Source organism: Pseudomonas sp. BCA17 (assembly GCF_004519405.1).
Taxonomy (GTDB): domain Bacteria; phylum Pseudomonadota; class Gammaproteobacteria; order Pseudomonadales; family Pseudomonadaceae; genus Aquipseudomonas.
This window is the reverse complement of sequence record NZ_SGWI01000005.1, coordinates 1-57,671: the sequence shown is the minus strand read 5'-3', so window position 1 is coordinate 57,671 and position 57,671 is coordinate 1. Positions and strand designations below refer to the sequence as shown.

Genomic DNA, 57,671 nt, shown 5'->3' with positions numbered 1-57,671 from the left:
GACCATGAACTGCAGGAACTCGCCATCCAGGCCGACACTGCCGACGGTGATGGTCGGCTTGCCGGTGAGCTTGCGAGTCCAGCCGGCCAGGTTGAGGTCGGAGCCTTCAAATTCCGGCTCCCAGAAACGACGGGTGGAGCAATGGAAAATATCCACACCGGCGTCGGAAAGAGGCTTCAGAAACTCACCCAGCGCTTCAGGGGTCTGCACCAGGCGCGCAGTGTAGTCCTGCTGCTTCCATTGCGAAAAACGGAAGATGATCGGAAAGTCCGGGCCAACGGCGGCGCGGGTCGCCTGGATCAACTCAATGGCAAAGCGCGAACGGTTGGCCAGGCTACCGCCGTATTCGTCGGTGCGCTGGTTGCTGCCTTCCCAGAAAAACTGGTCCACAAGGTAGCCGTGGGCGCCGTGGATCTCTACGCCGTCCATGCCAATGGCCTGGGCATCCTTGGCGGCCTGGGCGAAGGCGTTGATCACGTCCTTGATGTCTTGGGTGGTCATGCCGTGGACGACGACGCTGCCATCCTTGAGTTTTTCCATCGGACCATAAGCCGGCACGCTAGCGTCAGGCTCGGTACCGATGCGACGCACACTGCCTACATGCCACAGCTGCGGAACGATCTTGCCACCTTCAGCGTGTACGGCTTCAACCACTTTCTTCCAACCGGCCAGCGCGGCTTCACCGTAGAAATGCGGGACATTCGGGTAACCGTTGGACGCTTGATGCCCAACCACAGTGCCTTCGGTAATGATCAGCCCCACGCCGGCAGCAGCGCGGCGGCGGTAGTACTCGATGACTTTGGAATTGGGCACGCCACCCGGGGAAAACGAACGGGTCATGGGTGCCATGACCACACGGGTCGACAATTGCAGTGCACCGAGCTGGAACGGTTTGAACAAGGCTTGGACAGGCATGGGAGCACTCCACGGGAGAGGGGTTTATGACGTGGATAATATGAGGGGCGCGCAGTGCTGGGTAGCACTATTGATCTGGGTGATTAAGGGGTATGGGGGGCAGCTGCAAGCTGCAAGTTTGAAGCTGCAAGGGGAGCGAGGTGCTTGCAGCTTGCAGCTTGAGGCTTGCCAATCGAGCAACACCGAGCGGTGTTTAGCTCAGCGCTTTCTCGATGGCTTGGATGACGGTGGGATCGTCCGGCGCGGTACGTGGAGAGAATCGCACCAGGACCCGTCCATCCTTGCCCAGCAGGAATTTTTCGAAGTTCCAGGTGATGTCCCCGGGAAACTCCGCACCCTCGCCCGCCAGCAAGCGGTAGAGCTGGTGGCGATCATGCCCATTGACGTCAAGCTTGCTGCCCAACGGAAATGTCACGCCGTAGTTGAGGCTGCAGAACTCGCGAATTTCTTCTTCGGTGCCCGGTTCCTGGCCTGCAAACTGGTTGCACGGCAGGCCAAGCACGGTAAACCCCTGGTCCTTGTACTGCTGGTAGAGTTTCTCCAACGCCGCGTATTGCGGGGTCAGGCCACATTTGGAGGCCACGTTGACCACCAGTACCACTTGCCCCTTGAAAGGCGCCAGCGGCAGCTCATGCCCGTCTAAAGCTTTGAGTTTCAGGTCGTGGAAAGCACTCATGACGAACTCCAGATATCCCATGTTCTTCGCATTGCGGCGCTTCGAGATTACAACCCGCAAGCCTGCAATCATAGACGTCGATTGCAAAACTCGCCTGCGAGTTACTGAGCGGTAGGCCAGGGCAAAATCGGAATCGCCGTCACCGCATTCTGCGGGCTGCCTTCGATCAAACGGTCGCTGTAGACCAGGTAAACCAAGGTATTGCGCTTCTTATCCAGGAAGCGCACCACTTGCATGGTCTTGAACACCAGCGAGGTGCGCTCCTTGAACACTTCGTCGCCGTCCTTGAGCTCGCCCTTGAAGCGGATCGGCCCAACCTGGCGGCAGGCTATCGACGCTTCGGCGCGGTCTTCGGCCAGGCCCAGGCCACCTTTGACACCCCCCGTCTTGGCGCGAGACAGATAGCAGGTCACGCCATCAACCTTGGGGTCATCAAACGCCTCGACGACGATTCGGTCGTTGGGGCCGACGAACTTGAACACCGTCGACACCTGGCCGATTTCTTCGGCCGAAGCCAACAGCGGCAGGGCCAGCAACAGGCCGAGCAATCCCTTCATGACACGCATCGTGTATTCCTTTGGTTAGACTTAGACCAGGATCAGGTTATCGCGGTGAACCAGTTCCGGTTCGGCCATGTAGCCCAATAATCCGACAATCGCGTCGGACGGCTGCCCGATGATTTTCTGCGCTTCCAGAGCGCTGTAGTTGGCCAGGCCACGGGCGATCTCGCGGCCGTCCGGCGCCACGCACACGACCATCTCGCCACGGCGGAAACTGCCCTGCACCAATTTGACGCCAACCGGCAGCAGGCTCTTGTTGCCTTGGGACAACGCCGACACAGCGCCATCGTCCAGCACCAGGGTGCCACGGGTTTGCAGATGACCGGCCAGCCATTGTTTACGTGCGGCCAGCATGCCGCGTTCCGGCGACAGCAGCGTACCGATACGCTCACCGGCCTTGAGGCGATCCAGCACACGCTCCAGGCGCCCGCCGACGATGATGGTGTGCGCACCGGAACGCGCAGCCAGGCGTGCGGCACGTAGCTTGGTCTGCATGCCACCACGGCCCAGGGCACCACCGACACTGCCGGCCACGGCGTCCAGGGCCGGGTCATCGGCGCGGGCTTCATAGATCAGTTTGGCATCAGGGTTGTTGCGCGGGTCGGCGTCAAACATGCCGTCGCGGTCGGTGAGGATCACCAGCAGGTCGGCTTCCACCAGGTTGGCCACGAGGGCAGCCAGGGTGTCGTTGTCGCCGAAGCGGATTTCGTCGGTGACCACCGTGTCGTTTTCGTTGATTACCGGGATGACCTTGAGCTCCACCAGCGCGCGCAGAGTGCTGCGGGCGTTGAGGTAGCGCTTGCGGTCGGACAGGTCGTCGTGGGTCAGCAAGATCTGCGCCGTGTGGCGACCGTGCTCGGCAAAGCTGGACTCCCAAGCCTGCACCAGGCCCATCTGGCCGATGGCGGCGGCGGCTTGCAGTTCATGCATCGCGCTGGGTCGCGCGGTCCAGCCGAGGCGGCTCATCCCGGCGGCAACGGCCCCGGACGATACCAGCACCAGCTCCACACCGGCCTCATGCAAGGCCACCATCTGCTCGACCCAGACGCTCATGGCTGCACGATCCAGCCCCTTGCCATCCGCCGTCAGCAGCGCACTTCCGATCTTTACGACCCAGCGCTGCGCACCTGTCACTTTGCTCCGCATCATCTTCAACCTTAGATTGAGGGCTGCGCGACCCAGCGCGGCCCATAACGTTATACCCGGATACCAAAACGCCGCTCCAGGGAGCGGCGTTCAAGTTTATAGCAACAGATCAGTCGCGCACGTAAATGATTTCCGGGCCATCTTCATCATCCACGTCTTCTTCGTCCCAATCATCGTCGCCGATGTCATGGACCGACTTCACGCCGCTGCGGCGCAGGGCACGCTGGTCATCCAGAGCCTGCAACTGGGCACGGGCTTCGTCTTCGATACGCTGGTCGAGTTCGGCCAGTTCGGCCTTGAACACCGGATCGGCCGCCAGGCGGTCGGCGCGGTCCTCCAGGTAGCGCATGATGTCGCGGGTCAGACGCTCGGTGCCTTCTTTGGCAATGGCCGAGATCACGTAGACCGGACCTTCCCACTCCAGGCGCTCGACGATCTCTTTGACGCGCTCCTCGTGTTCTTCTTCGAGGATCTGGTCGCACTTGTTCAGCACCAGCCAGCGATCACGCTCAGCCAGGGATGGACTGAACTTGGTCAACTCACTGACGATCACTTCGGCAGCGTCCGCTGCACTGGTGTCATCCAGCGGCGCCATGTCGACGAGATGCAGCAGCAAACGGGTACGTGCCAAGTGCTTGAGGAAGCGGATGCCCAGGCCTGCGCCATCGGAAGCCCCTTCGATCAGGCCGGGAATGTCGGCGATCACGAAGCTTTTCCAGCGATCGACGCTGACCACACCCAGGTTCGGCACCAACGTGGTGAACGGGTAGTCGGCGACTTTCGGCTTGGCAGCCGAGACCGAGCGGATGAACGTACTTTTGCCTGCGTTCGGCAAGCCCAGCAGGCCCACGTCGGCGAGTACTTTCATTTCCAGCTTCAGGTCACGTTGCTCACCCGGCTTGCCAGGCGTGGTCTGGCGCGGCGCACGGTTGGTACTGGACTTGAATCGGGTGTTACCCAGACCGTGCCAGCCGCCCTGCACAACCATCAGTTTCTGCCCGGCCTTGGTCAGGTCACCAATCACTTCCTGGGTAGCGGAGTCGATGATCGTGGTGCCGACCGGTACGCGCAGTATCAGGTCTTCGCCTTTTTTACCGGTGCAGTCGGTGCTGCCGCCGTTGGAGCCACGCTCGGCATCGAAGTGCCGGGTGTAACGGTAGTCGACCAGGGTATTGAGGTTTTCGTCGGCCATCATGTAGATGGAACCGCCGTCACCGCCATCACCGCCGTTGGGGCCACCGTTTTCGATGAATTTTTCGCGGCGGAAACTCATGCAACCGTTACCGCCATCGCCTGCTTTTACTCGGATGGAAACTTCATCAACGAACTTCATAACAAAACGCCTCTCGTCGCATGGACGAGCTTAAGAAACCAAGACATAAGACTCTTGCAAAAATGAGCGCAGCGACCTCAATAACGACCGCAATTCCAGCGCTTGAGCCCATTACAAACAGCTTTGCAAGAGACTCACTCCACAAACGAAAAAGCCCCGTCGCAAGACAGGGCTTTTCCAGCGATCTCGCAATTAAGCTGCGACAACGCTCACGTAACGGCGGTTGAAAGCGCCTTTTACTTCAAACTTGATCACGCCTTCGATTTTCGCGAAAAGGGTGTGATCTTTACCCATGCCTACACCGTAACCGGCGTGGAATTGGGTGCCGCGCTGACGCACGATGATGTTGCCCGGAATGATTTTCTGGCCGCCATACATCTTCACGCCAAGGCGTTTGGCTTCTGAGTCGCGACCGTTACGGGTACTACCACCAGCTTTTTTGTGTGCCATGAGTCAATTCTCCTAGTGAGGAATTAGGCTGAAATTAAGCCTGAATACCGGTGATTTTGATCTCGGTGTACCACTGGCGGTGGCCCATACGCTTCATGTGGTGCTTACGACGACGGAACTTGATGATGCGGACTTTATCGTGACGACCTTGGGAGATCACTTCAGCCACAACGGTAGCGCCAGCAACAACTGGAGCGCCGATGTTCACGTCATCGCCATTGGCGACCAACAGAACGCGATCAAAAGTCACGGATTCGCCAGTGGCGACTTCCAGTTTTTCGATCTTCAGGTATTCACCTGGGGCGACCTTGTATTGCTTGCCACCAGTAACAATTACTGCGTACGACATGGTATTTCTCCGATAATCCTGCTCACCCAGCGCTTTATAAGAAAAGGTATTGGCTGGCATGGCTGCATGGGATGGACGTCCCGAATGCAATTGCGTAAGGCAGGTGCTGCCCAGGAAGTTCAGGGTGCGCGATTGTACGCAAGGCTTCGATGCCTTGCAAGTGGCCGCCAGTCGCCTTGAAAGCGTAGCGAACCAAGGAAAGACAAGGGAAAACCAGGCAAGTCAGCGCAGTTTACCGGCTGTAAATGAACATTCCGAGCCTGTTTCTGACCCAGGATTGCCCGCGTAGAGCGGAAGGTTCCCAGCCTGCAGCAGCTTTCACGGTGACCGGGCGCGCCTTGACACCCGGGGGCCTGGGTCCTAGCATGCCGCGCAACCCTTCTGGAGCGACTGTCGCTGATGCAACCCCAAGCTTTCTACCGCGCGGTCGCGGACGATTTTAGCGCCGTCGACGGCATCATCAAGCAGCAGCTGACGTCTAAAGTGCCGCTGGTCTCCAAAATTGGCGACTACATTACGTCGGCGGGCGGTAAACGCCTGCGTCCTTTATTAGTGTTGCTGTGCGGCAAGGCCCTCGGCCGCCAAGGCGATGACCTGCGCCTGCTGGCCGCCACCATCGAATTCCTGCACACCGCCACCCTGCTGCACGACGACGTAGTCGACATGTCCGGCATGCGTCGTGGTCGCGAGACCGCCAATGCAATGTGGGGCAACGCCCCCAGCGTACTGGTAGGCGATTTCCTTTATTCACGTTCGTTCGAAATGATGGTCGAGCTGGGCTCAATGCCAGTGATGAAGATTCTTTCACAGGCCACCCGCATCATCGCCGAAGGCGAAGTGTTGCAACTGTCCAAGGTCCGCGACGCCAGCACCACCGAAGAAACCTACATGGAAGTGATTCGCGGCAAAACCGCGATGCTCTTCGAAGCCTCGACCCATAGCGCAGCCGCCCTGTGTGGCGCGACCGCCGAACAAGCCGAAGCTCTGCGTACCTTCGGCGACCACCTGGGCGTGGCGTTCCAACTGGTGGATGACCTGCTCGACTACCGTGGTGACGCCGAAACCCTGGGCAAGAACGTCGGTGACGACCTGGCCGAAGGTAAACCCACCTTGCCGCTGATCTACACCATGCGTGAAGGTACGCCGGAACAGGCGGCCCTGGTGCGCAAGGCGATCCAGAAAGGTGGGATCGAAGACCTGGAAGCCATCCGTGCAGCGGTTGAAGCCTCCGGTTCCCTGGATTACACCGCGCAACTGGCGCGTGATTTCGTGGCCCGCGCCATCCAGTGCCTGGAAGCGCTGCCAGCCAGCGAATACCGGGATGCCCTGGTCGAACTGAGTGAATTCGCGGTCGCGCGTACGCACTAAGTCATACCTGCAGACACAGACCAATGTGAACGGGGGCTTGCCCCCGATAGCGGAGTATCAGTCACGGAATCTGCTGGCTGGCACACCGTCATCGGGGGCAAGCCCTTCTCACGTCTGGATTTCATACAACCTGCAAGAGCCAAAATCCCTATATAATGTGCGACTTTTAGCCATCCTGACTTTCAAGGAGCTTTAGTGAGCACGTTGCCACCCTGCCCAAAATGCAATTCCGAATACACCTACGAAGACGGCGCCCAGCTGATCTGCCCGGAATGCGCCCATGAATGGTTCGCTGATGGCGAGGCCGACGCAGCCAGCGACGAAACCGTGAAAAAGGACTCTGTGGGCAACGTCCTGCAAGACGGAGATACCATCACCGTGATCAAGGACCTCAAGGTCAAGGGCACGTCCCTGGTCGTCAAGGTCGGCACCAAGGTCAAGAACATCCGCCTGTGCGATGGCGACCACGATATCGACTGCAAGATCGACGGCATCGGCCCGATGAAACTCAAGTCCGAGTTCGTCCGCAAGGTCTGAACCTGCTGCCTCCATCCCGCGCCCGCCGCGGGATGGCGTTTCGCCCTCTCCGTTGACTGAACGCAACAGTCACCCAGAAAACCCAGAAAACCGCCAATAGGCACTTGCTATTCCACGAATAAGAATTATTCTCATTGAAACCCATCAAGGAGAATGAACATGACTTATTTGATCGATGCATGGCTGGACCGCCCACACCCCTACCTGCGGATTCTGCATCGGGAAACCGGTGAGGTTTGCGCGGTACTGGAAGAAGAAGCACTGAATGAACTGCAGGATCAGGGCGACCTGGACGTCAACGGCTTGAGTTCAAGTGAGCCCGGCGTGCTGAAAGAGGTGGTGAGAAACCTGTTTTTGTTCTGCTATGCCCGAGCGTTGCGCCCGGCGACGGAGCTCAATGGCAAGTTCCACCCATGAACAACCCCGCAAAACACTGTGGGAGCGAGCAGGCTCGTTCCCACAGGTAATCGGCAGGTCTTACAGAACGTCGAGCAACTCGACGTCGAACACCAGAACGCTGTGCGGTGGAATGCTGCCAACGCCTTGAGCGCCGTAAGCCAGTTCGCTCGGCACGTACAGGCGCCATTTGCTGCCGGCATTCATCAGTTGCAGAGCCTCGGTCCAGCCGGCGATCACGCCACCCACCGGGAATTCAGCGGGCTGACCGCGCTCGTAGGAACTGTCGAACACAGTGCCGTCGATCAGGGTGCCGTGGTAGTGGGTACGTACTTGATCTTCACGGGTCGGCTTGGCGCCTGTACCGGCGGTCAGTACTTCAAATTGCAGGCCGGAAGCGAGGGTGGTGATGCCATCACGCTTGGCGTTTTCAGCCAGGAACGCCAGGCCGGCACCCGCGGCGGCTTCAGCTTTGGCAGCGGCCTCGGCTTGCATGATCTCGCGGATGACTTTGAAGCTTGCAGCCATTTGCTCTTGGTCAACACGGCTTGGCTTACCCGCGAAGGCGTCGGTCAGGCCGGCCAGGATCGCGTCCAGGCTCACGCCCGGTGGTGGGTTGTCGCGCAGTTGGTCGCCCAACTGACGGCCGATACCGTAGCTGACGCGGGTTTCGTCGGTGGACAGATTAACTTCGGACATGAAGAGGCTCCGCTGTTGGGCCGCACAGGAAAACGCCGTTTTCCGCGCCGCCCAGAACTAAAAGGGCCAGCAGACTAGCACACATGCGCGGTCTGTGATGAGCCCTGCGCACGTACCTATCTACCGCCGGCGCTCCAAGCCGGCGTCCCATGCTGAGGGTCCCTTCCATCGCATTGGAGACGGTGTCATGAGCACACCCTCTGTATCCCACGTCGAGCAACTGCACGCGCAGTTGCTCGAGATTGATCCGAGCCTGCGCAGCCAGGTCAACCAGCCTGCCCCACCGCCCCAGGAACTGACGGACCTGGAAAAATTGAATGCCACGCTCAAACAGGCCAACGACACGTTCCTCAGCAAAGCGCGCGCCCTCTACCAGGAGCTGGCCCAGGCCGATCTCACCCACATCGAAGGCAAGGCGCTGTTGGCCCGTTTGCGAGCCACACTGAATGGGCAGCTGCAAGACCTCGATGAAACCAGCGCCATCACCGGCCAGGGTCGCCAGACTTTTATGCGCTACGCCGCCGGCAGCACGGCGCTGGAGCGGGAGGCCAGCCTCAATATCAAGGATCATCTGCTGAACCCCGTCGACCAACGCATGCTTGAGGACTGCTCACGCGTGCCGTCGATGCGCCCAGGGATTTATGCGTTGACGTTCACCTACCAGGATCAGAGCGTCGAGTTCGCCGGCGCATTTGTGTTGACGCGCCAGCCGAGCCCGCTGGGCGATAGCCTGACCACCGAGGCAACCGTCGGCCCGGTGCTGCTCTTTACACCGTCGGCGGGTCTCTACGGGTTCGACTCACTGCGCGAACTCGACCAGAGCCTGAAAGAGAACGTGGCCGAGCGTGGTGAAATCACCCAGCACCTGCCCGTGCGCTATCAACACCTCGACGTCACCGGCATCTGGCCGCTGGAACTGCGGCCGATCGACGACACGCTGGTGTTCGAACACTGCTACCAGGCGCTGCTCGATAAACGTCGTCTGGACGTCGACCTCGCGCTGAGCCTGGCCAACAACCCACAACAGAACAGCGCACAATTGATCCAGGAGCTGGACGCGGCAGTCCGCGCCGCCCTGCCCGACCTGTCCCCGCGCCTGGCAGTACGACGCCAGCGCCTGCTTGAGCGAGCCCTGCATAAAAGTTTGCCCGACTGGTACCGCAACGCCGGTGACGCGAAGCAAAAACACCTGGCGGACTGCATCGTCCACTACAACCAGGCCCGGCAGACATGCCTGGAGCTGTTCGGCCCTTGGATAACCCCAGGCGCCCTGGCCCATTACCAGTTGCTCGAACAATTGGCCGATCAGTTGGAGATCCACGACCTCGACCCGCAGCAGTTGCTCGTCACCACCCGCCGCGAAGTGGCGGAGGTGGGCCACTATCTGCAAGAGCGCAGCCTGGTGGATATCGCCCTCGCAGGTTTGCACAGCGAAGACCGGCTACCCGGTTCGGCCTTTCTCAAGCACACCACCCTGAGCTACGCCGGCGCGGCGTTGCAAGGCAGCCATGCGCACCTCACACCACACACCCTGCTCGACTTGTTGGAACCGCTGGACCCACGCCTGGACTTTGCCGACCGGCAGAAAAAAGCCATGGCGACGCCCGAAATCCGCCAGGCGACCAAAGCCATGCTTGATCGACGCCTGGCCCTGTTGGCCTACACCGCCAACCTGCAGGGCCACCTGAACACAGCCGACTATCAACTGTTCGAACAATTGCGCGGTACGCCCGGCTCGACGCTGCGCGCGCAGACCGTGCTGCTGCATGGCGCGCAACTCAAGGACCTGTGGCTGCTGCGCGAGAACGACGCCAACGGGCAAATCAAACGCCTGCTGCTGTGCACACCCGACTCGCCAAGGCAGCAGATGTTTATCGGCTTCAACAGCCTGCGCGAATGCCAGACGCACATTCTCGCCTGGACGGCTGACACTGCCCGGCACACGGGGGAAACCATGGCCGAGTACCTGCTGGAGCAAGTGCCGCAGCGCTTTCGCCCGACCATGCGCATCGTGGCCAGTAACCTGGGCTTGCGACCCGATGCCATGGAGCATGAGGAAGTCACCTTCGGGACGCCGAGCACGCACGACGCCTGCCTGGATGCCATGGTCAAACACCTGATGGCGCAATTGATCGACGACTACGAATACAGCAGCCCGCTCTGGCTGCGCTCCGCCTCTCAAGCTGAGCGTACCCGCCTGACAAGCCTCGCCGAAGATGCCGAAGGCGCCTTGCGCACCTATAACGCCAGGCCGGATGCGGAGGCTAACTTCCCCAGCTTTTCCGCCTATTCGCATGAGCAGGCCAGCCTCAGCCTCAACACGCTGCTGGGCCGGACGCACAACCAGGTCGACCCGGACCTGGTTTTCGCCTACCCCCCCAAACCGCTGCTGGGGCATGGGCCCAAACCCGTGTCCTACACCGAGCTGTATCGCGACGGGTATGCGGAAAACGTGGGGTTTATCAATGAAGACTTTTCCAGCTCGGCGACATTTCTCGGTCCGTCCGGCATCGACCTGAGCGCACTGACCCCGCAGAACGTCGCCGCCGCTGTAAGAGGCGTGTGGATCGGCAAGCGCTACACCGACTTGGTGCGCCAGCGATTGCAGGCCGCCGACAGCCCGGGCTATGCCGCCCGACGCAATGCCACGCTGAAGATCACCCAGTTGCAAATGCAGGGTGCCGCCCTGCAATCGCGTCTCGAGGGGCATATCGCCAGTGTCGATCTGACCTGGTTGACCCAGGCCATCACCAGCCTGGACCAGAGCGCGGCGACCCAGCGCAACACTTACAAAGTCCATCGCCTGTTTATCGACGGCAGTTGGGCAATGGGCGTTTACCTGTTCAGCCACGCGGATAATCCGGTGCTGCTGTACACCCCGAATGCACCGGATGGCATCGGTTTTCGCGAGGCGAAACTGTTCAACTACGTGCTCAAGACCCTCGATGGTGCCGTGGAATATTTCTGTACCCGCACCGCGCAGCAGTCCCAGGCACGTGTCCGGAGCTTGCTCGAAACCGCCAAGGACGGCCTGCCCGCCGACATCAACCGCACCAGCCCGAGCCGCCCCCATTACGACAGCATCGAACGCGTCACGCCCTTGATCGACCTGCGACACGAGTTCTACAACATGGTACTGCAGCGCCGGATCGACGACGTCCACGCCACCACTGTGAACCGTACGCAGATGATCATGGGCATTGTCTGGACCTGTGTCGAATGGGTCACCGCCATCGCGACCATTCCCTTTCCGGCTCTCAGCCTGACCCTGGGCGGGTTGCTCGCGTTCAAGGACGCGATGCTCGCGTTCAACGCGTGGCACCAGGGTGACCGCGACGGCGCGTTGCAGCATTACATCGGGTACCTGGCCAACCTCGGCGGTGCGCTGCTGTTCGATTTTCGACCCGCTTTAAAAGGCCCGGTCAACACACTGCGTCCGACATTCAAAACCGGCAAACAGGCGGCTGACAGCACACGGCTCAAACAACTCGAACCGGCCACTGCGCCAGGCATGCAACCCGTGCTGTTCGATGGACAGCCCTTTTGGGTCAAGCCCACCCCGGATGCCCTGGGCCGCCACCTGCTCTATCGCCAGGACCCGGCTTCCGGACAGATGCGCTCGACCGCACGTTTGGTCAATCAGGATAATGAGGGCCGCTGGGTGCGCTCCGGCGTGGCCGGTGGCGGACGCAAGAAGTATGAGCGGCTGCCCGAGGAGGTCGACGACGACGCCTTGGCGAAATACGAGATTTCGCCCGCAGAAGGTAAATATTTCCGGGCCGTGCTCGATGAAGGTTTCAAAACCCGGATTACCCAGAACTGGAGTGATGACTTCATCGGCGCCACGCAGCACCACGCCTACAACCAGTTGCTGCCGCTGCGCAATGCCTACGTTGGCCAGATCGAGCAACTGACCCAAGATGCCGAGGCTTTTTTCCTTAACCCCCCCGTACACCCCATCAAGCCACAAGTGCCCCAGTTGGCCGCAGATACTCCGCACGCCGAGCTGTTCAAGCGCCTGTTCTCGCCGGGCAAACAGTTGCTGATCGGAGCCCCTAACGCGTCCATCGCCAGCAAACAATTGCTGATCGAAAACATGCAGTCCCTGGCCGAGCAGGGGCTCAAGCGGCTGTACATCGAGAACCTGCCGGTTGACGTGTTTCGCAGCAAGCTGAAGGTCCTCAACCGCGAAGTCGAAGGCAATGTCGCGGTGGCACTTGAACGCGTCACCGAGCATCTCGCCCGGGTCGATCACTCCCTCGGCTTCGCTGCCGATGCACCTTTCAGCTTCCGCAAATTGGTGCTTGAGGCGCACAAGCACAACGTGCTCATCGACGGGCTGGACGCGTCGAGTTCCTACCACATGGAGCATGTATTGGCCCTTGGCGACGGTGAACGGTTTATCCCCCGCTCAAGCCGGCTGCGCAATTTCTATTCGCACCAGGCGATTGCGCGCAACGTCAGGAAGCACCCCGACGAAGGCTGGATCGCCCTGGCAGAGCAGGATCGCATCGGCAGCCACGCACTGACGACCGGCCTGGCCGACCTGCAAAACACCTTGGCACTGCGCATCAAAGACGTCGCGCCTGGCGAGCCCACAGGCGTCTGGATCGATACTCAGCCTGCGGAGCAGTCCAGGGGGCATTTCACAGTGTCGCAGTCGACGAACCTTCACCTGCGCAACCAACCGGGCATCGCGCAGGCCCCTGCTGCTGCGACCGGCACGGTGCACTTCAGCGAGTTCGATATGCCCCCTGCCATGAAGAAACAGGCAGGGCAATTGGCGGCGTCTCATCGCGGCCTGGATACACGATACGCATTGGCTCAAGGCGACCCCCGCCAGGCCACGTTCGCTGAGTTCATCCGTATCCGCCAGCGTTTGACCGAACGCGCCGAAGCCTTTTTTGCCGGTTACACGGCGCCACGACGCGGTGCGCTGGATTACCTTGCCGACCTCACGCACGAAGAGGACCTGATCAAGCGCCTCTTTCAACAAAAACTCGGGCTCGTCCTCGGTGAGGCGCATGCCGCGCAGTCGAGCAAAGAGTTCCTGATCAAGCACATGAAGCTGTTGAAGAAACAGGGGGTAAAAACGCTCTACGTCGAGCACCTGCTCACCGATCTGCATCAGCATGAACTGGATATCCTGCACGACACGTTGAAAATGCCCAGCGGCTTGCAGGCCTACCTGAATGCCCAGGATCAAGGCCATATGCTGATGTATACCGGGCCGAACACTTATACCAACGTAATCAAGGCCGCCAACAAATACGGTTTGCGCGTGCGCGCTCTGGATTGCCTCGCCAGCTACCACACCAAAGGGGCCAGGGGCGCAAGCCCGCGCAACACGCTGTTCAGTTATTTTGCCAACGAAGTGATCAAGGCCGACCAGGCGGCATTCGGGCCCCATAAGTGGGTGGCGTTCATGGGGAGCGGGCACACCGATATGAACCTGTTGGTACCCGGTATTGCCCAGTTGCAGGATGCCGTGAGCCTGCATGTGCGCGATGCCGCCGCCGGCACTGCACGCACCTTGCGACAGGGCGGCTGGGTCGTGGACGAGTCCAGCTCATTGGCCTTGCACAGCGACTTCACCCTGGAGGTCGGTATCGCCGGCCGGCAATCCGTACGACCTCCCGCGCCGCCGAGCCGAGAACGGCTGCGCATCAAAGGCCACTTCATCATCGAACGGCCGACAGCCGATGAGACCAACCTGGTGCACCACTCCAACAGTGGCGAAATCGTGGTCACGCCGATTCAGATCGATGACAACGGCCAGTTCTTCATTGACCGATGGGAGCGGATTCGCGACAAACGCTTTGTCTATCAAAGCCAGCTGATCGAAGCGCTCAAATACGAGATCCATCTGATACCGGCGCCTTGATGCCCCCGGGGCCCTGCCCGCCTGACGGTCAGGGCCCGCCTTTTGGATACAGCCGGACAAAAGGCATTTCAGATTCTGGTCCCGCTGCCGATATTGCCCTACATACCTAAGCTGGCTCCAACAACAATACCGCCCAGCACTCAGATCAAACTTTGCGGAGCATTCGATGAACAGCTGGTTCGGTAACATCAGCGTCAACCTCAAACTGGGCCTGGGCTTCGGCCTGGTGCTTGTCCTCACCTCGATTCTGGCATTGACCGGCTGGACCAGCCTGAGCGGGCTGATCGACCGCAGCAACTGGATGAGCGACATTACCCAGCTCAACGCCTCGCTGACCAAACTGCGCATTGCGCGCCTGCAATACATGCTCGCCGCCGGCGACGAAACCGTGGCCCAGAACGTACAAACCAACCTGGATGGCTTCGCCGCCCAGCAACAGAAACTGCTGGACAGTTTCAAGAGCCCGGAAAACCTCAAGCTGCTCAATGAGCAGAAAGCCGTCATTACCGCCTATCAACAGTCCCTGAACAAGATGCGAGAGGCGTACCGTAATGGCAACGCCTCACGCCAGGTGATGGGCGACAAGGCCGATATCGCCAACGCACAGATCAACGCGCTGGAAGCCAGCGTGAAGCAAATGCCTGACAGCTCGGAGCACCTGGCCCAATTCCAGGCCGTGGCCGACGCGAAGATGCAGTTCCAACTGGCGCGCTTTGAAGTGCGCGGCTACACCGGCGATGTCAACCCTGACACCGAAGCCCGCGCCGCCGCACAGATTGAAAAAACCATTGCCAGCTTGAAAGACCTCAACACCGTCTTCGGCGCCAGCCAGCAAAGTGCACTGACGGCACTGGAAACCGCACTCGGTGCTTACCGCAGCGCCCTGCAGAACTACAAGGCGGCTAACGCGAATATCGTCACTGCCCGCGCCGAAATGACCACCCAGGGCACCGACATCGTCACCATCAGTGACAAGCTGTATGACATCCAGCTCAATCGTCGCGATGTCGAAAGTGCCCAGGCCCGCAGCCTGCAATTGATCAGCACGTTGCTGGCGCTGCTGGTTGGCATCATCGCGGCATGGGTCATCACCCGCCAGATCACACGCCCACTGCAAGACACTCTGGAGGTGGTTGAACGCATCGCTTCCGGCGACCTGAGCCACAACATCCAGGTCACTCGTCGTGATGAACTGGGCGTGCTGCAACAAGGCATCCAGCGCATGGGCACCACCTTGCGTGAACTGATCAGCGGCATCCGTGACGGTGTGACGCAGATCGCCAGCGCCGCTGAAGAATTGTCGGCCGTTACCGAACAGACCAGTGCAGGCGTCAACAGCCAAAAGATCGAGACCGATCAAGTGGCCACCGCCATGCACGAAATGACCGCTACCGTGCAGGAAGTGGCGCGTAACGCCGAGCAAGCCTCCCAGGCGGCCTCCAACGCTGATGGCCAGGCTCGCGAGGGCGACAAGGTAGTGGCCGAAGCCATCGCACAGATCGAGCGCCTGGCTGAAGAAGTGGCGCGCTCCACCGACGCCATGGCGCACTTGCAACAAGAGAGCAACAAGATCGGCAGCGTGATGGACGTGATCAAGGCCGTGGCCGAGCAGACCAACCTGCTGGCCCTCAACGCCGCCATCGAAGCGGCGCGTGCCGGTGAAGCCGGGCGTGGGTTTGCGGTGGTCGCCGATGAAGTGCGTGGCCTGGCCCAGCGCACGCAGAAATCCACGGAAGAAATCGAAGACCTGGTCGCCGGCTTGCAGAACGGCACTCAGCAAGTGGCCAACGTGATGAACAACAGCCGTAGCCTGACCGACAGCAGTGTCGAGCTGACCCGCAAGGCCGGTGTGTCGCTGGAAAACATCACCCGTACGGTGTCGAACATCCAGTCGATGAACCAGCAGATTGCAGCGGCGGCCGAACAGCAAAGCGCCGTGGCTGAAGAGATCAGCCGCAGCATTGTGAATGTGCGTGATGTGTCGGAGCAGACGGCTACTGCGAGTGAGGAGACGGCCAAGTCGAGCGTTGAATTGGCACGATTGGGTAGCCAGTTGCAGCAGATGGTCAGTCATTTCCGGGTTTAAAAAACCAAAAAGCCGCCTCGGCCTGAACCGAGGCGGCTCCACTCCTCAGACCTTAGCGGTCATCGAAGCTGTCCCGCAGGAACTTCCAGACGTGATAAGCACGCAGGCAGTTCACTACGAGGTTCCACGTACGTCGTGCAAACTTAGACATACTCGGCCCTCCGTGAGTTGGGCCTTACCTCCAGCACACTTACCGGAACACGCGGGCCTTCGGACGCAGGTCGAATGCGTTCTTTGAGGTGGCCGGGCTAATGGTCCTTCCGCATCAATCCGGCACGGATTACTAGCCCGTGGCGGTCGGTCCAGAATTCGCGCGCCGACCCAACTCACCTAAAAGCGACAAACGCAGAACGGGGAGGATCCTAACCAGGATTCTTGCCGAAGGTGTGTCATGCAGTGGTCAAATACTCAGTATCGCCCGATAGATTCATTACAAGCTTTTACAGTCTAATCAGGCATTAAAGAAATGCCTGAAGACGATCCATACCCGCCATCGTTCAGCCTTGCGTGATGATGTAACCAGCGTTAGTATCGGCTTGCAGGTCGAAAGCGTTCTTTGAGATAGCAACCCCAGCCACTAACTGGGCTTGCAAAAAACCGCCCTAATGAGGCGGTTTTTTATTGCCTGCGATTTACCGATCAGCCGACTCATGAACGGATCACTGCTGCTCATCTCTCGCAAGCATCAGGGCAATCGACATAGCACTCCGACGCCTGGCTTCGTCGAAGAGCCGTAGAAGCGCATGACAACCCGCCCGTGGATGGAAGCCCCCATTACAGAGACGAAAACCCAGCGCCCAAACTCCCACTCCGTGCCAGAAAGCGCCCCGGCCGCTGACCATTCGCCTGCCCATCGCTGTAGCTCAACACCCCGTTGACCCATACCCCATCGATGCCCTCCGCCGCGCGCCGCGGTTCCTTGAAGTCCGCCACATCGCGCACGCGCAACGGATCGAACAACACCAAGTCGGCCCAGTACCCTTCGCGGATTTCACCCCGCTCAACCAAGCCAAAACGCGCCGCCGACAAGCCGGTCATCTTGTGCACCGCCGTGTGCAACGGGAACAACCCTACATCCCGACTGAAATGCCCCAGCACCCGTGGAAACGCACCCCACAAACGCGGATGGGGGAACGGGTCTTCAGGCAACCCATCCGAACCTACCATCGACAGCGGATGCGCGAGGATACGTCGTACATCCCCCTCATCCATTCCGTAGTACACCGCCCCCGCCGGTTGCAGACGACGCGCCGCGTCCAGCAGCGAAACATTCCACTCGGCAGCGATATCCTGCAGGTCACGCCCGCCGACTTCCGGGTGTGGCGTTGACCAGGTGATAGTGATGCGAAACGCATCAGTGACTTGCTTCAAATCCAGGGTCGATGAACTGGCCGCATAGGGATAACAATCACAACCCACCGGATGGGTTTTCGCCGCCAGCTCAAGCGATGCCAACAACTGCGGACTGCGCCCCCAATTACCCGCACCGGCACATTTGAGGTGAGAAATGATCACCGGCGCCTTGGCATGTCGACCGATCAGAAACGCCTCATCCATGGCCTCCAGCACCGGTTCGAATTCACTGCGCAAGTGGGTGGTGTACACCGCACCGAAGGCCGTCAGCTCCTCACTGAGTTGCAGCACCTCATCGGTCTCGGCATTGAATGCGCTGGCGTAGGCCAGGCCTGTGGACAAGCCGAGGGCGCCGGCTTCGAGGCTCTCGCGCAACTGCACGCGCATGGCCGCGATTTCATCCGCGGAGGCGGTGCGGTACAGGTCGTCCATATGGTTGCTGCGCAACGCAGTGTGGCCGATCAACGCCGCAACGTTCACCGCCGGATGCGCGTCCTCCACGGCTGAGCGGTAATCGGCAAAACGCGGGTACGTGAAGGCCTCACGGGTGCCCAACAGGTTCATCGGGTCCGGCGGATCATTGCGCAAGCTCACAGGCGATGCACTGATGCCACAGTTGCCGACAATCACCGTGGTCACGCCCTGGCTGAGCTTGGGCAGCATCTGCGGATGTCGGATCACCACCGTGTCGTCGTGGGTATGCACGTCGATGAAACCCGGCGCCAGCACGCGGCCCGCCGCTTCGACTTCATGTTCGGCCACGGCCGCCGACAAATCGCCTATCGTCTCGATACGCCCATCGCGCAGGCCCACATCGGCCACATAGCCTGGCGTGTTGCTGCCGTCCATGATCAGCGCTTGGCGAATCAACGTGTCGTACTTCATATCAATCTCCAAGCGGCAGGCTGTCGGGGCCGCCGCGATAATCGTCCAGGGCCAGCTTGATCCGGCGCAGGCGCTCCTGGTTGTCGTCCGGCTGGACCAACGCCAGCTCGGTGGCGAGCAAGTCGATGGCCAGCAGCATTCCGTAGCGCGCCGCGGTGGGCTTGTAGATGAAACTGGTTTCGGCCGGTTGCAGCGGCAACACCACGTCCGCCAACTGTGCCAACGGCGAGTTGGCCAGGGTGATGGCGATAATCCGCGCGTCGTAGTTGCGCGCCAGTGCGACCACGTCGAGCAGTTCAGGGGGCAGGCCGGTGAGCGAGCAGACGATCAGCGCCTGTTCCGGCCCCAGCGTCGCCGCCGTGACACGCATCATCACCGGGTCATGGCAGGCGGCAATCGGATAGCCCAGGCGTACCAGTCGCACTTGTAACTCGTCACTGCACAGGCTCGACGGGCCGCCCATACCGAATGCGTGAATCATCCGCGCCTTGCCCAGCACGCTGACCGCATCGACAAAACTCGCCTGGTTAAAACCCGACAGATGCTGGCGCAGCGTGACTTCGATATCGCCGAGTATCTGGCGATGAAAGGCCGACTGCTCCGGCAGCCCGGCCGGGTCCAGAAAGCGGCTGCCCACCCCGCTGGCCTGGGCCAGCTGCAGGCGCAAGTCACGCAGATCACGGCAGCCGACGCTGCGGGCAAAACGCGACAAGGTCGCCGTGCTGACCTCGGCCCGTTGGGACAACTCTTCCAGGCTGGCGGACGCGGCAAAGCCCACGTCGTCCAGCATCAGCCTGGCGATACGCCCTTCGCCGGCGCTGAAGGAGTCCTGGCGGGCGCGGATCTGGTAGAGGATGTCCATGGGGGCTCCGGGTTACAGGATGAGGCTCATAAAACAACAGACAAGCCGTAGGTCAGGCCAAAAGCGACCACGGAGATCAGGGTCTCCAGCACGGTCCAGGTCTTGAAGGTCTGGATCACCGTCATATTGAAGTATTCCTTGATCAGCCAGAAGCCGCCGTCATTAACGTGGGAAAAAATCACCGAGCCGGCACCAGTCGCCAGCACCAGCAATTCCGGGTGTGGATAACCCAGGCCCATCGCGACAGGCGCTACGACACCCGACGCGGTGGTCATTGCCACCGTGGCCGACCCCGTGGCGATCCGCATCAGCGCGGCAAACAACCAGCCCATCACCAGCGGCGACAGATGAAACGCGTGGGCCAGGCCAAGAATTTCGTTAGTCACACCGGCATCCACCAGGATGCGGTTCAAGCCGCCGCCCGCGCCCACCAGCAACGTGATACTGGCGGTCGGCGCCAGGCATTCGTTGGTGAACTTGAGGATCGATTCGCGATTGAAGCCTTGGGCCAGGCCCAAGGTCCAGAAACTCACTAACGTCGCCACCAGCAACGCGATCACCGAGTTGCCGATAAACAACAGGAACTGGTTGAACCCAGTACCCGGAGTGGAAATCACGTTGGCCCAGCCGCCGATCATCATCAACACCACCGGCAACAGGATAGTGCCCATGGTCAGGGCAAAGTTCGGCAAGCGGGTGCGTGGTTCGCGTTCGATGAACTGGCGTTCCAGCGGGTTTTCCGCCGGCAGGTGAATACGCGGCACGATGAACTTGGCATAGACCGGGCCTGCAATGATCGCCGTCGGAACACCGATCAAAATCGCATACAGCACGGTCTGCCCCACCGACGCGTTATACGCCAGCACCGCCATCATCGCCGCTGGATGCGGCGGCACCAGCGCATGTACCACCGACAGGCCGGCGACCATCGGCAGGCCGACCATCAGGATCGACACGCCCACTCGCCTTGCCACGGTAAACGCGATGGGCACCAGCAACACAAACCCGACCTCGAAAAACAGCGGCAGCCCCACCAGAAACGCTATGCACACCATCGCCCAATGAGCGTTGCGCTCGCCGAAGCGATTGATCAGCGTACGCGCCACCTGCTCGGCGCCACCGGATTCAGCCATCATCTTGCCGAGCATCGTGCCCAGCGCCACCACCAGCGCAATATGCCCCAGGGTTTTACCGACGCCCGCTTCATACGACCCCATGATCGTGTCCGCCGGCATCCCGGCCATCAGCGCCAGACCGATGGAGACCAAGGTGATGACGATAAATGGATTGAGTCGGTAACGTGCAATCAGCACGATCAACGCAATGATGGCGATGGCAGCGTATGCCAATAGCCCGAAGCCCGGTGATGCGGCCATGCGGTACTCCTTGGAAAGGGTCACGTCGAATAGGTTGTGAAACTCATAAATCATTACCCGGTAGCATTTTCAATTTTTGTGAAAGTAATTTTCGCCCACGGATAAGCGCCGTCGCGTTGGGACATGCCCAACACCCGTGCATGAAAATTCAGGGGGTGTTCTTACATGAAGATCAGAGAACGTCGAAACTCAGGCGCCAGCCTCCAGTCATAGAATGCGCATCCACTCACGCTCAGGAAAACCGACCATGATTCGCCCATCCCTCGCTGCCGGCGCCCTGCTGCTTGCCCTGTGCGGCACCGCTTCGGCCGCCGATAACGCCATGTTGAAAAAGTGCATGGACAACGCCAACACCACCGCCGACATGGTCGGCTGCAATACCCAGGCCGCCAAAGTACAGGACGAGCGCCTGAACAAAGCCTACAAGACTGCGCTCGCGGCCCAGGACGGCCCGCGCAAACAGCAACTGCAAGACGTGCAGCGCCTGTGGATAAAATACCGCGATGCCAATTGCGCCTTTGCAGGCAGTGCCACCGGCGGCACCATTGATCAGGTCAATGGCTCCGGCTGCGTGGTGGACATGACCCAGACACGTGCCCAGGAACTGGAAGACCTGGTCGGGCCATAAGGCATGGCAACACCCTCTCCCCGTAGGAGCGAGCTGGCTCGCGAAAAACCTGAGAGCACCGTGTGCATTCAGGATACCCGCGTCATCCTTGACGATTTTCGCGAGCGAGCGCCTACAGGAGATTCAGTCGTGGTGGACTTTGGCGCGTTTGAGCAGCTTCTTGCAGCGCTCCGACAGATGCAGCACCCGCAGGTGCTTGCCGGCCTTGGTGTAGCGCTCACGCAAGGTCATCAGCGCGGCAATCGCTGAGTAATCGACGAAACTCAGGTGACGGCAGTCCAGCGTGACCTGGGCCGGGTCGTTGGCCGGGTCGAACCGGTTCAGGAACGGCGTGGTCGAGGCAAAGAACAACGTGCCATGCAGGCGATAGAGTTTGCTGCCATCGGCCTCCAGATGCTCATCGGCGTACAGTTCACGCGCCTGTTGCCAGGCGAAGTTCAGCGCCGCAATTACGATGCCGCAGAGCACAGCGGTTGCCAGGTCGGTGAACACGGTGATCACGGTCACCGCAAGAATCACCAGCACATCATTGAGCGGCACCTTGTTGATCACCCGCAACGACGCCCAGGCGAAGGTCTGCTGGGACACCACGAACATCACGCCCACAAGGGCCGCCAGCGGAATGCGCTCGATCAACGGTGACAGGAACAGAATGAACAGCAGGATCATCACCCCGGCAAACACCCCGGAAAAGCGCCCACGCCCGCCGGAGCTGAGGTTGATCACGGTTTGCCCGATCATCGCGCAACCGCCCATGCCACCAAACAGCCCCGAGACCATGTTCGCCGCGCCCAGGGCTACGCTTTCGCGGTCCGGGTAGCCACGGGTTTCGGTGATTTCATCGGTCAGGTTCAGGGTCAGCAAGGTTTCCAGCAGGCCGACCATCGCCATCAGGAACGCATAGGGCGCAATGATGCCGAGGGTTTCCAGGGTCCAGGGGACGTGCGGCAGCGCAAAGGTCGGCAAGCCGCCGGCGATGTGGGCCATGTCGCCCAATGTTCGCGTAGGCAGGCCGAGCAGGTACACCGCCAGGCCCACGCCTAGAATCGCCACCAATGCAGGCGGCACGGCGCGGGTCAGGCGTGGCAGCAGATAGACGATGGCCATGGTCAGCAACACCAGGCCCGCCATCACATACAGCGGCGTGCCGCTGAGCCAGGTGTCACCGCTCTTGAAGTGCTCCAACTGCGCCAGCGCGATGATGATCGCCAGGCCGTTGACGAAGCCGAGCATCACCGGATGCGGCACCATGCGCACCAGCTTGCCCAGGCGCAGCAGGCCAAAGGCAATCATGATCAACCCGCCCAGCAACACCGTCGCCAGCAGATACTCCACGCCGTGCTGCACCACCAATGCGACGATCACTACTGCCATCGAGCCGGCCGCACCCGAAACCATACCCGGCCGGCCGCCGAACAATGCGGTGAGGGTGCAGATAATGAAGGCGCCGTAGAGCCCCATCAGCGGGTTGAGATGGGCCACCAGGGCAAAGGCGATGCATTCGGGCAACAGCGCAAAAGACGTGGTGAGGCCGGCCAGGGCATCGGCGCGCAGACGGGTGAGGTTCATGAGGTACCAGGGCATTGCGGGGGATAAGGCGGGGAATGGTACGGAATTGAGTCGGGTGGGGATAGTCTCGAAGGTGGAGTCGCTGCTATCGGGAGCAAGCTCCTTCCACATTTGACCAAGTTCCACCGTTGGAATACAGGCAAATGTGGGAGTTAGCTTGCTCCCGATGAGCGCGGCCCGGTATCAAGCGAACATCAGACCATCTCGTGACGAATCCACTCGACAACCGACGTGCGCTTGGGCACCCAACCCAGCAGCTCACGGGCATGCTTGCCGCGCACACGGCTGTTGGAACCCAGGCCATAGTTGGCCATTTCATAACCCCACTCGGCTTCAGCCTCGGCCAATGGCCAATCCTGGGGCTGCCCCAGCTTGAGGGCTTCGGCGATGGCGCGGGTCATGTCGACAAACGCCGCTTCGCTGCTTTCCACAAAGTAAAACGTGCCCGGTACATTCTTGGTCAGCGCCAGCAGGTACAGCGCCACCACGTCTTCAATGTGCACGTTGGACCAGATGTTCTGCCCCGGGCCCACATGGCGCACCACCCCGCTCTTGCGTGCCTGCTTGAGCAAGCGCGGCAATTGCACGCTGTCACGCTTCACGCCCAGGCTGTGGCCGTAGATCAGGGTGTTGCAGATCACCGCCGAGTTGACGCCGTCCTGGGCGGCCGCAAGGATCAGATTGTCGATGGCCACGCGCGCAGCCTTGTCGACCGTCGGCTCCGGCAAGTTGTCTTCGAAATAGATGACATCGCTGGCCTTGCCGCCCGATGCATCACCGACAATGCTCGAACCGCTGGTGTGCAGGAAGGGCTTGTTCGAGCCCTTCAAGGCGGCGAGCAACGTTTCTACCGCACCACGATGATCGCTGCTGGCCGCGTTGATCACCGCATCGGCTTGCCGGGCCTGGGCGGTCAGAATAGCGACATCATCAAGGGTACCGATCACTGGGGTGATGCCCAGGGCGGTCATTTCAGCGGCCTGTTCGGCGCTGCGCACCAAACCGGTCACGGCATGGCCGGCCTGGACCAGGCCGGTGGCGATGGAGCCGCCGATAAAACCGGCTGCACCGGTTACGAATACGTTCATGGAGTGTGCTCCTGACGGGGGTAAGTGATGGAGCCAGTATCAGCGGCCCATCCTTGTCGAATAAGTCCCCTTCGCCCAATTCACTCTTGCGTTCAAGTCACGAATCAGCGGGCATACCGCGCCAGCTTGGCCTGGATAAAGTCCAGGAAGCACTGGATGCGCAGCGCCAATTGCGAGTTGCGGTAAAACACTGCGTTGATCGGCTGGCGATAACCGCTGTTGAACGCCTCCAGCACCGGCACCAGGCGCCCGGCGTTGATGTCGTCGATGGTCATGAAGTTGGACAGGCAGCAAATGCCCTGCCCTTCCAGCGCCAAGTGACGCAGGGTTTCACCGCTGGAAGCGGCGATGCCGGGCTGGATCAGCCAGCGGTCGCCTTCCACATGACGCAGCGGCCAGTGGTTAAGGGTTTCGGTCTGGGTGAACCCCAGCAACGTGTGATCCGCCAATTCGGCCACCGTGCTCGGCGTGCCGTACCGCTTGAGATAGGCGGGGCTGGCCAGGATGTGCAGCGGCGACCAGCCCAGTGAGCGGGCATGCAGAGTCGAGTCGGCCAACGCACCGATACGGATGGCAATGTCGGTGCTCTGTTCCAGTAGGTCGATGATCAGGTCATCGCTGTTCAGCTCCAACTGGATCTCGGGATAGAGGCGGCGAAACTCGGCGATGTACGGCACGATCCCATGCAGCATGAACGGCACGGCAGCATTGATGCGCAAACGCCCGGCAGGTTTTTTCTGGCGTGACGACAGGCGCTCCTCCAGCTCATCCATCTGCGCCAGGATCACCTTGGCCTGCTCGAAAAAGTACTTGCCCTCTTCGGTCAGGTCCATGCGCCGCGTGGTGCGGTTGATCAGGGTGATGCCGAGCTTGGCTTCGAGGCGCGACAAGGTGCGGCTGACCGCCGACGGCGTCTGTCCGATCTGCTCCGCCGCGGCAGAAATCGAGCCGCACTCAATCACGCTGACGAAGGTTTGTAGCTCATCGGATCGGGCTTTCACAGGCTGTCCTCTCTATCGGGTCAGCGCAGCTTACACCGAGCGGTTCAACCGCCAATCAGCAAATGCCCACCCAGCAGCGCCATGCCGACAAAAAACACGCGTTTGAACAGCCCGGCGCTGATCCGTTGGCGCAACAGCTGGCCGAGCCACATCCCCAACAGCGCGGGCAGCAGCGCCAACAGCGACGCATTGATTTCCCCACCGCCTAACGTGCCACGCCAGGCCATGCCGGCCGCCAATGCCAGCGTGGACACGGTGAACGACAGCCCCAGCGCCTGCACCAGTTGATCGCGGTTCAAGCCCAAGGCCTGCACATACGGCACCGCAGGAATCACGAAGACGCCGGTGGCCGAGGTAATGACACCGGTGATCAGCCCACACAGCGGGCCCAGCCAACGTTCGGTCGCAGGCTTCAGCTTAAACGTGGGCAAGAACAATCCGCTCAGCGCATACACCAGCAACGCGCCGCCCAACGCACGCACCGCCCCATGGCCACCGTCCATTCCCAGCCACAGCGTGCCAAGCCCGGTGCCGAGAAAAATCAGCAGCAGCATCGGCCACAAGCGCTTGAGCAAGTCATTCAGGTGGCCGCCGAAGGCCAGCTGCCAGAGGTTGGTGACCATCGAAGGAACGATCAGCAACGCCGCAGCCTGCGCCGGCAACATAGCCAGCCCGAGCAGCCCCATGGCTACGGTGGGCAGGCCAAGGCCAATCACACCCTTGACGGTACCGGCCAGTAGAAACGTGCCGACCACCAGTACAGTCAAAGCTGGGCCTGCATTCTGGTAAAACGCGAGGAAAGTAGTCATGGGACGATTGTGGCGCTTTTCGATCAGGCCGAAAATTCGCCATATACTGAGGCAGACTCTTGTTTTGCTTTAGGCACACGCCATGCACTTTGACCTGATCGACCTGCGCCTCTACCTGCATATCCTCGACACCGGCAATATCACCGCAGGCGCGGCGCGCAGCCATTTATCCCTGGCGGCGGCGAGCGCACGTATCCGCGTGATGGAAGCGTCGCTGGGTATCGAGTGCCTTGAGCGCGGCCGTCGCGGTGTCACCCCCACCGCCGCCGGTAAGGCCCTGGCCCGACATGCCCGCCTGCTGCTGCAACAGGCCGAGCATCTGCAACAGGACCTGGCGGAATACGCCAAGGGGATCAAGGGCCAGGTGCGCCTGCTGTGTAACACCACGGCCCTGAGCGAATACCTGCCGGAATTGCTGGCGGACTTTTTGCGCGAACATCCCAACCTCGATATCGACCTGCAGGAACTGCCGAGCCTGCGCATCACCCAGTCGTTGCGCCAAGGCACGGCAGACCTGGGAATAATCTCCGACGCAGTGGATACCCACGGCCTGCAAACCCTGCCGTTTCGCGATGACCCGCTGGTGTTGATCCTGCCCCTTGATCATCCCTTGGCAGCCGGCACCGTGAGTTTTATCGACAGCCTGCAACACGACTTCGTGGGCCTGACCGCCAACAGCGCGCTGGCGGTTTACCTGGAGGAACAGGCACTGCACAGCGGCTTTCGCTTGCAGACGCGCATCCGCGCCGAGGGGTTTGATGGGGTGATGCGCATGGTCGCCCGGGGCGCCGGCCTGGGCATCGTGCCTCAGGCCGCCCTGGATCGCTGGCCATCAGAGCGCCGCTTCAAGGCCCAACCCTTGCGCGAAGAATGGGCGTGTCGACAGCTGTTGTTATGCGCGCGCTCGTTCGACCATCTACCGGGTTACGCCAGGGCCTTGTTCGACGCGCTAGCCCTGCCCTTGCGGAAAAACCCGTAGTACACCGCCGACAGAATCAGCAGGAACGGCACGCCGAACACCAGCGTCATTTTGAACGCCTCGGTGAAGTACGTGGTGATCATTACCGCCCCCATCAGCAGCAGGCCCAGCAGGGTGCTGTAGGGAAACAGCCGCAACTGGAACGACAGCTTCGGCCCGCCATGACGCTGGCGATAGCGACGGAAGAACAGGTGCGTGAGAAAGATCATGAACCAGGTGAAGATCGCGCCGAACATCGAGATCGCCATCATCAGGGTGAACGAGCTTTCCGGATACACCACGTTCAACAAGGTCGCCAAGGCGATCCCCGAGCTGGACAACAGCAAGGCATTCAGCGGAATGCCGCTTTTGCTCAACGCCCCCATGGACTTGGGCGCAAACCCTGCGCGCGACAGGCTGAACATCATGCGCGTGGTGATGTAGAGCTGGCTGTTCATCGCTGACAACGCCGCGATCAGGATCACGAAATTCATCACGCCGGTGGCGCCGGGAATGCCGATGGTCTGCATCACCGTGACGAACGGGCTCTGGGTTTGCCCGGCCTGGCTCCATGGCACGATGGCGAGCATCAGGGCCAGGGTCAGCAGGTAGAACACCACCAGGCGCACAATGGTCGCGCGAAAGGCCTTTTTCACCGCCTGCTCCGGGTCGGCCGCTTCACCGGCGGCCACGGCGATCATCTCCACGCTCAAATAACTGAAGATCGACACAATCACCGCGATCCACATTCCGCTCAGGCCATGGGGGAAAAACCCGTCGTGAGACGTGTAGTTGTGCACGCCGTACTCCGGGTTGCCGGAGCCGAACACCACGTACACCGCAAGGATGATGAAGCCGACAATGGCGCTGATCTTGATCGTCGAGAACCAGTATTCGAAGTTACCGAAGGTTTTCACGCTGATCGCATTGAGCAGGATCAGCACACTGGAAAACGACACGATCCACACCCACTCCGGCACATTGGCGAACCAGTACTTCATGTACATCGCCACCGCCGTGACCTCGGCGCCCACCGCCAGCACAATTGCCGCCCAATAGGCATAGCGCACCAGAAACCCGGCCAGCGGGCTGATATAAAACTCGGCGTAGGCGCCGAAGGAACCCGAGGTGGAGTGGGCCACCGTCATCTCCGCCAGGCAGCCCATCAACAGCAAGGTGATCAATGCACCGATGGCGTAGCTCACCAGCACGCTGGGCCCGGCATAGCCGATGGCATAGGCGCTGCCCATGAACAGCCCGGTGCCGATGGCGCCACCGATGGCGATCATGCTCATCTGGCCGGAGGTGAGCTGGCGCCTCAGGCCCAGTTCGCGGTGGGTGATCTCTGCAAAGCCGTGGTCTGGCGTGGTCACGTGGCGTGCCCCTTTATTATTGTGATTGCACTGTTTTTTGGTTAACACACTGTCCCTGTGGGCGCGAGCAAGCCCGCTCCCACATTTTTACTCTGCGTTTACTCAGGTAACGCTGTTGCGGACTTTGAATTGCGGCTGGTCCCAAGTGCCGTTATCGAGGATTTCGCCAAGGATCTGCACGGCGTCGAAGACCTCGGTGAAGCGGGTGTAAAGCGGGGTAAAACCAAAGCGCATGATGCGCGGTTCGCGGTAATCGCCGATCACACCACGGGCGATCAGCGCTTGGATCACCGCGTAGCCTTCAGGGTGTTCAAAACTCACATGGCTGCCACGCCGGGCGTGCTCACGCGGCGTGATCAACACCAGGCCGTGGGCAGCGCAGCGGGTTTCGACCAGCGCGATAAACAGGTCGGTCAACGCCAGGGATTTTTTACGCAGGCTGACCATATCGGTCTGAGCAAAAATCTCCAGGCCGCATTCCACCATCGCCAGCGAGGTGATCGGCTGGGTGCCGCACAGATAACGCGCGATGCCGACGCTGGGTGTGTAGGTCGACTCCATGGCGAACTGTCGGGTATGCCCGAACCAACCCGACAACGGCTGGCGCACCACATCCACCAAGGCCGGGTTGACCCAGACAAACGCCTGGGAGCCCGGCCCGCCGTTGAGGTACTTGTAGGTGCAGCCGATCGCGTAATCGGCGCCGGCCTGGTGCAGGTCGACAGGCACCGCGCCCGCCGAATGCGCCAGGTCCCAGATGCTCAGCGCGCCGCATTCATGGCTCAAGGCAGTGAGTGCCTGCATGTCATACATGTAGCCGGTCTTATAGTTGACGTGGGTGAGCATCACGACCGCCACATCCTGGTCGATGGCCTGGGGCAACTCTTCCGGGCTGTTCACCAGACGCAGGGAATAGCCTTGCTGCAGCAACTCGGCCAGGCCCTCGGCGATATACAAATCCGTGGGGAAGTTGCTCGCCTCGCTGACGATCACTTTGCGCTCAGGCTGGCGTTGGCGCTGCACGCTCAACGCGGCGCTGAGCACCTTGAACAGGTTGACGGAGGTGGTATCGGTGATCGCCACTTCGCCATCCTGTGCGCCGATCAACGGTGCCAGGCGATCGCCCAGGCGCAGTGACAGTTGCGCCCAACCGGCGCTGTTCCAGCTGCTGATCAAACCATCGCCCCATTCCTCGGCAATCACCTGTTGCGCACGCTCAAGGGCCGCCACCGGGCGGGCGCCCAAAGAGTTGCCGTCGAGGTAGATCACCCCCGCAGGCAGGGCGAACCGGCTTCGCAGCGGGGCAAGTGAATCCTCGGCATCGAGGGTTTGGCAGTGGCTTCGAGTGGTCATGGGTTGTCCTGATTTTTATAAGTGACGACTGACCAAATAATGAACGAACTTTTAGAGAATTTTCGTGCAAAGTGGCGTGCAACAGGCTAATTAAGCTGTAGGAAATTCGAATTTGACGCCCAAACACGCGGATTTATTCTAACCATGATTCTCGACGCCACCGACCTGCGCCTCCTGCATTTCCTGCAACTGGATGGCCGTATCAGCAACCAGGAACTGGCGGAAAAAGTCGCCCTGTCACCCTCGGCCTGCCTGCGCCGTCTGCGCCTGCTGGAAAGCGAGGGAATCATCAGCGGCTACCGTGCGGTGTTGAATGCCGAGCAGTTGGGCATTGAACTGGAGGCCATCGTGCACCTGTCGCTGCGCCAGGATGTGGAGGACTGGCATGAGACATTCATCAAGAAGGTGCAGGGCTGGCCGGAAGTGGCCAGTGCGTATGTGATTACCGGGGCGAGCAACTATGTGTTGCGGGTGCAGGCGCGCAACCTCAAGCACTTTTCGGACTTCATCGTGAACCACCTGAACCGCACGGCCGGGGTGATGGATATACGTTCGGAGATCGTGCTGCAGAAGATCAAGGATCGGGATGAGGTGCTGGACCTGGTCATCCGCAAATAACGGCGACAATACAGATCAAATGTGGGAGGGGGCTTGTCCCCTCCCACATTTTTGACCGCGTTCAGTCTTCCAGGGCACGCACGCGCTGCATGCGCTTTTGCTCTACCGGCGCAGCCGCAGGCTGCAGCTCGAAGTCAAAATCAATCTGCGCAAACCGCCCTTCCACACCCAACTCCCGCGCCAGTTGCTGGTCGTCACTGAAGCGAATCTCGGCAATCAACTCATCCCGCGTGGCGTAGGCGAAATCATCATGCAGGTACGGGTCATCCGACAGGTTGATCTGCGTGGTCAAATGCCGGTACCCCGGCGCCGAAATGAAGAAATGAATATGCGCCGGCCGCTGTCCATGACGCCCCAGTTGATCGAGCAGTTGCTGAGTCGGACCCGTCGGTGGGCAGCCGTAGCCGGACGGCACAATACTGCGAAAACGGTAGTTGCCCTGGGCATCGGTCTCGATGCGCCGGCGCAGGTTGAACTCCGACTGCGCTGGGTCGAACCACGAATAAGTGCCGCCGGTATTGGCCTGCCACACATCCACAATCGCCCCCGCCAGCGGCTTGCCATGGGTGTCGCGTACCTGACCGCGCATAAACAACGGCACCGCGTCGTCCAGGCCATCATCCAGCCGCGCTTCGTACTTGCTCAGCGGCGCTCCGGCCACATACAGCGGGCCTTCGATGGTACGCGGCGTGCCGCCGGACTTGCCCGCCTGCTCATCGGCAGCGTCCATCAGCAGGTCCAGGTAATGTTCAAGGCCAAGGCCGGCCGCGAGCAAACCAGCCTCCTGATTTTTGCCCAACTCATTGAGGTAATTGACCGCCTTCCAGAACTCTTCCGGGGTCACTTCCAGGTCTTCGATGATGTTCACCGTGTCGCGCAGGATGCGGTAAATCAGAGTCTTGGTGCGCGGGTTGCCGCCATCATTGAGGTTACCGCTGGCTTCTTCGAGAAACTGTTGAGCATGGGCAGTCTGGGAAAGTCGGATGGACATGGTGCACTCCTCATCTTGTAGTTATTCGGTATGGAACAGGCTTAACGGTCGTCCTCATGGATCGACGATGGGTGACGACACAGGGCGTTCACTTCGATGGTCATGTAGGGGAAAAGCGGCAATTGCATCAGCAGGTCGTGCAGCGCCTGCACACTGTCGACATCGAACACGCTGTAGTTGGCGTAGTGCCCGGCGATACGCCACAGGTGGCGCCACTTGCCCTCTTGTTGCAGGCGCTGCGCCAAGGCTTTCTCTTCGGCCTTCAGGCCGGCTGCGCGTTCGGGGTTCATGTCCAACGGCAGGTTTACGGTCATTTTTACGTGGAACAACATGGCAGGCACCTCTTAGTGTTTGTCACGACGCAAGAACGCCAGGCGCTCGTCGTCGAGGGTCAGGCCCAGGCCCGGTGCGGTGGAGACATGCAGTTGGAAATCGCGATACACCGGTGGCTCGGCAAGGATGTCCTCGGTAAGCAACAGCGGGCCGAACAGCTCGGTGCCCCACGCCAGTTTGTTCAGCGTGAGAAAGGCATGGGCCGAGGCCAGGGTGCCGATCCCCCCTTCAAGCATGGTGCCGCCATACAGGCCGATACCTGCCGCTTCGGCAATCGCAGCGGTGCGCAACACGGCACGGGGGCCGCCGTTCTTGGCAATCTTCAGGGCGAACACTGAAGCCGCACCTTCGCGGGCCAGGTTGAAGGCGTCTTCCACACACTCGATAGACTCGTCGGCCATGATCGGCGCCGGGCTCGACAGGTTGAGCCGCGCCATGCCGCCACGGTTGTTGCGCGAGATGGGTTGTTCGATCAGATCGATACCGTTATCGCCCAGCACCTTGCACGCGCGCAGGGCCACGGCTTCGTCCCAGGCCTGGTTGACGTCGACTCGCACACTGGCGCGATCACCCAAGGCCTTTTTGATCGCGATCACATGGGCCAGGTCGCGGTCCACCTCACCCGCGCCGATCTTCAATTTGAAGAGGCGGTGACGACGCAGGTCGAGCATCTTCTCGGCCTCGGCAATGTCCAGCTCGGTATTGCCGCTGGCCAGGGTCCAGGCCACGGGCAAGGCATCACGCACGCGGCCGCCGAGCAGTTCGCTGACCGGCAGGTTGAGACGTTTGCCCAGGGCGTCGAGCAAGGCCGTTTCGATGCCGGATTTGGCGAAGGTGTTGCCGCGAATGCTGCGCTCCAGGCGCAGCATGGCGGCGTTGATATTGCTCGCGTCCTGGCCGATCAGCAGCGGTGCGAAATGCCGGTCGATGTTGACCTTGATGCTGTCGGGACTTTCGTTGCCATAGCTCAGGCCACCAATCGTGGTGGCTTCGCCGATGCCTTCGACGCCGTCGGTGCAACGCAGGCGGATGACCACCAGGGTCTGGTTTTGCATCGTGTGCATTGCCAGCTTGTGCGGGCGGATGGTCGGGAGATCGACGATGATCGTTTCGATCGACTCGATGGTACAAATCGGCATGACTATACCCACTGGGTTCTTTATTGGTTTGAGCCGATTCTGTCCCGCAATTTTATTGGGTTCCAATATAGAATTAGTCTCGATCAATACCATAAAGGTATGAAAGGAGCCGACATGGAACTGCGTCATCTGCGCTATTTCCAGGTACTGGGTGAAACCCTGAACTTCACCCGCGCCGCCGAACGCCTGCACATTGCCCAACCGCCACTGAGTCGGCAGATCCAGCAATTGGAAGAGGAACTGGGGGTCATCCTGCTGGAGCGCGGCCGACCGCTGCGGCTGACCGAAGCCGGGCGGTTTTTCTATGAGCACGCCAACGTGCTGCTGGAGCAGTTGAACACGGTCTGCGACAACACGCGGCGCATCGGCCAGGGCGAGAAGACCTGGCTGGGCATCGGTTTTGCGCCGTCGACCCTGTATGGCGTACTGCCGGAGTTGATCCGACGGCTGCGCAATCACGAGACGCTGGAGCTGGAGTTGGGGCTGTCGGAGATGACTACCTTGCAACAGGTCGAAGCCCTCAAGGCCGGGCGCATTGATGTGGGCTTCGGGCGCATTCGCATCGATGACCCGGCTATCGTCCAGCGCGTGCTGGTGGAAGATCGACTGGTGGCCGTGCTGCCTGCCGGCCACCCGCTGCTCGCCGCACCCGCGACCCTCGCTCAATTGGCCGCCGAGCCTTTTGTGCTTTACCCCGGCAACCCGCGTCCCAGCTATGCCGACCATGTGATCGCGTTGTTCGACGCCCATGGTTTGAGCCTCAAGGTCGCACAGTGGACCAACGAATTGCAGACCGCCATCGGCCTGGTTGGCGCCGGCATGGGCGTGACGCTGGTGCCGGCCTCGGTGCAGGTGTTGCACCGCGCCGATATCGGTTACACGCCGATAGTGGAAACCACCGCGACCTCGCCGATCATTCTCAGCCGGCGGGTAAATGACCAGTCGCCGGGGCTCACTCATTGCCTGCAACTGGTGGAAGAGTTGCTGTAGAAGCGAGCTTGCTCGCGAAAAACCCGAGGGCGCCGCATTCATCCAGGGAGCCTGCGTCATCGTTAACGTTTTTCGCGAGCAAGCCCGCTCCGACAGGGTCAGCGGTGGCGGCGTGCATCGTTGCGCTGCTGGGTCTGGCTCGGCGACTCGTCGAACAGTTTGCGGTACTCCGCGGAAAACCGCCCCAGGTGGGTAAAGCCCCAGCCCAAGGCGATTTCGGAAATGGTACGGGTAGCACCGTGTTCCAGGATTTCCTGGCGCACAGCCCCCAGCCGGTGCTTCTTCAGATAGGCCATGGGCGACAGGGCAAAGTACTTGCGGAAGGCATCGAACAGCTTGAACCGAGAGACACCCGCCGCGATTTCCAGGTCTTCCAGGTGCACGGCTTCACGGGCATTGTCGTGGATGTACTGGCGTGCACGGATCAGATAGTGCGGCAGTTTCACGCCGAGCACGTCGCGCAGCTCTTCGGAATAATTATTCGGTTGGGCCAGGATCAACCCTTTGATCAACGAGCTTTCGAGGTCTCGGGTAAACGCCGTCTGGTCATACAATTCGCTGCTGTGTTCCAGCTCCGCAATGAAGTAACGCGCCATGCGCCACCAGGACGCCGAGGCGCCTTCCACCGCGTCCATCACCGACTCAAAGCGCAGCGGCGCTTCAATCGGCCGTTGCAGCAAGCCCTCGAGTGACTCACTCATCGCCGCCCGCGTAATCACGACCTGCAACTTGCGGCAGTCACCGGAAATCGCCAGCACCTGATGCTCGTTGGGCGAGATGATCACCCCTTGGTCACGATTGGAACTCAGGCGCTCACCGTTCTTGCTCAACTCTTGCTCGCCCACCAATGGCAGGCTGAGGCTATAGCTGCTGAAGTGCTCGGCATCTTCGATGTCGATGGTCACATCCGTGCCGTACTCGATCACGCCCAGGGTGGTGGCGCGGGACTTGAGCACATTGGCGCTGTGATGGAACCGCAGGCGTTCGGGCGTGGCCGTTACCAGTCGATGCGGCCCGCAAATACCGGACATCCAGCTGCAGGCGCCTTCCAGGTCGAAGCGTTGAATCGTTTGGCTGCTCATCAGGGTGCACCCACGGCGGTTAGGCTGTTGCGCGCTCTGGCGGCGCGTCGTTGTTGTTTGACAGCAAGTAATGCGCCACGCCGGCGCAATTGCCAGCGGGTGGATAACAATGGTCGACTAAGTGGATAAGAAGCCGACTTTTGCGACCATCGCCCCGCAAGACAGTAGCGCATCCCGTCACCGCTATGCACCGGGTTGGGTATTTGCTGCCCAATTATCCGGAGCAGGATCACCCACTAAGCGGATAGCCCACGCCCTGCCCCGCTGCCTCTAATAAACCACCGATTAGCTCTAATGCCAGTCAGTTAAGGGTGAACGCTGTATGTGTGGCGAGGGAGCTTGCTCCCGTTGGGCCGCGAAGCGGCCCCGCTCTTTGTTTACAAAGAATGGGACTGCTGCGCAGTCCAGCGGGAGCAAGCGCCCTCGCCACAGGTTACTTTTTAGCCTTTCTCCTTCTTAACTGACTGGCATTAACCGATTAGCCCTGTCAAAAAAGGTGCCTCCCATGAGTGGTGCAAGAAGTGTCGAGCAGTGGAAAACGTTTATTGAAGGCTGCCTGGATTTTCGTCCGGCGGATGAAGTGTTCCGCATCGCCCGCGACATGTTCACCGAGCCGGAACTGTTCGACCTGGAGATGGAACTGATCTTCGAAAAGAACTGGATCTACGCCTGCCACGAAAGCGAGCTGGCCAATAAGCACGATTTCGTAACCCTGCGCGCCGGGCGTCAGCCGATGATCATCACCCGCGATGGCGAAGGCCAGCTCAATGCATTGATCAACGCCTGCCAGCATCGCGGCACCACCCTTACGCGGGTCGGCAAGGGCAACCAATCCACCTTCACCTGCCCTTTCCATGCCTGGTGCTACAAGAGCGACGGCCGGTTGGTAAAGGTCAAGGCGCCGGGGGAATACCCGGAAGGTTTCGATAAGGCCACCCGCGGCCTGAAAAAGGCGCGCATCGAGAGCTACAAGGGCTTTGTGTTTATCAGCCTGGACGTGAACGGCAGCGACAGCCTGGAAGATTTCCTCGGCGACGCCAAGGTGTTCTTCGACATGATGGTCGCCCAGTCCGCCACCGGAGAACTGGAAGTGCTGCCGGGCAAATCTGCGTACACCTACGACGGCAACTGGAAACTGCAGAACGAAAACGGCCTGGACGGTTATCACGTCAGCACCGTGCACTACAACTACGTGGCCACGGTGCAGCATCGCCAGCAGGTGAACACTGAAAACGGCAGCGGGTCTGCCGCCACCCTGGACTACAGCAAGCTCGGCGCCGGCGATGCGAATACCGACGACGGCTGGTTCGCCTTCAACAATGGCCACAGTGTGCTGTTCAGCGATATGCCCAACCCCAGCGTGCGCTCCGGCTACGCCACCATCATGCCGCGCCTGGTGTCCGAACACGGCCAGCAAAAGGCCGAGTGGATGATGCACCGCCTGCGTAACCTGAATATCTACCCGAGCCTGTTCTTCCTCGACCAGATCAGCTCGCAGCTGCGCATCATCCGCCCGGTGGCGTGGAACAAGACCGAGATCATCAGCCAGTGCCTGGGGGTGAAGAACGAAACCGACGCCGACCGTGAAAACCGCATCCGCCAGTTTGAAGACTTCTTCAACGTGTCCGGCATGGGTACGCCGGATGACCTGGTGGAGTTCCGCGAAGCACAGCGCGGTTTCCAGGGCCGCCTGGAGCGCTGGAGCGATATTTCCCGTGGCAGCCATCGTTGGGAAACCGGGCCAACGCCCAACAGCGAAGCCATCGGTATCCGCCCGGCCATGACCGGCACCGAGTTCACCCACGAAGGCTTGTATGTGAACCAGCACCGCAACTGGCAGCAGTTCCTGCTCAACGGCCTCGATCAACAAGCGCTGAAGCTGCGGGAGGTGAAGTGATGGATGCCCAATTGCAGTACCGGATCGAGCAATTTTTCTACCGTAAATCCGAGCTGTGCGACGCTCAGGATTGGGACGCCTATGTGCAGTTGTTCGACCTGCAAAGCGAATTCCACCTGCCGCAGTGGGATTCGGAACACGTCTATACCCGCGATCCTAAGCGGGAGATGTCGTTGATCTACTACGCCAACCGTTCGGGCCTGGAAGACCGAGTGTTCCGCTTGCGCACCGGCAAGGCGGCTTCGGCGACGCCGATGCCGCGCACCCTGCACCTGATCAATAACGTGCGGATTGCCGAGCAGGCGGATGGGACGCTGGAGGTGCGACTGAACTGGCACACGCTGTTTTATCGCCTGGCCACGTCGGAGCAGTTTTACGGCCACGCCACCTATCGCCTGAAACCCGATGGCGACAGCTGGTTGATCACCCGCAAGCACGCGTTGCTGCTTAACGACACCATCAACTCGGTGCTGGATTTCTATCACCTCTAACGGTGGCGCACTCCCCTGTAGGAGCGAGCTTGCTCGCGCCTACAAGGGGTCACATATAAATCCATGGAGAATGGTGGATGAATCACAAAGTGGCGTTCAGTTTTGCCGATGGCAAGACGCTGTTTTTCCCGGTGGGCGCGAATGAAATCCTGCTGGATGCGGCGCTGCGTAACGGTATCAAGATCCCGCTGGATTGCCGCGAAGGCGTGTGCGGCACCTGCCAGGGCCGTTGCGAGTCCGGCGACTACAGCCAGGATTATGTGGATGAGGAAGCCCTCTCCAGCCTGGACCTGCAACAACGCAAGATGCTCAGTTGCCAGACGCGGGTGAAGTCCGACGCGACGTTCTACTTCGACTTTGATTCGAGCCTGTGCAATGCGCCGGGCCCGGTGCAGGTACGTGGCACGGTGAGCGCGGTGCAGCAGGTGTCGACCAGTACGGCGATCCTGCAGGTGCAGTTGGATCAGGCGCTGGATTTTCTGCCAGGCCAGTACGCGCGCCTGTCCGTACCTGGCACACACAGCTGGCGCTCGTATTCCTTTGCCAACCTTCCGGGTAATCAACTGCAATTCCTGGTGCGCCTGTTGCCCGATGGGGTGATGAGCAACTACCTGCGCGAGCGTTGCCAGGTGGGCGATGAGCTGTTGATGGAGGCGCCACTCGGCGCCTTCTACCTGCGCCATGTAACCAAGCCCTTGGTGTTGGTGGCAGGCGGCACCGGGCTGTCGGCCTTGCTGGGCATGCTCGATGAGCTGGCGGCCAACGGCTGTGAGCAACCGGTGCACCTGTATTACGGCGTGCGTGGGGCCGAGGATTTGTGCGAAGCGGCGCGTATCCAGGGCTACGCCTCGAAAATCGCTGACTTTCGCTACACCGAGGTATTGAGTGACCCCTCGCCCGAGTGGCCCGGCAAGCGCGGCTACCTCACCGAGCATTTCGACCTGGCCGAATTGCGGGACAGATCGGCGGATATGTACCTGTGCGGTCCCCCTCCAATGGTCGAATCCGTCCAACAATGGCTGACGGATCAGGCGCTTAACGACGTTCAGCTGTATTACGAAAAGTTTACGCAGAGTAATATCTGAACCTCAGTACTTCTGAGGGGCAGATGCGGCGTGCACTTACCCTAAGAAAAACAAGTAGAAGGGAATGTTAATGGCGGATGACATGGTTAACCCGGTAGGCCTCAAGCGTGGCCTGAAGAACCGGCACATTCAGTTGATCGCCTTGGGAGGGGCCATCGGTACGGGGTTGTTCCTCGGCTCGGCCGGAGTGCTCAAGTCGGCGGGACCGTCGATGATCCTCGGCTACGCGATTGCCGGTTTTATCGCGTTCCTGATCATGCGCCAGCTCGGCGAGATGATCGTCGAAGAGCCGGTGGCCGGTTCCTTCAGTCACTTCGCCCACAAATACTGGGGCGGTTACGCAGGCTTCCTGGCAGGCTGGAACTACTGGGTGCTCTACGTGCTGGTGGGTATGGCCGAACTGACGGCGGTGGGCAAATACATCCAGTTCTGGTGGCCCGAGATCCCGACCTGGGTCAGTGCACTGGTGTTCTTCGTGGCGGTGAACCTGATCAACACCCTGAACGTGAAGTTCTTCGGTGAAGCCGAGTTCTGGTTCGCGATCATCAAGGTGGTGGCAATTGTCGGCATGATCGTGCTCGGCTGCTACCTGCTGTTCAGTGGCAGCGGCGGCCCGCAGGCGTCCATCAGTAACCTGTGGAGCCACGGTGGTTTCTTCCCGAATGGCGGCATGGGGCTGTTGATGTCCATGGCCTTCATCATGTTCTCGTTCGGTGGCCTGGAGCTGGTGGGCATCACCGCCGCTGAAGCCAGTGAGCCGCGCAAAGTGATTCCGAAAGCCATCAACCAGGTGGTGTACCGGATTCTGATTTTCTACGTCGGCGCCCTGACCGTACTGCTGTCGCTGTACCCATGGGACCAACTGCTGCAAACCCTCGGCGCTTCAGGCGATGCCTACAGCGGCAGCCCGTTTGTGCAGATTTTCTCGCTGATCGGCAACGATACCGCCGCGCACATCCTCAACTTCGTGGTGCTGACCGCGGCGCTGTCGGTGTACAACAGTGGCGTGTACTGCAACAGCCGCATGCTGTTCGGCCTGGCCGAGCAAGGCGATGCGCCCAAGGCGCTGATGAAGCTGAACAAGCAAGGCGTACCGATTCGGGCCCTGGCGATTTCGGCGTTGGTGACGATGCTGTGCGTGGTGGTCAACTATGTGGCACCGAAGAGTGCGCTGGAGTTGCTGTTCGCTCTGGTGGTTGCCTCGCTGATGATCAACTGGGCGCTGATCAGCATCACCCACATCAAATTCCGCAAGGCCATGGGCGAACAAGGCCTGACGCCGTCGTTCAAGACCTTCTGGTTCCCGTTCAGCAATTACCTGTGCCTGGCATTCATGCTGATGATCATCAGCGTGATGCTGGCGATTCCAGGCATTCGCGAGTCGGTGTATGCGATGCCGGTGTGGGTGGGGATCATCTACGTGGCGTATCGGTTGCGGATGAAAAACGCGAAAACCGTGACCGCATAAATCCCCTGCAAAGGAAGTGTTCCGCCAACAAAAAGCCCCGGTCATCCGGCCAGTCAGTTAAGCGATAGAGCGGACAACGAGTAACCTGTGGCGAGGGAGCTTGCTCCCGTTGGACTGCGTAGCAGGCCCAGTCTTTTCAAAGCTGGGGCCGCTTCGCGGCCCAGCGGGAGCAAGCTCCCTCGCCACAGTGACTATGCTCATCCTCAACCGACTGGCATTACCCGGTCATCCGGGGCTTTTTGTTTAGAGCGTTGAGCGCACTCGCCACAACTCGGGGAACAGCACCGTGTCGAGCATCTTGCGCAAATACCCCACCCCTTCCGTGCCACCGGTGCCCGGCTGAAAACCGATGATCCGCTCCACTGTGGTCACATGACGGAAGCGCCACTGACGGAACGAGTCCTCCAGGTCGATAAACTTCTCGGCCAACTGATACAGGTCCCAATAACGGTTCGGGTCGCGATACACCTCGCGCCACGCCGCTTCCACGGACTCATCATGCACCGTCGCCGCCGTCGGATCGCGCTCGGCGCGTTTCGGATCAATAGCCAGGCCGGCCTTGATCATCAGGTTGATCGCCTCGTCATACAGCGACGGCGTGGCAATCGCCACTTTCAACTCGTTCAACAGCTCCGGCCGATGAGCGTGGGGTCGCAACAACGCGGCGCTTTTATTGCCGAGGATAAATTCGATCTCGCGGTACTGGAACGACTGGAACCCGGACGACTGGCCAAGGAACGGGCGAATCGCCTTGTACTCCGACGGCGTCATCGTCGCCAGCACCGCCCAGGCGTGCACCAGTTGATCAAAGATCCGCGATACCCGCGCCAGCATCTTGAACGCCGGCGGCAGTTCACCCAGGCGCACGTGTTCGCGGGCGGCCTTGAGTTCGTGGAGCATCAGTTTCATCCACAGCTCGGACGTCTGGTGCTGGATGATAAAGAGCATTTCGTTGTGGTCCGGCGACAGCGGGTGCTGGGCACTGAGGACTTTGCCCAGGTCCAGGTAATCGCCGTAGCTCATGGACTCGGAGAAATTCAGTTCGGCGTTGTGCCATTCTTCAGGCGGCTGATAATCAGCAGAGAACGGGCATTGGCTCATCGCGTGGGCTCCTTGAGCGGGCGCAGGATTGCGCGGACCGGGCTGGCATCGAGGGTGGCAAAACGCAGCGGCAGGGCGATCAACTCGTAGTCGCCCTCCGGTACGTCATCGAGCACGATGCCTTCGAGAATCGCCATGCCATGGCGGGCCACGGCGTTATGGGAATCCATGGTCTTGGACTGTTGCGGGTCCAGGGACGGGGTGTCGATACCGATCAGGCGCACACCCAGACTGGCCAGCAACTCGATGGTCTGCGGGGCAATGGCGGTGAAGTCCGAATCCCACTCGGTCAGGGGCGCTTGTGGATAAGTGCGCAGCAGCACGCGCTCCGGCAAGTTATCCACACGACCGTCCAACTGATGCGGCAGCACCAGCGCGCCGCTGCCCAGGCAATGCAAAACACGGCACGGCCCCATGTACACCTCCAGCGACACCTCGCCAATCGGCGCGCCATCCGCGCTGTAGTGCAGCGGTGCATCCACATGGGCGCCGGTGTGCGGCGAAAAGGTCACGCGTCCCACATTCACCGGGCACTCCGGGCCGAACTGCCATACGCGCTCTTCCTGGAACAGCGTGTCGCCCGGCCAGGTCGGGGTCGCCGTGCTCAAGGGCGGGCTGATATCCCACCACGTTTTTATTGGGTTCATTGCAGGGCTCTCACTCGTTATGGGGTGAATGATACGAGGGCCTGCTGCGAATTTTCTTGCGAATTCTGGCGCAAGGCCGGAAATCTTTCGCACTTACTGCGAGGAAATGGCCGATTGACGCTGGGATATATCAAATAAACACGCCTGCGCTTCTGGGCATCCCGATGTCGAGTTCAGACCACTGGCGCGACGCCCAAGGCCTTAGGGTGGATCTTTCCATTCCTTGCCTCGGAGTCATCATGTCCAAGCCCATCACCGTTCTGCGCGACACCCATCCCTTGCCGGTCCTGGACGCGTGCAAATGGGAAAAACTCGAAGGCGACCCGCACACCGTCAACCTCAACGCCTACACCAGCGAGGACGGCAGCAAGATCATGGGCACCTGGATCTGCACTCCGGGCAAGTGGTACGTGGAGTACGTGAAGTGGGAATACTGCCACTTTCAGGAAGGCTACTGCGTGATCACCCCGGAAGGCATGGAGCCGATTCACCTGCGGGCTGGGGATATCTTCGTGGTAGAGCCGGGGATGAAGGGGACGTGGGAAGTGGTGGAGACAGTGCGTAAGTATTTTGTGTTTGCTTGAGCTTTAACACGGTGTGGCAAGGGAGCTTGCTCCCACTGGAGCGCTAGGCGGTCCCAAAGATGGGACGGCTACGCAGTCCAGCGGGAGCAAGCTCCCTCGCCACAGTGTTTATTCGGGCTTGCGATAGCTGTTGATGATCGCCGAGAAATCCTTGCCACCTTCGCCGCGCTGGCTCATCGATTGATACAACTGCTGGGCCACGGCGCCCAGGATCACAGGTTGCTTCGCCTGGCGCGCGGCTTCGGTGGCCAGGCCCAGATCCTTGAGCATCAGGTCGGCACCAAATCCACCGGTGTAGCCACGGGACGACGGCGCGGTTTCGATCACGCCCGGCCATGGGTTGTAGGTGTCGGAACTCCAGCAGCGTCCGGTGGAGCTATTGATGATTCCCGCCAGCACCTGGGTGTCGATGCCCAACGCATCACCCAGCGCCATGGCTTCGCTGACGCCGACCATGCTGATGCCCAGCAGCAGGTTGTTGCAGATCTTGGCGATCTGGCCGGTGCCGACGTCACCGCAATGCACGATGTTACGACCCATCTGCGCCAGTACCGGTTGCAGGGTGGCGAACAATTGCGGGGTGGCCCCCACCATAAACGTCAGGGTGCCAGCACTGGCGCCACCGGTGCCGCCCGAGACTGGGGCGTCGGCGACGGCTACACCTTGCTTCGACGCCGCAGCCGCTACATCACGGATGGTCTGCGGGTCGATGGTGCTGCAGTCCACTGCCGGTACGCCTTTGCCGATACCGGCCAGCACGCCGTCTTCATTCAGCCAAACGCTACGCACATGAGCCGCCGCCGGCAGCATGGTAATAACCAGCTCAGCGCCGTTAGCCGCATCACGCGGTGAATCGCTGATGGTGCCACCCAGTTCGGCCAATTCCTTGAGGACCGCCTGGTTCAGGTCGAACAGGTTCAGCGCGTGGCCGGCCTTGATCAGGTTGCGGGCCATCGGCGCGCCCATGTTGCCCAGGCCGATAAATGCAATCTTCATGGTCGTCTCCCGGAATCAGCGCAGGTTGATGGTGGTGTTGACGCCATCGTTGACCGTGTCATCGTCGAACCAGCGGCTCGTCACGGTTTTGGTCTGGGTGTAGAACTGCACCACTTGCTTGCCGTACGGGCCCAGGTCGCCGAGCTTGGAACCGCGGGAACCGGTGAAGCTGAAGAACGGCACCGGCACCGGGATCGGGATGTTGATGCCGACCTGGCCCACGTCGATTTCGCTCTGGAATTTACGCGCGGCCGCACCGCTCTGGGTAAACAGGCCGGTGCCATTGCCGAACGGGTTGGCGTTGACCAGTGCGATCGCTTCATCGAGGGTTGCGACTTCGATCACCACCAGCACCGGGCCGAAAATTTCCTGGGTGTAGATCTGCATATCGGTGGTCACGCCCGAGAACAGGGTCGGGCCAACGAAGTTGCCTTGCTCGAAGCCCGGCACCTGGATGTCCCGACCGTCCAGCTCCAGCTTGGCACCTTCTTTCACGCCACTTTCGATCAGTTCCAGGATGCGCGCCTTGGCACGCTTGGAAATCACCGGGCCCACATCGGTGCCCGCCTCGCTGCCGGCATTGACCTTGAGCTTTTGCGCCAGCGCCTTGAGATCCGGCAGCCATTGCTTGGACGCCCCTACCAGCACCACCACCGAAGTAGCCATGCAACGCTGGCCCGCCGCGCCGAAACCGGCTCCCACCAACGCATTAAGCGTGTGTTCGCGGTTGGCATCCGGCAGCACCACGGCGTGGTTCTTGGCGCCCATCATCGACTGCACGCGCTTGCCGTGTTTGCCCGCCAGGTCGTACACATGAGTGCCCACAGCGGTCGACCCGACGAAGGACACGGCCTTGATGTCTTTATGAGTGCACAGCGAATCCACCACATCTTTACCGCCGTGTACCACGTTGAGCACACCGGCCGGTACACCGGCTTCCAACGCCAGCTCCACCAGCAGCATGGTCGACAGCGGGTCCTGCTCGGACGGCTTGAGTACGAAAGTGTTACCGCAGGCGATCGCCATCGGGAACATCCACAGCGGGATCATCGCCGGGAAGTTGAAGGGGGTGATGCCCGCACATACGCCGATCGGTTGGCGCAGGGTGTAGGTATCGACGCCACCGGCGACGTTTTCAGCGAATTCGCCCATCTGCAAAGTGCCGATGGAGCACGCGTGCTCAACCACTTCCAGACCACGGAAAATATCGCCCTCGGCATCGGCAATGGTCTTGCCCTGCTCGGCGCTGAGCACCACGGCGATGCGCTTGGAATGTTCGCGGATCAGTGCTTGCAGCTTGAGCATGATGCGCATGCGTGCGCCGATCGGCGTCAGCTTCCAGGTCTGGAAGGCGCGGTGGGCGGCGTCGATGGCTGCATTGACTTCATCAGCGGTGGCGAACGGGACTTTGGCCAGCACTTGCTGTGTGGCCGGGTTGACGATGTCTTGCCACTGGGTGGTCTCGGACTCGACCCACTCACCATTGATCAGCAATTTGACCTGTTGCACGGAAATATCGGCGGAAGCGTTCATGTGGTCTCCAATCTTGTAGTTATGCAGAGACAAGGCGCGTGAATCGCCTTGGAAATGAGGCGTTCGGACTGTTTTTGGAGTATAGATGTGCAAATCTCTAATAAGAACGCACATAAAAGCCGGACCAACATGCAAAAAAACATCACCTCGCTGGGCTCCCTGAACTGGGATGACCTGAAGTTTTTCCTCGAAGTGGCCCGCACCCGCAAAGCCAGCGTGGCCGCCAAGCGCCTGGCGGTGGACTACACCACGGTGTCGCGGCGCATCAGTTCACTGGAAGTGTCGCTCGGTACCCTGCTGTTCGAAAAATCCAGGACCAACGGTTTCGTGCTCACCACCGAAGGCCAGCGTTTGCTGGGCTACGCGGAGTCCATCGAAAGCACCCTGCACATGGCTTGCGAGCAGGTTTCCGGCTCCGGCGTGGCGCTGTCCGGGCATGTACGCATGGGTTGCACCGAAGGTTTCGGCAGCTTCTTCGTCACCCCGCAGTTGAGCCACTTCGTCGATACCTACCCGGCGATCTCGGTGGATATCCTGCCGCTGCCTCACTTCATCAGCCTGTCCAAACGTGAAGCCGACATCGTCATCGCCCTGGAGCGCCCGGAACACGGCCCGTATGTGTGCTGCAAACTGTGCGATTACAAACTGCAGCTGTACGCAACCCAGGAATACCTCGACCAACACCCGCCGATCAGCAAAGCCACGGACCTGGCTGAGCATCCGTTTATCAGCTATGTGGATGACTTGGCGTTCAGCTCGGAGCTGTTATACCTGGCCAACGTGGTGCCCGGCGCCAGCGCCAGTTTGCGCAGCACCAGCGTGATTGCGCAGTACGTGGCGGCACAGCAAGGGCGGTCAATGGCGATATTGCCGTGCTTTCTGGCAGCGCAGGACCCGCGATTGCTGCCGGTGTTGGGGGACCAGATTGCGATTACGCGACAGTTCTGGATGTACTGCCGGGAGGATCTGAGGAAGTTGAAACGGATTACCTTGTTGTGGGACTACATCAGGGAGGTGACGGAGCAGAATCAGGGGTTGTTGATGGGGGAGACGCGGGAGATAAAGTTCGCGGATTAAAGGGGGCCATTTATCCAAGCTCACCCATTTCAACCAGGCTCAGCGATTGCGAAAAAGCGACGCCTCATGAGCCTGGCCATCACCATTCGACGCCGGGCGGGCCGTCAGGCGAACACAGCCTCAAGCGCACTGCGATTCAAATGTGAGAGGGGCTTGCTCCCGGTTACGGTGGATCAGCTACAAATTGATCCACTGCCATCGAGGCAAGCCCCTTCTTCATATTGTTCGCATGTCAGATTGAAACGGGTGAAGACGCTCAGTCCGCGATCACCACAATCGACACCCGCCGATTCTCGGTACGTCCCGCTACCGTGTCGTTCGGCGCTACCGGCTCGCTGCTGCCCAGGCCGCGCAGCTGGATATTTTCTTCCTTCATACCTACGCCCGTCAGCACTTTGCCCACGCTTTTGGCGCGGCGCAGGGACAGCTGCTGGTTGTAAGGTTCCTTGCCCGAGGCGTCGGTGTGACCGTCTACGCGTACACGGTTAATTCCCGCGCCCACCAGGGCCTTACCGATGCGTTCGACGATGTCGGTACTGGCTTTGTTGAGGCTTTCGACGTCGCTGCCGAACAGCACTTTGCCCGACAGGCCGAACGCCCAGCCTTCGTCCGTCAGCTCAAAACCCTGCTGTTTAAGCACAGCGATTTGTGCCGGGCTCAGGCCTTTGGGTGGCGCCGTCTGGCAGCCGCCGAGGGCTAAAAAGGCCACCAGTAAAGTGATAAACAGAATGCGCGCATTAGAGAACAAGGGATCAACTCCTGTGTTGAACGTTGACGACGGGGCTCTCCGGCTCCGCCGCTTGCTGGCCGCCCGACGACAAACGTTTGGCCTGGTACATCGCCGCGTCGGCGGCATTGAGCAAGGTGCCCGGAGTGGCACCATGCTCGGGGTAAATGGCAATGCCGATACTGAGGGAAGTCACCACCTGGGTATCGCCCGGCAGCGGGATCGGTACGTCCATGCTGGCGGTGATCTTGTCGGCAATGCGCTGGGCGTCTTCGGCCTTATGCAAGGGTGCCAGCAAGATCGCGAACTCATCGCCGCCCAGGCGCGCCACCAAGTCATCCTCACGTAATTGCGCGCGCACACGCTCGGCGACGGCCACAAGCACGGCATCGCCGGCGGCATGGCCAAAGTTGTCGTTGATGTCTTTGAAGCGGTCACTGTCGAGAAACAACACCGCTACACGCTCATTGACCTTGGCAGCGCTGCGTAGGGCACGGATAAGGCGGCCTTCGAAGAAAGCCCGGTTGGGCAGGCCGGTCAGGCTGTCATGGCTGGCCTGGTGGGCAAGGGTTTCGTTTTCGCTTTGCAGGTGGTTCTGCCACGCTTCCATCTCGCCGAGCAGGGCGTTGAAGTCGGCGCCCAGGCTGTCGAGCTCGGCGATCTGCGCCGGTGGCACACGGCGGTCGAAATCGCGCTCGCTGCGGGCGGCGTGGGCCACGGCGGCAAGGCTTTGCAGCGGTTGGGTGATGCCCTGTAACAAGCGTCGCGCCAAGTAGAGTGCTACCCAGGCGCTGAGGGCGGTACAAATCAGAATGCCGGCCAGGCCGCTGAGCAAAAAGCGCAGCAGGCTGCCGCCGTGGCCGACCACATGAATGCTGCCGACGGTTCGCCCCTGGTGCAGGACCGGCTGGCTGATGGGTTGTTCGAGCAGGGTGTGCGCCAGTACCAGTTCAATCTGCGACAGCATGCCTGTTTCCGGGCGTACCCATTGCGCCAATAACTTGCCATTGGCATCGAAGACTTCAGCCTGGGCCACCTCTTCGGTGGAAGCGATCAGGCTGAGGGCTTCGGTGGCGGCGGCACTGTCGTTGAACACCACCGCCGCTTCCACGGTGTAGTTGATGGAACGGGCGATCAGGTGCAGGTTGTGCTCGGCGTACACCCGCAGTGCCAGCACCCCGAGCAGGGTCAGGGACACACTGGCCAGGGTCACCGCCACCAACGCCAGGATCAGGTGCCCACGGCCGATGACGGAACGCAGCGTTGGTCGCGCTTTAACAGAGGTCATGGCGCAGGTGCTCGGCGCCGGGACAACTGCAACACGCTGGGATGAATGCGCACGCCGCTGCGTGCGACGGAGTCCAGGTTGACCTCGAACGACACCTGTTCATCGCCTACACGCAGACAGAACAGGCTGCCCACGGTGCATTGGTCACCGCCTTCACTGATACTGAGCACCGGGTGACCGATCAATGAGGTAAACAGCCGAGTGCGCTCATCGACGCTGAGTTTGCCGATGTACACGGCGTCGCATGCGCTGACGATATCGGGATGATCGGCCAGCAGGCGTCGCACCACCACCGGACGACCGGTGGCCTGGGTGGTGCCTTTTATCAGGTCGTCGGTGTACTGGGTGGGGCCGACGATGCACAACCGCAGTTGCGCAGGCTCCGTCGGCCAGCGCGCATAACTGAGGATGCCGAGTACCACTTGGGTGACTGCCTGGGCGCGGTTATCTGCCGGGCTGGGCGATTGGGCAAATACAGACGGCGCGAGCAGGCACAGCACCGCCACCAGCAACATGCGTCTCCAGCTCAAACTGCGCGCTGTGGACCGTACAGCCACGTTCATGCGGCGATTCTCTCAGGTATTTTCAAGGTGATGCCGCAACGATAGCACAGCGGCGAATATCCCTACGAAGCAAGACCTACGCGGGCTTCGCTATTTTTCCAGAAAAATCCCGGCGTTGAATTGGAAATATTTCATGACTCGATAGTCAGCTTATTCAGCCCCAGCGTCCAACTCCAGCATCAGCCCGCTCAAGCGCTTGACCTTACGTCGCACCGCTTCTTCAAACACACCGCCACGGGGCTCGATCAGGCTGAACCAACGCTTGGCACGGGTGATGCCGGTGTAGATCAATTCCTTGGTCAGCACCGGGTTCAGCGTATCCGGCAGGATCAGCGCGGTGTGAGTGAATTCCGAACCCTGGGATTTATGCACAGTCATGGCGTACACGGTTTCCACATCATTCAGACGGCTGGGCAGTACAAAACGCACACCGCCCTGGCCATCGTTACGTGGGAAGGCCACGCGCAATACCTGTGGGCCGCCGTCGCTTTCAGGCAGTTTGAGGGCGATGCCGATATCGCCGTTCATCAAGCCCAGGCCGTAATCGTTGCGGGTCATCAGCACCGGACGACCTTCGTACCATGGGTCGTCACCTTCGATCAGTCGCACTTTGCGCAACGCGGCGGTGATGCGCAGGTTCAGTCCTTCCACGCCCCATGGGCCTTTGCGCACGGCACAGAGCAGTTGAAAGGCGTCGAAGGCTTGCAGCAGTTGTTGCGCCCAATGGGTCCAGGCGGCGGATTCGCGTGGGGTGTCCAGGGCCGGCCGCGCGCTGCGCAACAGGTTGAGGTAATAGCGATAACCATGGGCCTCATCGCCCTGCCCGTCCAGCACCAGGCGCTCCAAGGCGTGGTCGTGCTCGCCCTTGAGGCTGAGGCAGAACAGGTCATCGTGACTGCGCGCGGCCAGCAGGTTGCGCGCTTCTTCGGCATTCTGCTGGTTAACCCAACGCGCCAGTTGGCCGATACCGCTGCCCTCACCAAACCGCCGCGAATAGCGCAGCATGACCACTTGCTGGGCCAACGGATGGCTGCCATCGACGTCTTCCAACAGGCCACTGGTGCCAAGGTCTTCGCCACTGACGGCTTGCAGCCATTGGCGGGTATCGGGGCTGTACCAGCCCGCTTCGGCGTCACGGCACAGATCACCGAGTACAGCGCCCGCCTCCACCGAGGCCAACTGATCCTTGTCACCCAGCAAGACCAACCGGGCATGAGGCGCCAAAGCGTCCAGCAGGTTGGCCATCATTTCCAGGTCGATCATCGAGGCTTCGTCCACCACCAACACATCCAGCGGCAGCGGGTTGCCAAGGTGATGACGGAAGTGCCGGGTGCCGGGACGACTGCCCAGCAGACGGTGAACGGTGGTCACCTGGGTCGGGATTTTTTCCCGCACGCTGCTCGGCACATTCAGCGACAGTACCTGTTGGCTGATGGATTCGGTCAGGCGCGCAGCCGCTTTACCGGTAGGCGCAGCCAGGCGGATGCGCAGCGGGTTGCCGGTCTCGACGGCCGGTGCCTGCAACAGCGCGAGCAGACGCACCACGGTGGTGGTCTTACCGGTGCCCGGGCCGCCGGTGACGATGCTGAAGGCTCCACGAGTGGCCAGGGCGCAGGCGAGTTTTTGCCAGTCGATCACGCCGTCCGGTGGGGGTTGGTCAAACAAGCGATCCAGGCGTTGCGGCAAATCGGCGGCGATGCTTTCCTCAGTTGCCAGCCGCAGGCGCAGCGCCGTGTCGATGCGCCGCTCGTAGACCCAGTAGCGCCGCAGGTACAGGCGCGTGCCAGACAGGACCAACGGGCGACTGTGGGCAGCCTCACTGCCATCAACCGCCAATGCAACCAAATGGCTGGCAGCCAGTGCATGGCACCAGTGAGTGCCGTCAAGGCCGTCCAGCAATTGCGACGGCAGCAGCATGGCGCCGGTTTGCACGTCGCCTTCGGGCGGTAATGACAGGGCAAAGTCGGGCGCCTTGAGGGTTTCGAACAGGTCGAGGCACACGTGACCATGGCCCAGTTGGTGACTCGTCAGCGCCGCCGCCAGCAATACCAGAGGGTCGGCCTGTGGGTCGAGCTCGTGCAGAAAGCCGACAAACGCTTTGTCCAAGGCGCGCAACCAACCGCGCTCCACCCAGCGCTCCAATAGTTGCACCAGGTCGCTGGCGCGGTTAAGGGGCAGCAGCTCCTCAAGCGGTAGCGGTGACAGGCTCATAGCAGAACTCCTTGTTCCCAGGCAGGCTCAACCTTGGGCGGGATGGGCTTGCCCTGGAACAACAGGTCCAGGCCTTCGATCAGTTCCCGTGGCGGCCGGGTAAAATACGCGCCTTTGCTTGCAGATTGAGTGCCGCGCAGGAACACATACAGCGCACCGCCGATGTGACGGTCATAGTCGTAATCCGGTAGCCGGGCCTTCAACTGGCGGTGCAGGGCAAGCAGGTAAAGTACGTATTGCAGGTCGTACCGATGCTCCAGGATCGACTGTTCCATGGCCTCAAAGGTGTAGGACGAGTCGTCGGGGCCAAGCCAATTGGATTTGTAATCCGCCACGTAATAACGGCCGGCGTGCTCAAACGTCAGGTCGATAAACCCTTTGAACATACCATTGAGCAATACCGGTTCGGCGGCCACGCGAGAGGCGCCGTTGTGGGTGAACTGGCACACCAGCTTGTCGAGTGCGAGCACGTCAACCTTGTGGCTGGCGAACCAGAACTCCATTTCGATCTGGTAGTGCTGCAGGCTGCTGAGCGTGACCAGATCGTTATCCACCGCAAGCGGTGTCTGCAGTAACTGGCCCAGCCAGCCGCTGAGGGTGACTATCCAGCCCTCCCAGTTACGCCGGTTACAGCGCGCGCCCACAGCTTTTTCAATAGCCTCGGGGGTCACATTGAAGCCCTCCTCCCCCGCCCATTCCAACAGGCCGTGGAGGAAAGTCCCAGGGTTCGGGCCGCGTGGAAAACGGTGGATGTCGCCGCCAGACGCCGCGACTTCACGCGGTGCGTCGGGGTCGAGGCGTTCGTCGTCGAACAGTTTCTGGGCTTGTGGGCTTTCCGGTGCTTCAAGGTTGACGGCGCTCATGCTGTCGCCAATTCTTAAAGCGCTGTAGGAAGCGATCCACCAGTTTTCGGCAGCCTTGCGCTTTGGCAGCAACGGCGCGAGCAAGGTGGCTTCGTTGCGTGGCGGGTGGAACATGTTGGCTTGCGCTTCGGGCACGTGGCCGTAGTGGATGGCGGCGCAGCCGGCCTGCACGTCCAGCAGCCAGCGCGCCAGCGCGGTGGATTCGCCCAGGGAAGCCCCTGCGCCGAGCAGATAGCCCAACGCGGACAGGTGCATCACCGAGCTGCTGTTGTTACCGCGCTTGAGGTCGGCGATACCGAGCCAGCAAGCGTGTTTGGCACGGGTCAGGGCGACGTATAACAGGCGCAGGTCTTCGGCCAGGCGTTCGTCGTCGGCCTGGGCGATCAACTCGGCCGTCGGCCGCAGGCTTACCTGGGCTTTGCCACTTTCATCGTGATAATGCAGCGGCAAACGGCTGCCATCCACCGGTTTGGCCGAACAGATAAAGGGCAGAAACACCAAGTCGTATTCCAGCCCTTTGGACTTGTGGATGGTCACGACCTTGACCAGTTGCTCATCGCTTTCCAGGCGCAGGATCTGCTCTTCGCCAGCCTGGCCGGATAGCGCCAGGTGTTCGGCCAGATGGCGGATCAGCGCCTGTTCACCGTCAAACTCCGACGCAGCCTGTTGCAGCAATTCGCTGAGGTGCAGCAGGTTGGTCAGCACACGCTCACCATCGCTACGAGCGATCAGGGTTTGCGGCAGTTTGAAATCATGGAGCAGGCGTCGCAGCATCGGCAACACGCCTTGGGTACGCCAGATCGCACGGTAGCCGCGGAATTGCATGACGCGGGTTTCCCACGCCAGTTCGTCTTGGTTCAGACGTTCAAGTTCATGCAGCGACAGGTTCAGGGTGACGCAGGCCAATGCCGCCCGCAGCGGACGCTCGACGTCAGGTTCGGCACATGCCTTGAGCCAGGCCAGCAGGTCGTGGGCCTCCTGGGCGGCAAAGACCGAGTCTTTGTCCGACAGATACACGCTGCGCACGCCACGGGCAGCCAATTCGGCGCGTACGGCTTGGGCTTCCTTGCCGTCGCGTACCAAGATGGCGATGTCTGACGGGAGCACACCGTTGAAGCTGCCGTCCGGTTGCAGGAGGCCTACGCTGCCTTGTTGCCCGCCATTGAGCAACGCAACGATATGCGTGGCACAGGCGGCCGCCAGTTGCTGACGATACACCGCATTGGAAATCGGTTGATCGGTCGGCAGGTGCCAAAGGTTCATCGCCGGCAGTGTCTGCCCATCGACTTGCAATTGCTCCTTGCGGCCTTGTGACAGCACCGAGTGGAACGGCACCGGGTTGTCGCCATTCGGCTCGCGGAACAGGAATGCGCCACGGCCGATTTCCGCACGTTGGAACACGTGGTTCACCGCCTCGACCATCGCGTGGCTGGAGCGGAAGTTGGTGCCCAGGGTGTGGTGGCGGCCGGTGGTGGACTGGCGGGCACGCAGATAGGTGTAGATATCGGCGCCGCGGAACGCGTAGATCGCCTGTTTGGGGTCGCCGATCAGGAACAGGCCACTGTCGAGATGGTTTTCTTCGATACGGTAGATGCTGTCGAAGATGCTGTATTGCACCGGGTCGGTGTCCTGGAACTCATCGATCAGAGCCACCGGGAACTGCTCGCGGATCACGCTGGCCAGGCGCTCGCCGCCTTCGGCGTGCAGGGCGGCGTTGAGGCGGATCAACATGTCGTCGAACCCCATTTCGGCACGTCGGCGCTTCTCATCTTCGAAGCGTTTGCCTACCCAGCCGGCCGCGTGTTGCAACACGGCAGCATCAGGGGTTGGCAGCGCGTCGAGGGCGGCCTTGAGACCGGCCATCGCGTCAATGCCTGGGTGGCGCGGTGGCTCGCCCTTCCAGGCTTCGGCCATACCTTCGGGTGTGAGGCGCGTGAAGCCGGTGCCGATGTCGAGTTGTTCGAGGGTTTCGTCCGCGGCCCAGGCACTGATTTTTTCAAACCAGGGCTCGAAGTAGCGGGCTTGCATCTTGCGGCCATCGACGGCTTTGTCAGCCACGGCTTGCAAGCAGATATCGCGAAGCTCGGCAGCCCATTGTTGCCAGGGCGATTTGAGCTGTATCAGCGCTTCGCGGCGTTCTTGCAGGCAGGCGTTGATCAGCTCAGCCGGCTCGCGGGTTTCGTCCGTCGGCCGTTCGCTGCCGAACAGCGCGCGTACCCGTGGCATCAGTGCCGCCGGGCCTCCCCAGTGGTTGCGCACCCAGTTGAGTGCGTCGCCGTGCATCGGGTAGCAGAACAACCGCCAGTAATCGCGCAGCACTTCGCCAAGCAGGTCGCTGTGGTCGGTTTCCAGGGTCTGGGTGAACAGGCTGCCGCTGTCGAAGGCGTGCTCGCGCAGCATACGCTGGCACCAACTGTGGATAGTCGAGACGGCAGCTTCGTCCATCCATTGCGCAGCAATATCCAGGCGATTGGCGCAGGCGGGCCACTGCTCGGGCAGGTATTGGTCGCGCAGGTCGGCGATCAGCGCATCCGGTTGCTCGATTTCATCGCGAAAGAAGCGCGCAGCTTCGGCCAGGCGAATGCGGATACGTTCGCGCAGCTCTTTGGTCGCGGCGTCGGTGAACGTCACGACGAGGATTTGCGGTGGCAACAGTTCACGGCCGAAGCCGGACTCTTCGTCACCGTGGCCGAGTACCAGGCGCAGGTACAGGGCGGAAATGGTGAAGGTCTTGCCGGTGCCGGCACTGGCTTCGATCAGTTGGCTACCTTTGAGCGGGAAGGCCAGGGCCAAGGGTTTGCTGCTCATGCGCCGGCCTCCGAGCTGGTCAGCGATCGCCATGGGGCGTTGATCAGTGGGCGGTACAGGGTTTCGCACCAACCTTCGAATTCTTCGCTGGCGATAAGCGTTGCGTAATCGGGAAATTGTCGGGTGAGCGCCGGGGTTTCGCGGCGCTCACCGTCGTGGGTCACACCGTCGCCTTCGTAGGCTTTGCTTGCAGCCGCTTGGGCCTTGGCGGGATCGGTCTGGCCGAGCCAGGCGAACGCGGTTTTAACGGCCACCGGGAGCGGTTTTCGCATGCCGGTGTGCCAGGCCAGCAGCAGGTTGCCGAGGATTTCCCGAGCTGCCGATTGATCCAGCGGGGCAAGTAGCAAGGTGTCGTCGCTTGCCACCAGACCTGTACTGAGTGAAAGACCGCAGGCGCAGGCCACCACATGATTGACCCACGGGCGAATCAGGCGATGCCACTTACGCGTCTTGATCGAACCGATGCTGTTGGGGATCGTCGTGACGCTTAACAGTCCACCATCGCTGCGTCGGTGCAGGCCGCTGATCCAGCCCTCCAATTGAATGCCCTGGTGCTCAAAGCTGACCGGCTCTGCCCCCGTGTGCGGCGTGGGCCAGAGAGCCAGCAGTTGCTGATAGCGTTGCAGCAGGCCGGGTAAGGGCTCGATCAATTCGTTACGCAGGCACTCGCCGAAACCGACCATGGGCAGCATGCCACTACCTTGCAGGCGCTGGGCTTGGGCATTGAGGGCTTGGTCCACATGATCGGGTCGAACCAGTGCGGCGTTGAGCAGGCTGTCGCTGAGGTTGTAGCGTTGCAGTGCGTCGAGGACGAAGGGCTCTTCATCGGCCAACGGCACTTCGGCGGCTTCAAAGAACACTTTCAGACGTTGGCTGAAGAAATGTTTGACCGGGTTGCGCAGGAAGTCCTGCAACTGGCCGAGGCTCAGGGGCTCTTCTTGTTGGTGCGCAGCCAGTTCGTATTCTTGTGCCACGGCGTCAGGCGTTTCGTGCAGTAACTGCCATTCGCGGGCGTAGCTGAACAGCGCGTCGCCTTCATGAAAGTAGCGGGCGCTGAAGGGTTGGAGCGGGTGCTCCTGGGTCATCGCTTCGATAAGTGGTGTTTGTGGCTGTGCGTTCTGCCAGCCACTGGCGAGGTGATCACGCAGTTGGCCGATCAGTACCGAGGCCGGGCGGTCGCTGTTGTCACGGATGCTGCGGCCCACCCAACTGATGTAGAGCTGGTCGCGGGCCGACAGCAGCGCTTCGAGCAGCAGGTAACGATCATCTTCACGACGTGAACGGTCACCGGGACGGTAGTCGCTGCCCATCAGGTCGAAGTCCAGCGGCGGTTGGGCGCGTGGGTAATCGCCATCGTTCATGCCGAGCAGGCAGACGAGCTTGAACGGGATCGCACGCATGGGCATCAGCGTGCAGAAATTGACAGCGCCGGCGAGAAAGCGCTGGGACAGACGACCTTGGTCAAGGCCGGCCAACCAGGCTTCACGGACGACGGTGAGAGGCAACTCATCATGTAGACCGACGGACTCGCAGGTCTCCAGCCAGGTCTCCCGGAGTTGTTCAAGTTGGCTCAATAGGTACTCGTCATGTTCGCTGCTGGCCAGGAAGAAGCGTTGCATCAGGCGTTGCAGGCGCTCGCCCCATTCTTGGGGAGCGGCAGGTTGCGAGAGCGCGTGATGCGCATCACTCAGTGCGTCAAGCAAGGCAACCAGCGGGCCAATCAGAGCGGCGTCCAGACCTCCGATCTCATCATAGGGCTCGATGCCGTCGCAGGCCGCCCCAGTGCCGACCGCGTACCCCAGCAACATGCGGCGCAGGCCAAATCGCCAACTGTTTTGCTCCAACTCGTTTGGCAGACCGAGGCCGGCACGCTGCTCGGCGTTGAGCCCCCAGCGGACACCGGCGCCTTCGATCCAACGGTGCAGCGTCGGCAGGTCGCGCTCCTTGATCGAGAAACGTTCGCGCAAGGCGGGAACGTCGAGCAAGTCGAGGATTTCGCTGACGGGGAAGCGGCTGTCGGGGAGTTTCAGCAGGTGCTCGACGGCGATCAACAGAGGATCGCGACCCCGTTGGCCCTGATCGGTGAGTGTGAAGGGGATAAAGCGTGGGTCATTTCGTTCAAGCTGTCCGAATACCGCGCGAATGTGCGGCGCGTAGCTGTCAACGTCGGGGACCATGACGATGATATCGCGGGGGCGCAGTGTGGGATCGGCACTGAAGCGTTGCAGCAGTTGGTCGTGGAGAATCTCCACTTCGCGCTGGGCGCTGTGGGCGATGTGGAAGCGGATTGACGTATCGTGCTCCAGGTCGACAGCAGGCCACAGCTCGCGTGTTTCATTGAGCGGGCGCAGTTCGAGAATGTCGTCCTGCAGTTGATTAAGCAAGGTGCAGGGTTCACTTTCACTGAACAGGTCGATGCGACCGTCGCGGAATGCCGCGCGGTAGCTGTTGGGGTCGTCGTAGCTGTCCAGCAGGCTGATGTAGTCACGGCCCTGTTTGCCCCAGGCGGCGAGCAACGGGTGTGCATGTTGATGCAGGCTTTGCGGATCGATCGTGACCGGCATGCCGGCTTTGCGCGCCTGGCGTTTGTATTCGTTACGCAGCAGGTCTTTGTCAGCGACGATGTCGGACCAGTGGTGACGGCACGGGTTGTGAACGCACAGCAACACCTGGCTGAAGCGTGCCAGACCTGCGAGTGCTTCCAGTGCTTGGGCGGGCAGCGATGAAATCCCGAAAACAATCACCCGGGACGGTAGACCTTTAGGAGCCGTCTCCAGCGTATTGATGCGCTCGATGAAACGCTGGTGAACGCCTGCACGGCTTTCGGCCATGCCCTCCTCACCCACATCCAGCAACAACGCACGCCATAATTCGGCTTGCCAGCAATTGGCGGGATTCAGCTGCTTGGATTCGCCTCGTCCGTTGCGCAGTTGATGCCGGCCGGCAGCCCAGTCTTCCAGCCAGTCGGCGCGATAGACCTGGTATTGGTCGAACAGATCGGCCAGGCGCTCGGCGAGTTGGTAGCGTTTGCGCAAATCCGTGTCGTGGGTAAGGAAGCGCTGTAGCGGCTCGAAATGCGGCTGATCGATGAGTTCAGGTAAGAGTCGCATGAGACGCCAGGTCAGCGGGGCTTTATCGAGCAGGGACTTAGGCGGGATTTCGTCACGGCCCAGGACCATACGGTAAAGCTGCCACATAAAGCTGCCGGGAAGCTGTACATCGATTGCGGCGGCGATTCCGCAGCCGCCCATGTCGTCATCTTCCGGATCTTCAGCCAGGGCCAACTTGAGCCACTGGGCGATGCCGTTGCTTTGTACCAGGGCGATCTCGTTTTCCAGGGGCGCCAGAGGATAGCGGCGCATCCAACTGACCACCAGGCTGCGCAGTTCATCCAGGCGATTGCCGTGAACCACCATGAATCCAGCGCTGAGGGACGTCGCTTGCGGCATAACGGCTTCCTTGGAAAAAGCAAAATCAAGGCGTGGACTTTAGCATTGAAGGTGTCTTCGATGAGGCCCTTCGCAT

General features: G+C 60.7%; 46 protein-coding genes and 1 pseudogene (1 of these 47 running past the window's edge). 16 read left to right on the top strand and 31 right to left on the bottom strand.

The window, feature by feature from the left end:
- The 7 genes from EXW71_RS18785 to rplU all read right to left on the bottom strand — a co-directional run.
- Positions 1 to 915: the 5' portion of an NADH:flavin oxidoreductase gene (locus tag EXW71_RS18785; protein WP_123715933.1), read on the bottom strand. It extends 189 nt beyond the left edge of the window; only the first 915 of its 1,104 coding nucleotides appear in the window; its start codon is at positions 913 to 915; its stop codon lies beyond the left edge, outside the window.
- Positions 916 to 1,108: 193 nt separating this feature from the next.
- A complete protein-coding gene (locus tag EXW71_RS18780) occupies positions 1,109 to 1,591 on the bottom strand; it encodes a glutathione peroxidase (RefSeq protein WP_134660237.1) in 483 nt (160 codons plus the stop codon).
- Positions 1,592 to 1,692: 101 nt separating this feature from the next.
- Positions 1,693 to 2,157: a CreA family protein gene (locus EXW71_RS18775; RefSeq protein ID WP_123715931.1), complete on the bottom strand. Its 465-nt coding sequence runs from the start codon at positions 2,155 to 2,157 to the stop codon at positions 1,693 to 1,695.
- A gap of 21 nt (positions 2,158 to 2,178) precedes the next feature.
- Entirely contained in the window at positions 2,179 to 3,297 is a 1,119-nt protein-coding gene (gene proB, locus EXW71_RS18770; RefSeq protein WP_134660238.1) for a glutamate 5-kinase, read from the bottom strand.
- 109 nt (positions 3,298 to 3,406) lie between these two features.
- Complete coding sequence (gene cgtA / locus EXW71_RS18765) at positions 3,407 to 4,630, bottom strand: Obg family GTPase CgtA (RefSeq protein WP_123715930.1); 1,224 nt, start codon at positions 4,628 to 4,630, stop codon at positions 3,407 to 3,409.
- 192 nt (positions 4,631 to 4,822) lie between these two features.
- Positions 4,823 to 5,080, bottom strand: coding sequence for a 50S ribosomal protein L27 (gene rpmA, locus EXW71_RS18760; RefSeq protein WP_003176049.1), 258 nt, complete (start codon positions 5,078 to 5,080; stop codon positions 4,823 to 4,825).
- A 34-nt stretch (positions 5,081 to 5,114) separates the two neighbouring features.
- On the bottom strand, positions 5,115 to 5,429 hold the full coding sequence (gene rplU, locus EXW71_RS18755; RefSeq protein ID WP_007950961.1) for a 50S ribosomal protein L21: 315 nt from the start codon (positions 5,427 to 5,429) through the stop codon (positions 5,115 to 5,117).
- 399 nt (positions 5,430 to 5,828) lie between these two features.
- On the opposite strand from rplU, the gene EXW71_RS18750 reads away from it, so the two are divergent.
- From EXW71_RS18750 to EXW71_RS18740, 3 genes are all read left to right on the top strand, one after another.
- Positions 5,829 to 6,797 (top strand): polyprenyl synthetase family protein, encoded by a 969-nt coding sequence (locus EXW71_RS18750; RefSeq protein WP_123715929.1) that lies wholly within the window; start codon positions 5,829 to 5,831, stop codon positions 6,795 to 6,797.
- A gap of 195 nt (positions 6,798 to 6,992) precedes the next feature.
- A complete protein-coding gene (locus EXW71_RS18745) occupies positions 6,993 to 7,334 on the top strand; it encodes a zinc ribbon domain-containing protein YjdM (RefSeq protein ID WP_134660239.1) in 342 nt (113 codons plus the stop codon).
- Positions 7,335 to 7,493: 159 nt separating this feature from the next.
- Positions 7,494 to 7,751 carry a hypothetical protein gene (locus EXW71_RS18740; protein WP_003194088.1) on the top strand — a complete coding sequence of 86 codons (258 nt, stop codon included), beginning with the start codon at positions 7,494 to 7,496 and terminating at the stop codon, positions 7,749 to 7,751.
- Positions 7,752 to 7,811: 60 nt separating this feature from the next.
- Here the strand turns inward: EXW71_RS18740 and EXW71_RS18735 are convergent, their stop codons facing one another.
- Positions 7,812 to 8,429 (bottom strand): FKBP-type peptidyl-prolyl cis-trans isomerase, encoded by a 618-nt coding sequence (locus EXW71_RS18735; RefSeq protein ID WP_003194089.1) that lies wholly within the window; start codon positions 8,427 to 8,429, stop codon positions 7,812 to 7,814.
- 187 nt (positions 8,430 to 8,616) lie between these two features.
- Here EXW71_RS18735 and EXW71_RS18730 point away from each other — a divergent pair, with 187 nt between their 5' ends.
- The 3 genes and pseudogenes from EXW71_RS18730 to EXW71_RS29425 all read left to right on the top strand — a co-directional run bounded on the left by EXW71_RS18730 (position 8,617) and on the right by EXW71_RS29425 (position 16,399).
- On the top strand, positions 8,617 to 14,313 hold the full coding sequence (locus EXW71_RS18730) for a membrane-targeted effector domain-containing toxin (RefSeq protein ID WP_134660240.1): 5,697 nt from the start codon (positions 8,617 to 8,619) through the stop codon (positions 14,311 to 14,313).
- Between the two features lie 166 nt (positions 14,314 to 14,479).
- Positions 14,480 to 15,496 (top strand): annotated as a pseudogene (locus EXW71_RS29430) (methyl-accepting chemotaxis protein); the annotation flags it as partial.
- Between the two features lie 39 nt (positions 15,497 to 15,535).
- Positions 15,536 to 16,399, top strand: coding sequence for a methyl-accepting chemotaxis protein (locus EXW71_RS29425; protein ID WP_372241336.1), 864 nt, complete (start codon positions 15,536 to 15,538; stop codon positions 16,397 to 16,399).
- 774 nt (positions 16,400 to 17,173) lie between these two features.
- Here the strand turns inward: EXW71_RS29425 and EXW71_RS18720 are convergent.
- Genes EXW71_RS18720 through EXW71_RS18710 form a run of 3 tightly spaced genes read right to left on the bottom strand, consistent with a single transcriptional unit; the run spans position 17,174 to position 20,875 of the window.
- A complete protein-coding gene (locus EXW71_RS18720) occupies positions 17,174 to 18,637 on the bottom strand; it encodes an amidohydrolase family protein (RefSeq protein WP_134660242.1) in 1,464 nt (487 codons plus the stop codon).
- Position 18,638: 1 nt separating this feature from the next.
- Complete coding sequence (locus EXW71_RS18715; protein WP_123715924.1) at positions 18,639 to 19,499, bottom strand: MurR/RpiR family transcriptional regulator; 861 nt, start codon at positions 19,497 to 19,499, stop codon at positions 18,639 to 18,641.
- 26 nt (positions 19,500 to 19,525) lie between these two features.
- Complete coding sequence (locus EXW71_RS18710; RefSeq protein WP_123715959.1) at positions 19,526 to 20,875, bottom strand: gluconate:H+ symporter; 1,350 nt, start codon at positions 20,873 to 20,875, stop codon at positions 19,526 to 19,528.
- Positions 20,876 to 21,122: 247 nt separating this feature from the next.
- Here EXW71_RS18710 and EXW71_RS18705 point away from each other — a divergent pair, with 247 nt between their 5' ends.
- Positions 21,123 to 21,503, top strand: coding sequence for a lysozyme inhibitor LprI family protein (locus EXW71_RS18705; protein ID WP_123715923.1), 381 nt, complete (start codon positions 21,123 to 21,125; stop codon positions 21,501 to 21,503).
- Between the two features lie 123 nt (positions 21,504 to 21,626).
- Here the strand turns inward: EXW71_RS18705 and EXW71_RS18700 are convergent, their stop codons facing one another.
- From EXW71_RS18700 to EXW71_RS18685, 4 genes are all read right to left on the bottom strand, one after another.
- Complete coding sequence (locus EXW71_RS18700) at positions 21,627 to 23,072, bottom strand: SulP family inorganic anion transporter (protein ID WP_134660243.1); 1,446 nt, start codon at positions 23,070 to 23,072, stop codon at positions 21,627 to 21,629.
- A gap of 194 nt (positions 23,073 to 23,266) precedes the next feature.
- Entirely contained in the window at positions 23,267 to 24,160 is an 894-nt protein-coding gene (locus EXW71_RS18695) for an NAD-dependent epimerase/dehydratase family protein (protein WP_134660244.1), read from the bottom strand.
- Between the two features lie 104 nt (positions 24,161 to 24,264).
- A complete protein-coding gene (locus tag EXW71_RS18690) occupies positions 24,265 to 25,161 on the bottom strand; it encodes a LysR family transcriptional regulator (RefSeq protein WP_134660245.1) in 897 nt (298 codons plus the stop codon).
- A gap of 44 nt (positions 25,162 to 25,205) precedes the next feature.
- Complete coding sequence (locus tag EXW71_RS18685; protein ID WP_134660246.1) at positions 25,206 to 25,970, bottom strand: sulfite exporter TauE/SafE family protein; 765 nt, start codon at positions 25,968 to 25,970, stop codon at positions 25,206 to 25,208.
- Positions 25,971 to 26,052: 82 nt separating this feature from the next.
- Between EXW71_RS18685 and EXW71_RS18680 the strand changes: the two genes are divergently transcribed.
- Positions 26,053 to 26,949, top strand: coding sequence for a LysR substrate-binding domain-containing protein (locus tag EXW71_RS18680; protein WP_134660247.1), 897 nt, complete (start codon positions 26,053 to 26,055; stop codon positions 26,947 to 26,949).
- Here the strand turns inward: EXW71_RS18680 and EXW71_RS18675 are convergent.
- Both EXW71_RS18675 and kynU read right to left on the bottom strand, forming a co-directional pair.
- Positions 26,895 to 28,301 (bottom strand): amino acid permease, encoded by a 1,407-nt coding sequence (locus tag EXW71_RS18675; RefSeq protein WP_134660248.1) that lies wholly within the window; start codon positions 28,299 to 28,301, stop codon positions 26,895 to 26,897. The genes EXW71_RS18680 and EXW71_RS18675 overlap by 55 nt on opposite strands.
- Before the next feature lie 102 nt (positions 28,302 to 28,403).
- Positions 28,404 to 29,654, bottom strand: a complete 1,251-nt coding sequence (kynU, locus tag EXW71_RS18670) for a kynureninase (RefSeq protein WP_134660249.1) — start codon at positions 29,652 to 29,654, stop codon at positions 28,404 to 28,406.
- Between the two features lie 144 nt (positions 29,655 to 29,798).
- On the opposite strand from kynU, the gene EXW71_RS18665 reads away from it, so the two are divergent.
- Complete coding sequence (locus EXW71_RS18665) at positions 29,799 to 30,272, top strand: Lrp/AsnC family transcriptional regulator (RefSeq protein ID WP_123715915.1); 474 nt, start codon at positions 29,799 to 29,801, stop codon at positions 30,270 to 30,272.
- Between the two features lie 61 nt (positions 30,273 to 30,333).
- Here EXW71_RS18665 and catA read toward each other — a convergent pair whose 3' ends face one another.
- From catA to EXW71_RS18650, 3 genes are read right to left on the bottom strand one after another with little or no spacing between them, the layout of a single operon-like run.
- Positions 30,334 to 31,263, bottom strand: a complete 930-nt coding sequence (gene catA, locus EXW71_RS18660; protein ID WP_123715914.1) for a catechol 1,2-dioxygenase — start codon at positions 31,261 to 31,263, stop codon at positions 30,334 to 30,336.
- Between the two features lie 41 nt (positions 31,264 to 31,304).
- The gene (gene catC / locus EXW71_RS18655; protein ID WP_123715913.1) at positions 31,305 to 31,595 is read right to left on the bottom strand and encodes a muconolactone Delta-isomerase; all 291 of its coding nucleotides are present in this window, start codon (positions 31,593 to 31,595) and stop codon (positions 31,305 to 31,307) included.
- A gap of 12 nt (positions 31,596 to 31,607) precedes the next feature.
- Positions 31,608 to 32,735, bottom strand: coding sequence for a muconate cycloisomerase family protein (locus EXW71_RS18650; RefSeq protein ID WP_134660250.1), 1,128 nt, complete (start codon positions 32,733 to 32,735; stop codon positions 31,608 to 31,610).
- A gap of 114 nt (positions 32,736 to 32,849) precedes the next feature.
- Here EXW71_RS18650 and EXW71_RS18645 point away from each other — a divergent pair, with 114 nt between their 5' ends.
- On the top strand, positions 32,850 to 33,725 hold the full coding sequence (locus EXW71_RS18645) for a LysR family transcriptional regulator (RefSeq protein WP_134660251.1): 876 nt from the start codon (positions 32,850 to 32,852) through the stop codon (positions 33,723 to 33,725).
- Between the two features lie 98 nt (positions 33,726 to 33,823).
- Here the strand turns inward: EXW71_RS18645 and EXW71_RS18640 are convergent, their stop codons facing one another.
- A complete protein-coding gene (locus tag EXW71_RS18640; RefSeq protein ID WP_134660252.1) occupies positions 33,824 to 34,807 on the bottom strand; it encodes a helix-turn-helix domain-containing protein in 984 nt (327 codons plus the stop codon).
- A 505-nt stretch (positions 34,808 to 35,312) separates the two neighbouring features.
- Between EXW71_RS18640 and antA the strand changes: the two genes are divergently transcribed.
- The 4 genes from antA (at position 35,313) to EXW71_RS18620 (ending at position 39,748) form a co-directional block, all read left to right on the top strand.
- The gene (gene antA / locus EXW71_RS18635) at positions 35,313 to 36,704 is read left to right on the top strand and encodes an anthranilate 1,2-dioxygenase large subunit (protein WP_134660253.1); all 1,392 of its coding nucleotides are present in this window, start codon (positions 35,313 to 35,315) and stop codon (positions 36,702 to 36,704) included.
- Positions 36,704 to 37,195: an anthranilate 1,2-dioxygenase small subunit gene (gene antB, locus EXW71_RS18630; RefSeq protein ID WP_134660254.1), complete on the top strand. Its 492-nt coding sequence runs from the start codon at positions 36,704 to 36,706 to the stop codon at positions 37,193 to 37,195. The genes antA and antB overlap by 1 nt, the downstream gene beginning before the upstream one ends.
- A gap of 77 nt (positions 37,196 to 37,272) precedes the next feature.
- Positions 37,273 to 38,280: an anthranilate 1,2-dioxygenase electron transfer component AntC gene (gene antC / locus EXW71_RS18625; RefSeq protein WP_134660255.1), complete on the top strand. Its 1,008-nt coding sequence runs from the start codon at positions 37,273 to 37,275 to the stop codon at positions 38,278 to 38,280.
- A 70-nt stretch (positions 38,281 to 38,350) separates the two neighbouring features.
- On the top strand, positions 38,351 to 39,748 hold the full coding sequence (locus EXW71_RS18620) for an amino acid permease (protein WP_134660256.1): 1,398 nt from the start codon (positions 38,351 to 38,353) through the stop codon (positions 39,746 to 39,748).
- Positions 39,749 to 39,991: 243 nt separating this feature from the next.
- Here EXW71_RS18620 and kynA read toward each other — a convergent pair whose 3' ends face one another.
- A complete protein-coding gene (gene kynA, locus EXW71_RS18615) occupies positions 39,992 to 40,849 on the bottom strand; it encodes a tryptophan 2,3-dioxygenase (protein WP_015885870.1) in 858 nt (285 codons plus the stop codon).
- On the bottom strand, positions 40,846 to 41,496 hold the full coding sequence (kynB, locus tag EXW71_RS18610; RefSeq protein WP_134660257.1) for an arylformamidase: 651 nt from the start codon (positions 41,494 to 41,496) through the stop codon (positions 40,846 to 40,848). Before kynB ends, kynA begins: the two co-directional genes overlap by 4 nt.
- A gap of 239 nt (positions 41,497 to 41,735) precedes the next feature.
- On the opposite strand from kynB, the gene EXW71_RS18605 reads away from it, so the two are divergent.
- Positions 41,736 to 42,080 carry a cupin domain-containing protein gene (locus tag EXW71_RS18605; RefSeq protein ID WP_003230905.1) on the top strand — a complete coding sequence of 115 codons (345 nt, stop codon included), beginning with the start codon at positions 41,736 to 41,738 and terminating at the stop codon, positions 42,078 to 42,080.
- 108 nt (positions 42,081 to 42,188) lie between these two features.
- Here EXW71_RS18605 and mmsB read toward each other — a convergent pair whose 3' ends face one another.
- On the bottom strand, positions 42,189 to 43,076 hold the full coding sequence (gene mmsB, locus EXW71_RS18600; protein ID WP_134660258.1) for a 3-hydroxyisobutyrate dehydrogenase: 888 nt from the start codon (positions 43,074 to 43,076) through the stop codon (positions 42,189 to 42,191).
- Between the two features lie 15 nt (positions 43,077 to 43,091).
- Complete coding sequence (locus EXW71_RS18595) at positions 43,092 to 44,609, bottom strand: CoA-acylating methylmalonate-semialdehyde dehydrogenase (RefSeq protein WP_134660259.1); 1,518 nt, start codon at positions 44,607 to 44,609, stop codon at positions 43,092 to 43,094.
- Positions 44,610 to 44,738: 129 nt separating this feature from the next.
- Between EXW71_RS18595 and EXW71_RS18590 the strand changes: the two genes are divergently transcribed.
- On the top strand, positions 44,739 to 45,686 hold the full coding sequence (locus tag EXW71_RS18590; RefSeq protein WP_134660260.1) for a LysR family transcriptional regulator: 948 nt from the start codon (positions 44,739 to 44,741) through the stop codon (positions 45,684 to 45,686).
- A 256-nt stretch (positions 45,687 to 45,942) separates the two neighbouring features.
- Here the strand turns inward: EXW71_RS18590 and EXW71_RS18585 are convergent, their stop codons facing one another.
- The 6 genes from EXW71_RS18585 to recC all read right to left on the bottom strand — a co-directional run bounded on the left by EXW71_RS18585 (position 45,943) and on the right by recC (position 57,595).
- On the bottom strand, positions 45,943 to 46,434 hold the full coding sequence (locus EXW71_RS18585; protein ID WP_134660261.1) for an OmpA family protein: 492 nt from the start codon (positions 46,432 to 46,434) through the stop codon (positions 45,943 to 45,945).
- Positions 46,435 to 46,438: 4 nt separating this feature from the next.
- Positions 46,439 to 47,701: a diguanylate cyclase domain-containing protein gene (locus tag EXW71_RS18580; protein ID WP_134660262.1), complete on the bottom strand. Its 1,263-nt coding sequence runs from the start codon at positions 47,699 to 47,701 to the stop codon at positions 46,439 to 46,441.
- Positions 47,698 to 48,264, bottom strand: a complete 567-nt coding sequence (locus EXW71_RS18575; RefSeq protein WP_134660263.1) for a YfiR family protein — start codon at positions 48,262 to 48,264, stop codon at positions 47,698 to 47,700. Before EXW71_RS18575 ends, EXW71_RS18580 begins: the two co-directional genes overlap by 4 nt.
- Positions 48,265 to 48,414: 150 nt before the next feature.
- Positions 48,415 to 50,475: an exodeoxyribonuclease V subunit alpha gene (gene recD / locus EXW71_RS18570; RefSeq protein ID WP_134660264.1), complete on the bottom strand. Its 2,061-nt coding sequence runs from the start codon at positions 50,473 to 50,475 to the stop codon at positions 48,415 to 48,417.
- On the bottom strand, positions 50,472 to 54,146 hold the full coding sequence (gene recB / locus EXW71_RS18565) for an exodeoxyribonuclease V subunit beta (RefSeq protein WP_134660265.1): 3,675 nt from the start codon (positions 54,144 to 54,146) through the stop codon (positions 50,472 to 50,474). The genes recD and recB overlap by 4 nt, the downstream gene beginning before the upstream one ends.
- Positions 54,143 to 57,595: an exodeoxyribonuclease V subunit gamma gene (gene recC / locus EXW71_RS18560; RefSeq protein WP_134660266.1), complete on the bottom strand. Its 3,453-nt coding sequence runs from the start codon at positions 57,593 to 57,595 to the stop codon at positions 54,143 to 54,145. Before recC ends, recB begins: the two co-directional genes overlap by 4 nt.
- Between the last annotated feature and the right edge of the window lie 76 nt (positions 57,596 to 57,671).

Bases quoted from the DNA above. Each gene is read 5' to 3' on its own strand.
- EXW71_RS18740 (WP_003194088.1), top strand. From the start codon at position 7,494: ATGACTTATTTGATCGATGCATGGCTGGACCGCCCACACCCCTACCTG.
- proB (WP_134660238.1), bottom strand. From the start codon at position 3,297: ATGCGGAGCAAAGTGACAGGTGCGCAGCGCTGGGTCGTAAAGATCGGA.
- EXW71_RS18695 (WP_134660244.1), bottom strand. From the start codon at position 24,160: ATGAACGTATTCGTAACCGGTGCAGCCGGTTTTATCGGCGGCTCCATC.
- EXW71_RS29425 (WP_372241336.1), top strand. From the start codon at position 15,536: ATGGGCACCACCTTGCGTGAACTGATCAGCGGCATCCGTGACGGTGTG.
- mmsB (WP_134660258.1), bottom strand. From the start codon at position 43,076: ATGAAGATTGCATTTATCGGCCTGGGCAACATGGGCGCGCCGATGGCC.
- EXW71_RS18775 (WP_123715931.1), bottom strand. From the start codon at position 2,157: ATGCGTGTCATGAAGGGATTGCTCGGCCTGTTGCTGGCCCTGCCGCTG.
- EXW71_RS18620 (WP_134660256.1), top strand. From the start codon at position 38,351: ATGGCGGATGACATGGTTAACCCGGTAGGCCTCAAGCGTGGCCTGAAG.
- kynA (WP_015885870.1), bottom strand. From the start codon at position 40,849: ATGAGCCAATGCCCGTTCTCTGCTGATTATCAGCCGCCTGAAGAATGG.
- antA (WP_134660253.1), top strand. From the start codon at position 35,313: ATGAGTGGTGCAAGAAGTGTCGAGCAGTGGAAAACGTTTATTGAAGGC.
- EXW71_RS18685 (WP_134660246.1), bottom strand. From the start codon at position 25,970: ATGACTACTTTCCTCGCGTTTTACCAGAATGCAGGCCCAGCTTTGACT.
- EXW71_RS18705 (WP_123715923.1), top strand. From the start codon at position 21,123: ATGATTCGCCCATCCCTCGCTGCCGGCGCCCTGCTGCTTGCCCTGTGC.
- EXW71_RS18580 (WP_134660262.1), bottom strand. From the start codon at position 47,701: ATGACCTCTGTTAAAGCGCGACCAACGCTGCGTTCCGTCATCGGCCGT.
- EXW71_RS18750 (WP_123715929.1), top strand. From the start codon at position 5,829: ATGCAACCCCAAGCTTTCTACCGCGCGGTCGCGGACGATTTTAGCGCC.
- antC (WP_134660255.1), top strand. From the start codon at position 37,273: ATGAATCACAAAGTGGCGTTCAGTTTTGCCGATGGCAAGACGCTGTTT.
- kynB (WP_134660257.1), bottom strand. From the start codon at position 41,496: ATGAACCCAATAAAAACGTGGTGGGATATCAGCCCGCCCTTGAGCACG.
- EXW71_RS18605 (WP_003230905.1), top strand. From the start codon at position 41,736: ATGTCCAAGCCCATCACCGTTCTGCGCGACACCCATCCCTTGCCGGTC.
- EXW71_RS18720 (WP_134660242.1), bottom strand. From the start codon at position 18,637: ATGAAGTACGACACGTTGATTCGCCAAGCGCTGATCATGGACGGCAGC.
- recC (WP_134660266.1), bottom strand. From the start codon at position 57,595: ATGCCGCAAGCGACGTCCCTCAGCGCTGGATTCATGGTGGTTCACGGC.
- EXW71_RS18735 (WP_003194089.1), bottom strand. From the start codon at position 8,429: ATGTCCGAAGTTAATCTGTCCACCGACGAAACCCGCGTCAGCTACGGT.
- catC (WP_123715913.1), bottom strand. From the start codon at position 31,595: ATGTTGTTCCACGTAAAAATGACCGTAAACCTGCCGTTGGACATGAAC.
- EXW71_RS18710 (WP_123715959.1), bottom strand. From the start codon at position 20,875: ATGGCCGCATCACCGGGCTTCGGGCTATTGGCATACGCTGCCATCGCC.
- EXW71_RS18575 (WP_134660263.1), bottom strand. From the start codon at position 48,264: ATGAACGTGGCTGTACGGTCCACAGCGCGCAGTTTGAGCTGGAGACGC.
- EXW71_RS18715 (WP_123715924.1), bottom strand. From the start codon at position 19,499: ATGGACATCCTCTACCAGATCCGCGCCCGCCAGGACTCCTTCAGCGCC.
- kynU (WP_134660249.1), bottom strand. From the start codon at position 29,654: ATGACCACTCGAAGCCACTGCCAAACCCTCGATGCCGAGGATTCACTT.
- catA (WP_123715914.1), bottom strand. From the start codon at position 31,263: ATGTCCATCCGACTTTCCCAGACTGCCCATGCTCAACAGTTTCTCGAA.
- rpmA (WP_003176049.1), bottom strand. From the start codon at position 5,080: ATGGCACACAAAAAAGCTGGTGGTAGTACCCGTAACGGTCGCGACTCA.
- EXW71_RS18595 (WP_134660259.1), bottom strand. From the start codon at position 44,609: ATGAACGCTTCCGCCGATATTTCCGTGCAACAGGTCAAATTGCTGATC.
- cgtA (WP_123715930.1), bottom strand. From the start codon at position 4,630: ATGAAGTTCGTTGATGAAGTTTCCATCCGAGTAAAAGCAGGCGATGGC.
- EXW71_RS18665 (WP_123715915.1), top strand. From the start codon at position 29,799: ATGATTCTCGACGCCACCGACCTGCGCCTCCTGCATTTCCTGCAACTG.
- rplU (WP_007950961.1), bottom strand. From the start codon at position 5,429: ATGTCGTACGCAGTAATTGTTACTGGTGGCAAGCAATACAAGGTCGCC.
- EXW71_RS18730 (WP_134660240.1), top strand. From the start codon at position 8,617: ATGAGCACACCCTCTGTATCCCACGTCGAGCAACTGCACGCGCAGTTG.
- EXW71_RS18650 (WP_134660250.1), bottom strand. From the start codon at position 32,735: ATGCCGATTTGTACCATCGAGTCGATCGAAACGATCATCGTCGATCTC.
- EXW71_RS18680 (WP_134660247.1), top strand. From the start codon at position 26,053: ATGCACTTTGACCTGATCGACCTGCGCCTCTACCTGCATATCCTCGAC.
- EXW71_RS18640 (WP_134660252.1), bottom strand. From the start codon at position 34,807: ATGAGCAGCCAAACGATTCAACGCTTCGACCTGGAAGGCGCCTGCAGC.
- EXW71_RS18780 (WP_134660237.1), bottom strand. From the start codon at position 1,591: ATGAGTGCTTTCCACGACCTGAAACTCAAAGCTTTAGACGGGCATGAG.
- EXW71_RS18645 (WP_134660251.1), top strand. From the start codon at position 32,850: ATGGAACTGCGTCATCTGCGCTATTTCCAGGTACTGGGTGAAACCCTG.
- recB (WP_134660265.1), bottom strand. From the start codon at position 54,146: ATGAGCAGCAAACCCTTGGCCCTGGCCTTCCCGCTCAAAGGTAGCCAA.
- antB (WP_134660254.1), top strand. From the start codon at position 36,704: ATGGATGCCCAATTGCAGTACCGGATCGAGCAATTTTTCTACCGTAAA.
- recD (WP_134660264.1), bottom strand. From the start codon at position 50,475: ATGAGCCTGTCACCGCTACCGCTTGAGGAGCTGCTGCCCCTTAACCGC.
- EXW71_RS18700 (WP_134660243.1), bottom strand. From the start codon at position 23,072: ATGAACCTCACCCGTCTGCGCGCCGATGCCCTGGCCGGCCTCACCACG.
- EXW71_RS18590 (WP_134660260.1), top strand. From the start codon at position 44,739: ATGCAAAAAAACATCACCTCGCTGGGCTCCCTGAACTGGGATGACCTG.